The 57,671-nt window shown below is 73.1% G+C and carries 47 protein-coding genes (1 of these 47 cut by a window edge); 24 read left to right on the top strand and 23 right to left on the bottom strand.

Annotated features, from left to right (window positions below; all coding sequences use genetic code 11):
- The 3 genes from ACF06X_RS18020 to ACF06X_RS18010 form a co-directional block, all read right to left on the bottom strand.
- Positions 1-1,528, bottom strand: partial view of a HelD family protein gene (locus ACF06X_RS18020; protein ID WP_392288223.1) — the 5' portion only. The gene continues 500 nt to the left of window position 1, outside the view; 1,528 of the gene's 2,028 nt are visible here — the first part of the coding sequence; it begins with the start codon at positions 1,526-1,528; the stop codon falls past the left edge of the window.
- A 228-nt stretch (positions 1,529-1,756) separates the two neighbouring features.
- Positions 1,757-3,400, bottom strand: coding sequence for a DNA repair helicase XPB (locus tag ACF06X_RS18015; protein ID WP_392288222.1), 1,644 nt, complete (start codon positions 3,398-3,400; stop codon positions 1,757-1,759).
- A 185-nt stretch (positions 3,401-3,585) separates the two neighbouring features.
- Positions 3,586-6,309: a helicase-associated domain-containing protein gene (locus tag ACF06X_RS18010; protein ID WP_392288221.1), complete on the bottom strand. Its 2,724-nt coding sequence runs from the start codon at positions 6,307-6,309 to the stop codon at positions 3,586-3,588.
- Positions 6,310-6,372: 63 nt separating this feature from the next.
- Between ACF06X_RS18010 and ACF06X_RS18005 the strand changes: the two genes are divergently transcribed.
- The gene (locus tag ACF06X_RS18005) at positions 6,373-7,251 is read left to right on the top strand and encodes a hypothetical protein (protein ID WP_392288220.1); all 879 of its coding nucleotides are present in this window, start codon (positions 6,373-6,375) and stop codon (positions 7,249-7,251) included.
- 49 nt (positions 7,252-7,300) lie between these two features.
- On the opposite strand, the gene ACF06X_RS18000 is transcribed toward ACF06X_RS18005, so the two are convergent.
- The 3 genes from ACF06X_RS18000 to ACF06X_RS17990 are packed head-to-tail and all read right to left on the bottom strand — an operon-like array spanning position 7,301 to position 10,208.
- Positions 7,301-8,113 carry an ABC transporter ATP-binding protein gene (locus ACF06X_RS18000; RefSeq protein ID WP_392288219.1) on the bottom strand — a complete coding sequence of 271 codons (813 nt, stop codon included), beginning with the start codon at positions 8,111-8,113 and terminating at the stop codon, positions 7,301-7,303.
- On the bottom strand, positions 8,110-9,207 hold the full coding sequence (locus ACF06X_RS17995; protein WP_392288218.1) for a FecCD family ABC transporter permease: 1,098 nt from the start codon (positions 9,205-9,207) through the stop codon (positions 8,110-8,112). The genes ACF06X_RS18000 and ACF06X_RS17995 overlap by 4 nt, the downstream gene beginning before the upstream one ends.
- On the bottom strand, positions 9,204-10,208 hold the full coding sequence (locus tag ACF06X_RS17990; protein WP_392288217.1) for a FecCD family ABC transporter permease: 1,005 nt from the start codon (positions 10,206-10,208) through the stop codon (positions 9,204-9,206). The genes ACF06X_RS17995 and ACF06X_RS17990 overlap by 4 nt, the downstream gene beginning before the upstream one ends.
- Before the next feature lie 140 nt (positions 10,209-10,348).
- Here ACF06X_RS17990 and ACF06X_RS17985 point away from each other — a divergent pair, with 140 nt between their 5' ends.
- A complete protein-coding gene (locus ACF06X_RS17985) occupies positions 10,349-11,017 on the top strand; it encodes an HAD family hydrolase (protein ID WP_392288216.1) in 669 nt (222 codons plus the stop codon).
- Here ACF06X_RS17985 and ACF06X_RS17980 read toward each other — a convergent pair.
- Positions 11,005-11,271 (bottom strand): hypothetical protein, encoded by a 267-nt coding sequence (locus tag ACF06X_RS17980; RefSeq protein WP_392288215.1) that lies wholly within the window; start codon positions 11,269-11,271, stop codon positions 11,005-11,007. The genes ACF06X_RS17985 and ACF06X_RS17980 overlap by 13 nt on opposite strands.
- Before the next feature lie 169 nt (positions 11,272-11,440).
- Here ACF06X_RS17980 and ACF06X_RS17975 point away from each other — a divergent pair, with 169 nt between their 5' ends.
- Positions 11,441-11,824: a cold-shock protein gene (locus ACF06X_RS17975; protein WP_308354918.1), complete on the top strand. Its 384-nt coding sequence runs from the start codon at positions 11,441-11,443 to the stop codon at positions 11,822-11,824.
- Between the two features lie 16 nt (positions 11,825-11,840).
- Here the strand turns inward: ACF06X_RS17975 and ACF06X_RS17970 are convergent, their stop codons facing one another.
- The 4 genes from ACF06X_RS17970 to ACF06X_RS17955 form a co-directional block, all read right to left on the bottom strand.
- Entirely contained in the window at positions 11,841-12,704 is an 864-nt protein-coding gene (locus tag ACF06X_RS17970) for a 1,4-dihydroxy-6-naphthoate synthase (protein ID WP_392288214.1), read from the bottom strand.
- Positions 12,701-13,528 carry a futalosine hydrolase gene (locus ACF06X_RS17965; protein WP_392288213.1) on the bottom strand — a complete coding sequence of 276 codons (828 nt, stop codon included), beginning with the start codon at positions 13,526-13,528 and terminating at the stop codon, positions 12,701-12,703. Before ACF06X_RS17965 ends, ACF06X_RS17970 begins: the two co-directional genes overlap by 4 nt.
- A 7-nt stretch (positions 13,529-13,535) precedes the next feature.
- A complete protein-coding gene (locus tag ACF06X_RS17960; protein ID WP_392288212.1) occupies positions 13,536-14,015 on the bottom strand; it encodes a DUF2771 domain-containing protein in 480 nt (159 codons plus the stop codon).
- Between the two features lie 130 nt (positions 14,016-14,145).
- Entirely contained in the window at positions 14,146-15,513 is a 1,368-nt protein-coding gene (locus ACF06X_RS17955; RefSeq protein WP_392288211.1) for an MFS transporter, read from the bottom strand.
- A 392-nt stretch (positions 15,514-15,905) separates the two neighbouring features.
- Between ACF06X_RS17955 and ACF06X_RS17950 the strand changes: the two genes are divergently transcribed.
- Positions 15,906-16,826: a DUF3027 domain-containing protein gene (locus tag ACF06X_RS17950; RefSeq protein ID WP_392288210.1), complete on the top strand. Its 921-nt coding sequence runs from the start codon at positions 15,906-15,908 to the stop codon at positions 16,824-16,826.
- A gap of 199 nt (positions 16,827-17,025) precedes the next feature.
- A complete protein-coding gene (locus tag ACF06X_RS17945; protein WP_392288209.1) occupies positions 17,026-20,163 on the top strand; it encodes a sacsin N-terminal ATP-binding-like domain-containing protein in 3,138 nt (1,045 codons plus the stop codon).
- A gap of 75 nt (positions 20,164-20,238) precedes the next feature.
- On the opposite strand, the gene ACF06X_RS17940 is transcribed toward ACF06X_RS17945, so the two are convergent.
- The 3 genes from ACF06X_RS17940 to ACF06X_RS17930 all read right to left on the bottom strand — a co-directional run bounded on the left by ACF06X_RS17940 (position 20,239) and on the right by ACF06X_RS17930 (position 25,686).
- Entirely contained in the window at positions 20,239-22,758 is a 2,520-nt protein-coding gene (locus ACF06X_RS17940; protein ID WP_392288208.1) for a hypothetical protein, read from the bottom strand.
- Positions 22,759-22,826: 68 nt separating this feature from the next.
- Entirely contained in the window at positions 22,827-25,235 is a 2,409-nt protein-coding gene (locus tag ACF06X_RS17935) for an HAD-IC family P-type ATPase (protein ID WP_392288207.1), read from the bottom strand.
- Positions 25,236-25,323: 88 nt separating this feature from the next.
- Positions 25,324-25,686: a DUF2530 domain-containing protein gene (locus tag ACF06X_RS17930; RefSeq protein ID WP_392288206.1), complete on the bottom strand. Its 363-nt coding sequence runs from the start codon at positions 25,684-25,686 to the stop codon at positions 25,324-25,326.
- 151 nt (positions 25,687-25,837) lie between these two features.
- Here ACF06X_RS17930 and ACF06X_RS17925 point away from each other — a divergent pair, with 151 nt between their 5' ends.
- Positions 25,838-27,289, top strand: a complete 1,452-nt coding sequence (locus ACF06X_RS17925; protein ID WP_392288205.1) for an NCS2 family permease — start codon at positions 25,838-25,840, stop codon at positions 27,287-27,289.
- A gap of 46 nt (positions 27,290-27,335) precedes the next feature.
- Here ACF06X_RS17925 and ACF06X_RS17920 read toward each other — a convergent pair whose 3' ends face one another.
- Positions 27,336-27,518: a ribbon-helix-helix protein, CopG family gene (locus tag ACF06X_RS17920; RefSeq protein WP_158989014.1), complete on the bottom strand. Its 183-nt coding sequence runs from the start codon at positions 27,516-27,518 to the stop codon at positions 27,336-27,338.
- Positions 27,519-27,650: 132 nt separating this feature from the next.
- On the opposite strand from ACF06X_RS17920, the gene ACF06X_RS17915 reads away from it, so the two are divergent.
- Complete coding sequence (locus ACF06X_RS17915) at positions 27,651-28,094, top strand: MarR family winged helix-turn-helix transcriptional regulator (RefSeq protein ID WP_392288204.1); 444 nt, start codon at positions 27,651-27,653, stop codon at positions 28,092-28,094.
- Between the two features lie 27 nt (positions 28,095-28,121).
- Positions 28,122-29,468, top strand: coding sequence for an MFS transporter (locus tag ACF06X_RS17910; RefSeq protein WP_392288203.1), 1,347 nt, complete (start codon positions 28,122-28,124; stop codon positions 29,466-29,468).
- A 101-nt stretch (positions 29,469-29,569) separates the two neighbouring features.
- Here the strand turns inward: ACF06X_RS17910 and ACF06X_RS17905 are convergent, their stop codons facing one another.
- Entirely contained in the window at positions 29,570-30,676 is a 1,107-nt protein-coding gene (locus tag ACF06X_RS17905; RefSeq protein ID WP_392288202.1) for a helix-turn-helix domain-containing protein, read from the bottom strand.
- A gap of 495 nt (positions 30,677-31,171) precedes the next feature.
- On the opposite strand from ACF06X_RS17905, the gene ACF06X_RS17900 reads away from it, so the two are divergent.
- Positions 31,172-32,341 carry a methyltransferase domain-containing protein gene (locus ACF06X_RS17900; protein WP_392288201.1) on the top strand — a complete coding sequence of 390 codons (1,170 nt, stop codon included), beginning with the start codon at positions 31,172-31,174 and terminating at the stop codon, positions 32,339-32,341.
- Between the two features lie 77 nt (positions 32,342-32,418).
- Here ACF06X_RS17900 and ACF06X_RS17895 read toward each other — a convergent pair whose 3' ends face one another.
- On the bottom strand, positions 32,419-32,931 hold the full coding sequence (locus ACF06X_RS17895) for a GNAT family N-acetyltransferase (RefSeq protein WP_392288200.1): 513 nt from the start codon (positions 32,929-32,931) through the stop codon (positions 32,419-32,421).
- Between the two features lie 35 nt (positions 32,932-32,966).
- Here ACF06X_RS17895 and thpR point away from each other — a divergent pair, with 35 nt between their 5' ends.
- Positions 32,967-33,536, top strand: coding sequence for an RNA 2',3'-cyclic phosphodiesterase (thpR, locus tag ACF06X_RS17890; protein ID WP_392288199.1), 570 nt, complete (start codon positions 32,967-32,969; stop codon positions 33,534-33,536).
- Positions 33,537-33,659: 123 nt separating this feature from the next.
- On the opposite strand, the gene ACF06X_RS17885 is transcribed toward thpR, so the two are convergent.
- Positions 33,660-34,589 (bottom strand): GNAT family N-acetyltransferase, encoded by a 930-nt coding sequence (locus ACF06X_RS17885; protein WP_392288198.1) that lies wholly within the window; start codon positions 34,587-34,589, stop codon positions 33,660-33,662.
- A gap of 129 nt (positions 34,590-34,718) precedes the next feature.
- Between ACF06X_RS17885 and ACF06X_RS17880 the strand changes: the two genes are divergently transcribed.
- On the top strand, positions 34,719-35,708 hold the full coding sequence (locus ACF06X_RS17880) for an aldo/keto reductase (RefSeq protein WP_392288197.1): 990 nt from the start codon (positions 34,719-34,721) through the stop codon (positions 35,706-35,708).
- Between the two features lie 68 nt (positions 35,709-35,776).
- Here the strand turns inward: ACF06X_RS17880 and ACF06X_RS17875 are convergent, their stop codons facing one another.
- Positions 35,777-36,286, bottom strand: a complete 510-nt coding sequence (locus ACF06X_RS17875) for a MarR family winged helix-turn-helix transcriptional regulator (RefSeq protein WP_392288196.1) — start codon at positions 36,284-36,286, stop codon at positions 35,777-35,779.
- Between the two features lie 29 nt (positions 36,287-36,315).
- On the opposite strand from ACF06X_RS17875, the gene ACF06X_RS17870 reads away from it, so the two are divergent.
- On the top strand, positions 36,316-36,753 hold the full coding sequence (locus tag ACF06X_RS17870) for a carboxymuconolactone decarboxylase family protein (RefSeq protein WP_392288195.1): 438 nt from the start codon (positions 36,316-36,318) through the stop codon (positions 36,751-36,753).
- Between the two features lie 123 nt (positions 36,754-36,876).
- The gene (locus ACF06X_RS17865; RefSeq protein WP_392288194.1) at positions 36,877-37,923 is read left to right on the top strand and encodes an SGNH/GDSL hydrolase family protein; all 1,047 of its coding nucleotides are present in this window, start codon (positions 36,877-36,879) and stop codon (positions 37,921-37,923) included.
- A 23-nt stretch (positions 37,924-37,946) separates the two neighbouring features.
- Here the strand turns inward: ACF06X_RS17865 and ACF06X_RS17860 are convergent, their stop codons facing one another.
- On the bottom strand, positions 37,947-38,633 hold the full coding sequence (locus ACF06X_RS17860; RefSeq protein ID WP_392288193.1) for a GDSL-type esterase/lipase family protein: 687 nt from the start codon (positions 38,631-38,633) through the stop codon (positions 37,947-37,949).
- Between the two features lie 98 nt (positions 38,634-38,731).
- Here ACF06X_RS17860 and ACF06X_RS17855 point away from each other — a divergent pair, with 98 nt between their 5' ends.
- A complete protein-coding gene (locus ACF06X_RS17855) occupies positions 38,732-39,742 on the top strand; it encodes a WD40 repeat domain-containing protein (RefSeq protein WP_392288192.1) in 1,011 nt (336 codons plus the stop codon).
- A 176-nt stretch (positions 39,743-39,918) separates the two neighbouring features.
- Here ACF06X_RS17855 and serC read toward each other — a convergent pair whose 3' ends face one another.
- Entirely contained in the window at positions 39,919-41,037 is a 1,119-nt protein-coding gene (gene serC / locus ACF06X_RS17850; RefSeq protein ID WP_392288191.1) for a phosphoserine transaminase, read from the bottom strand.
- A 180-nt stretch (positions 41,038-41,217) separates the two neighbouring features.
- Here serC and ACF06X_RS17845 point away from each other — a divergent pair, with 180 nt between their 5' ends.
- Entirely contained in the window at positions 41,218-43,944 is a 2,727-nt protein-coding gene (locus ACF06X_RS17845; protein ID WP_392288440.1) for an FAD-binding and (Fe-S)-binding domain-containing protein, read from the top strand.
- Positions 43,945-44,035: 91 nt separating this feature from the next.
- Here the strand turns inward: ACF06X_RS17845 and ACF06X_RS17840 are convergent, their stop codons facing one another.
- On the bottom strand, positions 44,036-44,893 hold the full coding sequence (locus tag ACF06X_RS17840; RefSeq protein WP_392288190.1) for a LysR family transcriptional regulator: 858 nt from the start codon (positions 44,891-44,893) through the stop codon (positions 44,036-44,038).
- Positions 44,894-45,093: 200 nt separating this feature from the next.
- Here ACF06X_RS17840 and ACF06X_RS17835 point away from each other — a divergent pair, with 200 nt between their 5' ends.
- On the top strand, positions 45,094-46,035 hold the full coding sequence (locus tag ACF06X_RS17835) for a DMT family transporter (protein WP_392288189.1): 942 nt from the start codon (positions 45,094-45,096) through the stop codon (positions 46,033-46,035).
- Positions 46,036-46,051: 16 nt separating this feature from the next.
- Here the strand turns inward: ACF06X_RS17835 and ACF06X_RS17830 are convergent, their stop codons facing one another.
- Positions 46,052-47,077, bottom strand: a complete 1,026-nt coding sequence (locus tag ACF06X_RS17830; RefSeq protein ID WP_392288188.1) for a saccharopine dehydrogenase — start codon at positions 47,075-47,077, stop codon at positions 46,052-46,054.
- 133 nt (positions 47,078-47,210) lie between these two features.
- Between ACF06X_RS17830 and ACF06X_RS17825 the strand changes: the two genes are divergently transcribed.
- Genes ACF06X_RS17825 through ACF06X_RS17790 form a run of 8 tightly spaced genes read left to right on the top strand, consistent with a single transcriptional unit; the run spans position 47,211 to position 57,491 of the window.
- Positions 47,211-48,002, top strand: coding sequence for a TIGR03084 family metal-binding protein (locus ACF06X_RS17825; protein ID WP_392288187.1), 792 nt, complete (start codon positions 47,211-47,213; stop codon positions 48,000-48,002).
- A complete protein-coding gene (locus tag ACF06X_RS17820; protein WP_392288186.1) occupies positions 47,999-49,684 on the top strand; it encodes an acyclic terpene utilization AtuA family protein in 1,686 nt (561 codons plus the stop codon). Before ACF06X_RS17825 ends, ACF06X_RS17820 begins: the two co-directional genes overlap by 4 nt.
- Positions 49,681-51,282 carry an acyl-CoA carboxylase subunit beta gene (locus ACF06X_RS17815; protein ID WP_392288185.1) on the top strand — a complete coding sequence of 534 codons (1,602 nt, stop codon included), beginning with the start codon at positions 49,681-49,683 and terminating at the stop codon, positions 51,280-51,282. Before ACF06X_RS17820 ends, ACF06X_RS17815 begins: the two co-directional genes overlap by 4 nt.
- 11 nt (positions 51,283-51,293) lie before the next feature.
- A complete protein-coding gene (locus ACF06X_RS17810; RefSeq protein ID WP_392288184.1) occupies positions 51,294-53,432 on the top strand; it encodes an acetyl/propionyl/methylcrotonyl-CoA carboxylase subunit alpha in 2,139 nt (712 codons plus the stop codon).
- Positions 53,429-54,565, top strand: coding sequence for an acyl-CoA dehydrogenase family protein (locus tag ACF06X_RS17805; protein WP_392288183.1), 1,137 nt, complete (start codon positions 53,429-53,431; stop codon positions 54,563-54,565). The genes ACF06X_RS17810 and ACF06X_RS17805 overlap by 4 nt, the downstream gene beginning before the upstream one ends.
- Positions 54,566-54,613: 48 nt before the next feature.
- Entirely contained in the window at positions 54,614-56,197 is a 1,584-nt protein-coding gene (locus tag ACF06X_RS17800) for a 4-coumarate--CoA ligase family protein (protein WP_392288182.1), read from the top strand.
- Entirely contained in the window at positions 56,194-56,916 is a 723-nt protein-coding gene (locus ACF06X_RS17795) for an enoyl-CoA hydratase family protein (RefSeq protein ID WP_392288181.1), read from the top strand. The genes ACF06X_RS17800 and ACF06X_RS17795 overlap by 4 nt, the downstream gene beginning before the upstream one ends.
- Complete coding sequence (locus tag ACF06X_RS17790; RefSeq protein WP_392288180.1) at positions 56,904-57,491, top strand: TetR/AcrR family transcriptional regulator; 588 nt, start codon at positions 56,904-56,906, stop codon at positions 57,489-57,491. The genes ACF06X_RS17795 and ACF06X_RS17790 overlap by 13 nt, the downstream gene beginning before the upstream one ends.
- The last annotated feature ends 180 nt before the right edge of the window (positions 57,492-57,671 follow it).

Here is a 57,671-nt window from a genome sequence, read left to right as displayed (position 1 = left end):
GCTCCTCCACCACGGCGTCCGGCTTCCCCAGGTGCCCGAGCGCCTGCGCCCAGCTCTCGGTCGCCCACGGGGTGGTGCCCTGCGCCAGGTCGCCGAGGATCGTCGCCGATCCGGTCGTACAGCGGCGGCCGACCGCGCGGTACTGCATCGGGGACAGGTCCTGGGCCTCGTCGAGGACCACATGGCCGAGCGAGTGCGTGCGCTCCACCAGGTCCTTCGCCTCGTCGATCAGGACCGCGTCCGCCGCCGACCACTTCGCCGACTTCACCGACCGGGCGGGCTTCGCCCAGAGCAGCAGCTTCTGCTCGTCGTCGGTCAGCACACCGGCCGCGTGCTCCGCGAGGAACTCGGCGTCGCTCAGCAGCCGCAGCACCAGCTTCGCCGGGTCCACCGGCGGCCAGACCGCCTTGACGACCGCCTTCACCGCCGCGTTCCTGGCCACCGCGTCCTGCACGCGGTCGTCCGGAGCCTCGCCCGCCTGCTCCATCCGCACCAGGACCGCGTGCGCGATCCGCTGCGGCAGCGCGTCCCGGGCCGCCCCGTAACGGATGTCCCGGTCCAGCAACTCGGCGACGATCTCCTCCAGTTCGTACGCCGGTACGCGCCAGCGGCGCGAGCCGCGCACCACCATCAGCGGCTCCGTGGGGAGCGTGACGTGCGAGCGGACCGCCCGCCGCAGCACCTCCGCCATCCGGGCGTCACCCTTGACGACGGCCGTCGCCGCCTCGTCCGTCCCGCGCACCTCCACATGGGCGACGAGGTCGTCGACCGTCGCCTGCCGCACCTCCAGCTCGCCGAGCGCCGGGAGCACCTGCTCGATGTAGTGGAGGAAGGACCGGTTCGGCCCGATGACGAGGGTGCCGGTGCGGGCCAGCCGCTCCCGGTGCGCGTAGAGGAGGTACGCGACACGGTGCAGGCCCACGGCCGTCTTTCCGGTGCCCGGGCCGCCCTGCACGCAGACGGATCCGGCGAGACCCGACCGTACGATCTCGTCCTGCTCCGGCTGGATGGTCGCGACGATGTCCCGCATCGGGCCCACGCGGGGGCGCTCGATCTCCGCCTGGAGCAGCTTGCTGGTCTGCTCCAGCTCCGCCGGGTCGGAGAGGTGCTCGTCCTCGTACGCGGTGAGCTCGCCGCCCGTGTAACCGAAGCGGCGCCGCAGGCCCACGTCCTGCGGGTCCTTCCGCGACGCCCGGTAGAAGGGCTGGGAGACCGGCGCGCGCCAGTCGATCACCATCGGGTCGCCGTCGGCGTCGTGGACGTGCCGGCGGCCGATGTAGAAGCGCTGCCCCTCCTGCGTGGTGTGCAGGTAGTCGAGCCGGCCGAAGAAGAGCGGGGTGTGGGAGAGGTCGGCGAGCGCCTTGATCCGTTCCTCGATCTGCGCGCCGAGGACGACGGCGTTGACCCAGTTCGCGGTGACGTCCTTGATGTCGAGCGCCTCGACGTCCTCGCGCATCGCGCGCAGGGCGGCGCGGGAGTCGGCGAGATGGGCGCGCTCGCGCGCGAGCGGGTCGTCCGAAGCGGACATGGCGGTGCCTCCGAGTGCGCGGACATGCGAGTCCGATGCGGGCATGACTGGGCGGCCGCCGGTTTCCGACCGGACGGCGGCGCTCCACTCGGGGAGGGAGGCGGGGAAGTCGGAGAGCATAGCTTCCGTGCGCGCGGCGCGCGAACGACTTTTTCCAGGAGGAACGGGAAGGGGGGCGGGGGTCGGCAACCCCCGCCCCCCTCTACCGCCCGCCGCCCGCCGCCTGCCTCAGTCGTCCGCCAGCAGCTGGTCCGCGTCCATGATCCGGTACGCGTACCCCTGCTCCGCCAGGAACCGCTGCCGGTGCGCGGCGAAGTCCTGGTCGATCGTGTCGCGCGCCACCACCGAGTAGAAGTGCGCCTGGTGCCCGTCCGCCTTCGGCCGCAGCACACGCCCCAGGCGCTGTGCCTCCTCCTGGCGGGAGCCGAAGGTGCCCGACACCTGGATTGCGACCGTCGCCTCCGGCAGGTCGATGGAGAAGTTCGCGACCTTCGAGACGACCAGCACGCTGATCTCGCCGTTGCGGAACGCGTCGAAGAGCTTCTCGCGCTGCGCGTTCGACGTCTCGCCCTTGATGACCGGCGCGTCCAGATGCTCACCCAGCTCGTCGAGCTGGTCGATGTACTGGCCGATGACGAGGATCTGCTGCCCGGCGAACTTCCGTACCAGCGCCTCCGTCACCTTCCGCTTCGTCGCGGTCGTCGCGCAGTAGCGGTACTTCTCCTCCGTCTCGGCGGTCGCGTACGCGAGCCGCTCGGAGTCGGTGAGATTGACCCGGACCTCGACACAGTCGGCCGGCGCGATGTAGCCCTGCGCCTCGATCTCCTTCCACGGCGCGTCGAACCGCTTCGGTCCGATCAGCGAGAACACGTCCGACTCCCGCCCGTCCTCCCGGACCAGCGTCGCCGTCAGACCCAGCCGCCGCCGCGCCTGGAGGTCGGCCGTGAACTTGAAGACGGGCGCCGGCAGCAGGTGCACCTCGTCGTAGACGATCAGGCCCCAGTCCCGGGAGTCGAAGAGCTCCAGGTGCGGATAGATGCCCTTCCGCTTCGTCGTGAGGACCTGGTACGTGGCGATGGTGACCGGCCGGATCTCCTTGCGCGTACCGCTGTACTCGCCGATCTCGTCCTCGGTGAGCGAGGTCCGCTTGACCAGCTCGTGCTTCCACTGCCGGGCCGAGACGGTGTTGGTGACCAGGATCAGCGTCGTCGCCTTCGCCTCCGCCATCGCACCGGCCCCGACCAGCGTCTTGCCCGCTCCACAGGGCAGCACGACGACCCCGGAGCCGCCGTGCCAGAAGCCCTCGACGGCCTGTTTCTGGTACGGGCGCAGGGCCCAGCCGTCCTCGGCGAGATCGATCTTGTGCGCCTCGCCGTCGACGTACCCGGCGAGGTCCTCGGCCGGCCAGCCGAGCTTCAGCAGCGTCTGCTTGATCTGCCCGCGCTCGGACGGGTGCACGGCGACCGTGTCGGGGTCGATGCGCTCGCCGACCAGCGGCTGCACCTTCCGCGACCGGAGGATCTCCTCCAGGACGGGCCGGTCGGTGCTGGTGAGGACGAGGCCGTGGGTGGGGTGCTTGGAGAGGGTGAGCCTGCCGTAGCGGGCCATGGTCTCGGCGACGTCCACGAGCAGCGCGTGCGGGACGGGGTAGCGGGAGAACTCGACCAGCGCGTCGACGACCTGCTCGGCGTCGTGACCGGCCGCGCGGGCGTTCCACAGCCCGAGCGGCGTGACGCGGTAGGTGTGGATGTGCTCGGGCGCCCGCTCCAGCTCGGCGAAGGGCGCGATGGCACGGCGACAGGCTTCCGCCAGCTCGTGGTCGACCTCCAGGAGCAGCGTCTTGTCGCTCTGGACGATGAGTGGTCCGTTCAACGCCTTCAGGTCCTTCCCGTGCCGTTCCGGTGACGGCCAAACATCCAGTGTCCCGCATCGCGCGGGAGTACGGGGTGGCGTGGCGCACGAGGATCCGCACGGTGGCCTGCGGGGGCGGGGCCGGGGCCGGGCCGGGGCGGGGGCGAGGGATGAGAGGTATGACGAACGACACCGTCGGGGGCGGCCTACCCCTGGTCGTCCGCCAGCTCCGCGACCCCGGTGATGCGGTGCAGCGGATACGTGCGGACCTCGTCCGCCGTGTGGTCGTAGCCCGTCACGAAACCGCCCTCCACCCGCACCGGCGCGATCACCCGCTGGCTGGCCGCGCCCTCCGCGTTGACGTAGCCGATCCAGACGGCCGAGCCGGTCATCGCCGCGGCCTGGACGGTCGCCAGGGTCTCGGCGGGCGAGGTGCGCGGCAGGCCGCCGTCGGCCGGCCGGGCGGTCTCGGGGCGTTCCTTCCGTACGGCCGTCGAGGCGAGGTCGCCGGCCCGGATCGCGCGGACCGCCGCGGCCAGCAGGGTCGTGTCGGGCGCGGGCGGGCCGTCGGGGACGGGGGCCGGCGCGGTCCTGGCGGGGGTGCGGACGGCGTCGGTACGGGTGACCAGGACGTCGCCCTCGGCCGACTCGGCGGCCGGGGCGTACCCCATCGCCCGCAGCCCGTCGAGGAGCGACGCCGGATCGGTCTGCGCGGCCAGGACCGTCGGCGCGAGGCGGCGCAGCCGCAGGGACGCGGACCGCTTGTCGGCCAGGATCTCGCCGAGGAGCGCGTCGTCGTCGCAACGCACGTACGCCGACGCGGCCCCGATCCGCAGATGGCCGTGTCTGCGCGCCACGTCGTCGATCAGGTACGCGAGGGGCTGCGGGACCGGCGTACGGGAGTGGGCGGTCAGGAAGTCGTGCAGGTCGGAGGCGGTGCTTCCGGCGTCGAGGGCGCGGCGGACCGAGCCGGGCGTAAACCGGAAGACGGTCGCGCCACCCTTCGATTCCACGTCCGCGAGCACCCCGAGCATGTCGGCGAGCGGTCGCTTGAGCGGGCCGGGTGCGACGGCCGTCAGGTCGGCCTGGAGCAGGACGTGGTCGACGGGCTCGGGGAGGAGCGGGGCGAGCAGGGTCGCGGCCCGGGAGGCGGCGACGGACAGCTCGACCCCGCCGCCGACGCCGGTGGGGGTGTCGGGCGCGGCCTCGGCGAGGGGCAGGTTGAGCAGCGCGCGGGCGGGGGAGGAGAGGGCGCCGCGGCCGGTGACGCCGAGCATCTCGGCCTCGGTGAGGGTCCAGACGGCGATCCGGGAGCGCAGGTCGGCGGAGGTGGTGGCGGTGGGGGCGCCGGTTCCGTAAGCGGCGCTTCGGCCGCCGCCGTAGCCGGTGGTGCCGGTGGCCCCGGAGGTGCCGGTTCCGTAGCCGCCACTCCGGCCGCCGCCGTAGCCCGTGGTGCCGGTGGTGCCGCCGGCTTCTGTGCCCGTACGGGCGGCGGACGCCTGGCCTTGGCCCTGGCCCGCGCGTCCCGCGGCGGTGCCTCGCAGCGGGCGCTCCCACCGCAGCCGGGCAAGGAGCGTCTCGGGGTCCGCCGCCGAGCCCGGCGGCAGCGTCGCCTGGAGGGTGAGCACCCGGCGCCGGACCTCCGGCGCCGCGCCCCGGTCCAGGTCGGGGCCCAGGGCGGACAGGGTGCGGCCCTTCGCGTCCTGGCCGCCGATCAGGCCGGGCGTACGGGTCGCGGTCAGCCAGGCCGTGACGAGACGGGCCCAGCGCTCGGCCGCCGGCAGGTCCAGCCAGTCGTCGTACGCCGGCGTCGGCGCGTACCGCTCGTCCGCCTCGCCGTCCGGGGCCAGCAGCCCCGCCCAGTAACAGAGTTCCAGCCAGAAGGCCGCGACCTGCTCCGTGACGTCGAGCGTGGCCGCGATCCGCTTGAGCTCCCGTACCGAGATCCCGCCCGCGCGCAGCACCGGCGGGCCGCCCCGGTCCCACGACTTCAGCAGTTCCTCGACGGTGGCGAGCGCGGTGTACGCCTGGCCCGCCGCCGCGCTGTCCACAACCTGTGGGCGGTACTCGCGCAGCACGGACAGGGCCGGCGGCCGCGGCTCCGGCGTCCGGTGCGCCCGCCCGCCGCGCAGGTGCAGCGCCGCCTCCCGGGGCAGCACCACGGTCCGCGTCGAGACCGGAAGCAGCAGGCCGCGGTCGCGCAGCCAGCGCACGGGCGGCGCCGGGTCCGCCGTGACCTCTCCGTACGGCGGGCCCCACACCAGCCGGTCGAGCACGGCCAGCGCATCCGATGGCGCCGTGTCCAGGAGCGCGCCCATCCGCTCGCGGTCGGTGAACAGCTCCGTCAGGGCCGCCACGGCGGAGACCGGGTCGTGCGTCGCGGGCAGCCCGGCGGCCGCGATGATCTCCTGGATCCGGCCCGGCGACATCCCGGCCGTGGCCTCGGCGACGGACGGCCCGAGGCCCGTCGGCGACGGGTGCTGCGGTGACGGCGCGAGCAGCTCCCGCGCGGTCCGCACCAGCCGCAGCCGGTCCTCCTCGCCCCAGACGAGCGCCTGCTCGCGCAGTGTCTCCACCGCGCGCGGCAGCGCCGCCTCGATGTCCGGGTCGCCGTCGTCGCCGGTGAGCAGGGCGAGGAGTACGGGGTACGGGGCGGGGTCCGGGGCCACCGCGAGCGCCTCGGCGGTCTGCAGCGTGAAGCGGTCGAGCCGCTCGAGCGCGCGCACCACGGAGGCGCGCGTACCGGCCCGGGTGGCGAGCTGGGTCAGGTCGTTGGGGACGGGGGAGAGCAGGTCCGGTCTGGCCCGCAGCAGCGCGGCGAGCCCCTCGTCACCCCGCGCGCGCAGCGCCTCCGCGAGCGTGCGCGGCGCAGTGGCAGCGCCAGTTCCTGCGGGCACGTGCGCCTCCCGAGCGAGCTCACCGATCCCCATCCGCCCCACGTTAGCCCCTGCGCGGGCGCTAACGTCGGGGCGTACCGGCTGTGGAGGGGCACTGTGGGGATCGAGAGCGACCAGTTGGTCTTCGACTATCTGAGCAGGGTCGGCGATCTGGCGCAGCAGCGGCACCTGTCGGCGAGCGCCCGGATGGGGCTCGTGTCGGCGCTGCGGGGCGAGATCGACCGGCGGCGCGCTACGGGGGGCGGGGAGGGTCCGACCGCCGTGCGCGGCATCCTCGACGAGCTGGGCACGCCGGACGAGGTGGTGGACCGCGCGTCGGGCGCGGCGTCGTCGGTGAGCGTGAAGACGCTGCCGGAGGTGCCGAAGCCCCGTCGGGAGGAGGCGTGGCCGACGCCGCCGCATCTGGCGGGGACGGACGAGGTCGGGGCGGCCGACACGGAACCGGACTGGTGGAGCACCGAGGTGCCGGGGTTCAGGGGCGGGGTGGAGATCCCGGAACTGCTGAAGCCGCCGCCGGGGGAGGAGGCGGACGAGGAGGAGGCGGAGGCGGAGGGGGAGGTCGCGCCGCGCCGGGGCTGGAAGCGGCTGCGGATCCGCAAGGCCGCCGCCCCGGAGGCGGGCGGTGGCCGCCGGTTCGGCCTCGGCAGCCCGTTCCTCCTGCTGGCCGCCCTCCTGCTGCTCGGCGGCGCCGTCTTCGGCAACCTGGTGGCCCTCGCGGCGGGCTGGCTCCTCGCCTACGCCTCACGCCGCCTCTCCCGCGCCGAGACCCGGTGGGCCGTCGTCATCCTCCCGGCCCTCGCGGCGACGGGCGGCGCGCTCTGGCTCTGGGGCCGCGTCGAACGGCGCTGGGGCGCGCCGATCGCGGAGGGCGGCGAGGCGATGGGCGCGGCGATCTCTGAGACCTGGCCCTGGACTCTGAAGGCAGCGGCCATCACCTCCGCCCTCTTCCTCCTCCTCCGCACCCGCAGGCGCTAACACCCCAGCAGGACCGTCCAAGCCCGCCCGGTGCGCGGGGGCCCAGGCCTCAGGCGGTCGCCTGCGCCGGGGCAGAGGCGTGCCAGGGGGCCGCTGGGATCACCAAGGGGGAGCCCGTCACCGGATCCGGGATCACGACCGAGTCCAGGCCGAAAACCTCCCGTACCAGCTCCGCCGTCACCACCTCCCCCGGCTCCCCCTCCGCCACCACCCGCCCCGCCTTCATCGCCACCAGGTGGTCCGCGTACCGCGCCGCCTGGTTCAGGTCGTGCAGGACGACGGCGACCGTACGGCCCCGCTCGTGGTTCAGCTGGCGCACCAGGTCGAGGACCTCCACCTGGTGCGAGATGTCCAGGTACGTCGTCGGCTCGTCCAGGAGCAGCAGGTCCGTCTCCTGCGCCAGCGCCATCGCGATCCAGACCCGCTGCCGCTGCCCGCCCGACAGCTCGTCCACCGGACGCTCCGCGAGCGCCGCCACGTCCGTGCGCTCCATCGCGTCCACGACCGCCCGCTCGTCCTCCCGCGACCACTGCTTCCACCACGCCTGGTGCGGCTGCCGCCCCCGCGACACCAGGTCCGCGACCGTGATCGCCTCCGGTGCGACCGGGGTCTGCGGCAGCAGGCCGATGGACTGCGCGATCCGCTTCGTCGGGATCTTCGCCAGCTCCTCGCCGTCGAGCAGCACCGCCCCGCCCCTGGGCTTCAGGAGCCGTCCGAGCGCCCGCAGCGTCGTCGACTTCCCGCACGCGTTCGGGCCGACGATGACCGTGACCTTGCCGTCCGGGACGGCGAGGTCGAGGCCGTGCACGACCGTACGGTCGTCGTAGGCGAGGGTCAGCTCGCGCGCGGTCAGCCTGCTCATGCTTTTCCTCCAGTGCGGCTGCGCACAATCAGCCAGATCAGATACGGGGCTCCGACCGCCGCCGTCAGGACGCCGACCGGCAGCTCGGCCGGCGAGAAGAGCCGCCGGGCCAGCAGGTCCGCCGCGACCACGACGAACGCGCCCATCAGGGCCGAGCACAGCAGCGGGATCTGCGCGGTACGGGTCATCCGGCGGGCGATCTGCGGAGCGAGCAGCGCCACGAAGTCGACCGGCCCCGCCACCCCCGTGGCGACGGACGCGAGCACGACACCGACGGCCACAAGCCCCAGCCGCACCCGGCCGAGCCGGACGCCGAGGGCCGTCGCCGTGTCGTCGTCCAGGGACACCGTCCGCTGCGCGCGGGCCGCCCACAGCAGGGCCGGCAGCATCAGGAGCAGCGTCCAGCGGATCGGCGCCGCCTCGTCCCAGCCGCGCCCGTTGAGCGAGCCCGTCATCCAGATCTGGGCCTGCTGGGCGACCAGGTAGTCGCCCTTGGTCATGAACAGGGTCATCAGCGACCGCAGCGCGATCGCGAACCCGATGCCGATCAGCACGAACCGGGTCGCGTGCAGCCCGCCGCGCCAGGCGAAGACGTACACGAGCGCGGCGGCGGCGATGCCGCCGAGGATCGAGAGGTACGGCAGGACGGTGTACGAGGTGAGGCCGAAGGCCATCGCGCCGACCGTCAGCGCCCCCGCGCCCTGGCTGATGCCGATGATGTCGGGGCTGGCGAGCGGGTTGCGGGCGACGGTCTGGATGAGCGCCCCGGCCACGCCGAACGCGGCGCCGACCATCAGCCCGACCGCGAGCCGCGGCATCCGCAGCTCCCCGACGATGAACGCGGCCCGCGCGTCCTGCCCGAGGAGCACCTTCAGGACCTCGCCCGGCGCGACGAACCTCTCGCCGACACAGAGGTACGCGACGCTCACCGCGGCCAGCACGAGGACAAGGCCCACGGCCACCGCGGCCGAGCGGCGATGCAGCAGGAAGGACCCGCCCCCGGCGCGGACGGCCTGATAGCCGGCCGGGCGTACAGAATTCGCCGACGCGGTCGCCGACGCAGTCGTCGACGCGGTCGTCGTCGCCGAGGTCATGCCGGCACCGCCTTCCGTCGCACCAGCGTCACCAGGAACGGCACGCCGATCAGCGCCGTCATCACGCCCGCCGGGACCTCGCCCGGCGGGAAGAGGATCCGGCCGATCACATCCGAGACCAGCAGCATCACCGGCCCGACGAGCGCCGCCATCGGCAGCACCCAGCGGTGGTCGCCGCCCACGATCGCCCGGGCGATGTGCGGGACCGCGAGGCCGACGAAGGCGATCGGCCCGGCCGCCGCCACGCCCGCGCCGGTCAGCACGGTGGCCCCCACCCCGCCCACGATCCGTACCGTCGCCACCCGCTGGCCGAGCCCCTTGGCCACGTCCTCGCCGAGGGCGAGCGCGTCCAGGCCCCGGGCCACCGACACCACCAGGACGGCGCCGATCAGCAGGAAGGGCCAGATCTGCTGGACGACCTCGGTGTCCCGCCCGTCGAGCGAGCCGATCTGCCAGAACCGGAACTCGTCGAGGGCCGCGGCCCTGGTCGTCAGGACGCCGGTCGTCACCGACAGCAGCAGCGCGTTGATCGCGGCGCCGCCGAGCGCCAGCTTCACGGGGGTCGCGCCGCCGCGCCCGCTGGAGGCGACCGCGTACACGGCGACCGAGGCGAGGGCGGCGCCCGCGAAGGCGAACCACACGTACCCCGAGAGCGTGTGCACCCCGGCGAAGGCGATGGCGCCGACCACGCCGACCGAGGCACCCTGGCTGATCCCGAGGATCCCGGGATCGGCGATGGGGTTACGGGTGATGCCCTGCAGGGCCGTGCCGGCCAAGGCCAGCGCGGCGCCGACCATGAGCCCGATGAGGGTCCGGGGCACCCGCAGCTGCCGTACGACCTGGGCGTCGTCGCTCAAGGCGCCGTGCAGCAGCGCGTCCAGGACGGTCGACGGGGCGATGGCGCGGGCGCCCACGGTGAGACTCAGCAGGATTGCGAGGAGGAGGGCGACGACGGCGGCGACGGTCGCGAGGACGCGTCTGGAACGGAAGGCGGCTGTCATCGAGACCCATCGGGAGGACGTGCTGGCGTACGTAGGTAGGTAGGTAGGTAAGGCTTGGCTTGGCTTGGCTTGGCTCAGTCTAAGCAGCGGTCTTCTCCGCCGACGGGGGCCCTTTCGAACGTCTGGGCACAATGGCCCGCATGACCTCTCTCACCGTCGGCTTCGACCTCGACATGACGCTCATCGACTCCCGGCCCGGCATCAAGGCCGCCTACCAGGCCTTCTCCGCCGAGACCGGTGTCGCGATCGACGCCGACCTCGCGGTCTCCCGGCTGGGCCCGCCGCTCCACCACGAGCTGGCGCACTGGTTCCCCGAGGAGGAGATCGCCGAGCGGGTCGTGCAGTACCGCGCGCTCTACGCCACCTACGCGATCACGCCGACGCTCGCGATGCCGGGCGCCAGGGATGCGATTCAAGCCGTTCGCGACGCGGGCGGCCGGGCGATCGTCGTCACCGCCAAGAACGGCCCGCACGCCGAGCTGCACCTCTCCCACCTCGGCATCGACCCCGACGCCGTCATCGGCGGCCTGTGGGCCGAGGGCAAGGCGGAGGCGCTGCGGGAGCACGGCGCGGGGGTGTACGTCGGCGACCACACCGGGGACGTACGGGGCGCCGCGGCGGCGGGCGCGCTGTCGGTGGCCGTGACGACCGGACCGTGCGACGCCGAGGAGCTGCGGGCGGCCGGAGCGGACGTCGTCCTGCCGGACCTGACAGGCTTCCGCACCTGGTGGGACGGATATCGAACCGCATTCCGGGCCGAGCACGGGGCCGAGAACCGGAGCGTCCTCGAAAAGAGCTACCGGGTCTGAGTCGCCGCCCGGGCCTGTCGCCGCTGGGCGCCGATCGAGCGGAGCACACCGGCGCCGGCGACCAGGAATCCGACGCCCATCAGCATGCACACCGCGTACGCGACCGGCGGGAACGGCTCCGCCCCGAGGAACAGCGGGGCGACGGTGACCAGAGTGGCCACCGCGCCGATGATGAAGACAATCGCACCGGCACGGACGAGACCGTCACCCGGAGCGGTGTCGTCCGAGGGGCCCGAAGGGGTTTCACTACGCATTCGGCCAGGGTAGTTCCCAGGCCGGAGGAACAAACCGGCGACGTCTTGTCACCAGCCCGAAGGCCATTAGCCTTGGTGCGGCGGGTCGGCGACCCGCTGGATCGCTCTCCAGCAGCTATCCGGAGCCGGGATCCCGGCGCACCCATCGAGTACGAAGACGAGGACAGACGTGCCTACCGGCAAGGTCAAATGGTTCAACAGCGAGAAGGGCTTCGGCTTTCTCTCCCGCGACGACGGCGGCGACGTCTTCGTCCACTCGTCGGTGCTCCCTGCCGGAGTCGACGCCCTCAAGCCCGGGCAGCGCGTGGAGTTCGGGGTGGTCGCGGGGCAGCGCGGCGACCAGGCGCTCTCGGTGACGGTTCTCGACCCGACCCCGTCCGTCGCCGCGGCGCAGCGCCGCAAGCCCGACGAACTGGCGTCCATCGTGCAGGACCTGACGACGCTCCTGGAGAACATCACCCCGATGCTGGAGCGCGGCCGCTACCCCGACAAGGCGCAGGGCGCGAAGATCGCGGGCCTGCTGCGGGCGGTCGCGGACCAGCTCGACGTGTAGCCCGGGGTCGTCGGGATCACGGGAAGGCCAGCGCGTCCGGGCCGAGGGGCGGTACGAGCCCCTCGGCCGCGGCGCGCGTGAGCAGCCCCCGGACCGCCGCGTAGCCGGCCTCGCCGAGGTCGGCGGTGAACTCGTTGACGTACAGGCCGATGTGCTGATCGGCCACCTTCGGGTCCATCTCCTGCGCGTGCTCCATGACGTACGGACGTGAGGCGACCGGGTCGTCCCAGGCCATCCGTACGGACGTGCGGGCCGCGTCGGCGATCCGCCGCAGGGTCTCCGCGCCCAGCGAGCGCTTGGCGATGATCGCGCCGAGCGGGATCGGCAGACCCGTGGTGTCCTCCCAGTGCGCGCCCATGTCGGCCAGCGCGTGCAGGTCGTACTCCTGATAGGTGAACCGGGCCTCGTGGATGACGAGCCCCGCGTCGACCTTGCCGTCCCGTACGGCGGGCATGATCTCGTGGAACGGCATCACGACGACGTTCCCGACCCCGCCCGGCAGGACGTCCGCCGTCCACAGCCGGAAGAGCAGATAGGCGGTCGAGCGCTCGCTCGGCACCGCCACCGTCTTCCCCGTCAGGTCCATTTCCGGCTCGCGGGTGAGGACGAGGGGGCCGCAGCCGCGGCCCAGGGCGCCGCCGCAGGGCAGCAGCGCGTACTGGTCGAGGACCCAGGGCAGCACGGCGTACGACACCTTCAGGACGTCGTACGGAGACGAGCCGCTCTCCGCCCAGCCGTTGGTGAGGTCGATGTCCGCGAAGGTCACGTCCAGGCGCGGCGCGCCCGGCACCCGGCCGTGGGCCCAGGCGTCGAAGACGAAGGTGTCGTTCGGGCAGGGCGAGTACGCGATCTTGAGCGTGGACGGCGGCGCAGGCGTCATGGGGCGGGCTCCACGAAGAGGGTGTGGCTGAGCAGCTGGAACGTGTACCGCAGCGAGTCCATGGCCTGGCCGATGCGCCAGGCGGCGCGGTCGCGCGGGCCGACGGCGTTGGAGACGGCGCGGATCTCGACCACCGGCACGCCGTACGCGGCGGCTGCCTCGGCCACCCCGAAGCCCTCCATGGCCTCGGCGGCGGCGCCGGGGTGACGCTTCGCCAGCTCGGCGGCGCGTTCGGCGGTGCCGGTCACGGTGGAGACGGTCAGGACGGGCCCGACGGCGTGGCTCTGGGCGCCTTCCTGGAGGACGCGGGAGATCCGCTCGGTGAGGCGCGCCGGCACGGGATGCGTGGACCGCCCGAAGCCGAGCTCCTCGACGGTGAGATAGGCGTCGGCGGTCCGCGCCCCGAGGTCGGCGGCGACGATCGTGTCGGAGACGACGACGGAGCCGAGCGGCGCGAGGGGCTGGAACCCGCCGGCGATCCCGGCGGAGACGACGAGGTCGTAGGGCGGCGTGCCGTGGGTGCCGTGGGTGCCGTGGGTGCCGTGGGGGGCGTCGGCGGGCCGGGAGGCGGCGGCCAGCGCGGTCGCGGTCGCGACGGCGACCGCCGCGGGGCCGACCCCGCCGACCAGGACGTCGACGACGGCACGCGCCTCGGGGCCCCGCGGCGCTCCGCCCGGCGGGGGCAGGGTGTCCGCGTGGCGGCGCAGCCGGAAACCGCCCGGCAGCGGGAACTCGCCCGATCCGGGCCCCTCGAAGGGGAGGCCGCGGGCGACGGAGTCGGCCTCCGCCGCCACGGCCGTCACGATCAGGATCCGGTGGGTCACCGGAGGATCAGGCGTCCTTCTTCAGCTGGAAGCTCCAGATGCCGGTGAGCTTCTTGCCGTCGGTCTCGACGAGGGTGACCTGGGTCTCGTTGGTCGCCTCGCCGGTCTGGCTGGAGAAGAAGGCGCTGGCCGGGATGGACCGGTACGTCTTCTTGTACGGCTCCGGCTCGGCGGCCTGGCCGCCGAGGAAGATGGTCCAGCCCTTCTCGGCGATCTCGGGGTCGACGCCGAAGCGGATCCTGTCGTCAGCGGAGACCGTGAGGGTCTGCTCGGCCTTCTTGTTGAGGCACTGCTGGATCTGCGACTCCTTGATGGCGGCGCCGTCGTTGTAGCAGACGGCCTCGGCGTGCACCGACTCCGTCCCGACCGTCAGGGTCGCGACCGGGGTCGGCTTGTCGCAGGCGGTGAGGACGAGGAGGCCGGCGGAGACGGCCCCGAGGGCGACGGCGGCCCGGCGGCGCGAGGCGGGGAAGAACGCAACGGTCATGGGCCGAGGCTATCGGGCGTGTCGAGCTCCGCCACGCGGGGGTGCGGCGCGCCGCGTTTTCCGCAGTTTGTGGCGGTCCTTCGCGGCGGTCCTTCGCGGCGGCGCACGCGGTCGCGGCCCGCAGGGTTTCTCACGCCGCCTCCGGTTTTGAATTGGTGCCCTTGCGGGCCGCCGAGAGGAGGCCGCGGACGGCGAGGAGGGCGCCCAGGCCCAGGATGCCCGCCGCCACCGACATGCCGAGGGTGCCGTTCAGGGGCAGGGCGATGCCGATCGCGCCGCCCACCACCCATGCCATCTGCAGCAGCGTCTCGGAGCGGGCGAACGCCGACGTGCGGACCACCTCCGGGACATCCCGTTGGATCAGGGCGTCCAGGGACAGCTTCGACAGCGCCTGTGTCAGGCCCGCCGTCGCCCCGAGGACCGCCACCATCAGCCCGCCGAAGAAGACCGCCGTGCAGGCGGCCGCCGTCAGCACGATCGTGATCATCGTGGCGATGATCACTTCCGGGCCGTGGCCCCGCTCCCGCAGCAGCGAGCCGACCGCCGTGCCGCACGCGTTTCCCACCCCCGCGCAGACGCCCACGATCGCCAGCGACAGGGCCGCGCTCTGCCCCGAGAGGGGATGCTCCCGCAGCAGGAACGCCAGGAAGAAGATCAGGAAGCCCGAGAGCATCCGCTGCGCCGCGTTCGCCTGCAGCCCGTGCAGCACGGCCGGGCCGACCGTCCGCAGGCTCGGCTTCTTCTCGCCGTGGGTGAGCAGGTGCACCCGGCGCTCGCCCTTCGCCGAGTCCACCTTGTGCGGCATCCGGAAGGCCCAGTACGCCCCCAGCAGGAACAGCGCGCACGCCCCGTACAGCGGGTATCCCGGCCCGACCTGTTGCAGCCCCGCGCCGATCGGCGCGGCGATCCCGGTGGCAAGCAGGCCCGCCAAGGTGACCCGGGAGTTCGCCTTGACCAGGGAGAAGCCCGGTGGCAGCAGCCGGGGCACGACCGCGCTGCGGACCACTCCGTACGCCTTGGACGCGACGAGCACCCCCAGAGCCGCCGGATACAGCTCCAGGCCGCCCGTGGCCACCGCCCCCGACATGGTGAGCGCGAGGACGGCCCGGGTCAGCATCGCCCCGGCCATCGCCGCGCGGCGCCCGTGCGGGATGCGGTCCAGGAGCGGGCCGACCACGGGGGCCAGCAGGGTGAACGGGGCCATGGTGATCGCCAGGTAGAGGGCGACCCGGCCGCGCGCCTCGTCCGTCGGTACGGAGAAGAAGACCGTGGACGCGAGCGCGACGGTGATCATGACATCGCCGGCGCCGTTCACGGCGTGCAGCTCGATCAGCTTGCCCAGACCCGACTCGCCCGCTCCATGGGCGTGCGTCGCCCTTCTGATGCCCCGCGCCGTGCCGGTGAACGGCAGGTGCAGGGCGCGGCCGACCGCCCGGCCCGCTCGGCTGAGCGGCCCGGCATGATCGTGGGATCGTGCGGACGACCGTGCGGCTGCCACCCCGTCATAGTGCCCCACACCTCTCCCTCACGAACCGTGGCGCGGCCCCGCGCGCCGCCGTGGGGCCGCCGCCGCGCTGTCGGCGGACCGCCGTCGGACCACCGCCGGACCACCGTCGGACGTCCGCGATACGGGCCACTTGGGACGGGCAGGTGGGCGGCGGGCGGCGGAGGGGGTAGCGTGCGTAGCGCGCCACCGGCGGAAGTTCTCGGCCGCGCGCCTCTTCGGCATCCCGCAGAATGGATGACGATAGGTGTGCCCGAGACACGCGAGACATGTCGGGTGCGGACGTCGATGCGGCCCCCCGGTCCGCTCCGCCCGCCGCCCGGTGATATCGCTCCCGCTCCTCGGCCGGCGCACCCGTGAGACGGCGTAGGAGAGAAGCGAGACCTGTGAGTGCTGCGACGACGCGAAGCCGTACCCCGCGTACCCCGCGTACCCCCGACCGCCTGTGCGCCGAGGCGGTAGACCTTGCGCGGGCGGCCGCCGAGGAGGCAGCCGCGCCCAGCGCCGTCGGAGCGCATGTGGAGGTCGTCGCGGAGGGTGACCGGGTCGTCACCCACTTCTTCGAGGCCCTCGAACCCGGCTACCGGGGCTGGCGTTGGGCGGTGACGGTCGCCCGGGCCTCCCGGGCGAAGAACGTCACGCTCGACGAGACCGTGATGCTGCCCGGCCCCGAGGCCCTGCTCGCTCCCGAGTGGGTGCCGTGGAGCGAGCGGCTGCGGCCCGGCGACCTCGGGCCCGGGGACCTGCTCCCGACCGAGCAGGACGACCTGCGGCTCGAACCCGGCTACACCGGCGAGGACGCCCCGCCGCCGAACTCGGCGGTCTCCGAGGACATGGCGGAGCACCTCGACGCCGAGGACGCGGAGATCGTGACCCGTACGCCGTCCCGGGGCACCATCGCCTCGGTCGCCGAGGAACTGGGCCTGCGGCGCGCGCGGGTCCTCTCCCGGTACGGGCTGCACGTGGCCGCGGACCGCTGGGACGAGGCGTTCGGCGCGAAGACGCCGATGGCGCAGGCCGCACCGGCGTCCTGCGAGTCGTGCGCGTTCCTGGTGCCGCTGGCCGGCTCCCTGAAGCAGGCCTTCGGGGTGTGCGCGAACGAATTCTCCCCGGCGGACGGCCGGGTCGTCTCGCTGGCGTACGGCTGCGGCGGCCACTCGGAGGCGGCGGTCATGCCGAAGCCCCCGCGTCCGGCGCCCCCGGTCTTCGACTCGATGGCGGCGGACGTGTTCCCCCTCCGCCCCCCGAAGGACTCGGGCTCCACGACAGAACCCGACGACGTCTCCGAGGACCTCGGCCACTCCTAGCCCGCCGTGCCCTGCCCCGGGGGGCGCCGGGGCGGCACCACCCCTCCCACCCCGGCGGGGCAGGTGCCCGCCGGGGGGACCCGGTGTGCGGGACGATTGCTTACAACGGGGGTGGGAGAGGCGTCGGGTGGATGCCCGCCACCGTGGAACCCGTCGGTTCGCGGTACCTTCGGGCCCTTGTCCCATCCCGTTCCGCAGAGTGGAGTCAGACGTGAGCGTCAGCGTCAGGACGACGACCGACGGAGCCGACCCCTTCGGTACCGCCCGGTTGCGGCGGGGCGTGCTCGATGCCTGGGGGGCCGGGCCCGCCCGGTTCCGGGAGGACGCCAACGCCGAGGAGGACCTCGCGCTCGGCGGCTACCGCGACCGCCTCGTCGTCGAACTCGCCCAGAACGCCGCCGACGCCGCCCGTCGCGCCGGCGTCACCGGCCGGCTCCGTCTCACCCTGCGCCCCGCGGGCCCCGACGCCCCCGCCGTCCTGGCCGCCGCCAACACCGGCGCCCCGCTGGACGCGACCGGCGTCGAGTCGCTCTCCACCCTGCGCGCCTCCGCCAAGCGCGACCACGACACCACCGCCGTCGGCCGCTTCGGCGTCGGCTTCGCCGCCGTCCTCGCCGTCAGCGACGAGCCCGCCGTCCTCGGCCGCCACGGCGGTGTCCGCTGGTCTCTCGCCGAGGCCCGCGAGCTGGCCGCCGAGGCCGCCCGGCACAGCCCCGGCCTCGGGGACGAACTGCGCCGCCGCGACGGCCACGTCCCCCTCCTGCGTCTCCCGCTGCCCGCCGAGGGCACCGCCCCCGAGGGCTACGACACCGTCGTCGTCCTCCCGCTGCGGGACTCCGCCGCCGTCGACCTCGCCGAGCGGCTCCTCGGTGCCATCGACGACGCCCTGCTCCTCACCCTTCCGGGGCTCGCCGAGATCGTGGTGGAGACCCCGGAGGGCGTACGGGTCCTCACCCGCGCCCAGGACGAGACGGACGAGGCGTACGTCCGCGTCGACGACACCGCCACCGGAGAGACGCGCCGCTGGCGGACCGTCAGCCACAGCGGCCCGCTCGCCGTCGGCCTCCTCAAGGACCGCCCCGTCGAGGAACGGCTGCGCCCGCACTGGTCGGTGACCTGGGCCGTGCCCGTGGACTCCGAGGGCGCCCCGCAGTACCCCCGTACCGCCCCCGTCGTCCACGCCCCCACCCCCACCGACGAACCGCTCGGCCTGCCCGCGCTGCTCATCGCCTCGCTGCCCCTGGACACCGCCCGCCGCCACCCGGCGCCCGGGCCGCTCACCGACTTCCTCGTCGAGCGCGCCGCCGACGCGTACGCCGAACTCCTCGCCGACTGGCAGCCGGTGACCGTCGCCACCATCGACCTGGTGCCCGGGCCGCTCGGCAAGGGCGCCCTCGACGGGGCGCTGCGCGCGGCGATCCTCCAGCGGCTGCCGCGGGTCGCCTTCCTGGCCCCCGAGGCGCCCTCGGAGGAGGTCCCGGCGCTGCGGCCCGTGGAGGCCGAGGTCGTGGAGGGCGCGGGCGCGGAGACGGTGTCCGTGCTCGCCGAGGTCCTGCCGACGCTGCTCCCGGCCGGCCTGGAGCGCCGCCCCGAGCTTCGTACGCTCGGCGTGGGCCGGCTGTCGCTGACCGACGTCATCGACCGGCTCGCGGGCCTGGAGCGCGAACCGTCGTGGTGGTGGCGGCTGTACGACTCCCTCGCCGGGGTCGACCCCGACCGGCTCACCGGCCTTCCGGTGCCGCTGGCCTCCGGCCGTACCACCATCGGTCCCCGCCAGGTCCTGCTGCCGCAGGAGCACACCCCGGTCGACCTCGCCCGCCTCGGCCTGAAGGTCGCCCACCCGGACGCCGCCCATCCGCTCCTGGAGAAGCTGGGCGCGCTGCCCGCCACGCCCCGCGCCGTGCTCACGACGCCGCAGGTCAGGATGGCGGTCGCGGGCTCCATGGAGGCGGGGGAGATCTGGGACGAGGACGCGGACACCCTGGACGCGGACGAGCTGGCCGAGGCGGTGCTCGCGCTCGTACGGGACGCGGAGCTGGAGCCCGGCGAGGAGCCCTGGCTCGGCGCGCTGGCCCTGCCCGACGAGGACGGGGAGCTGGCACCCGCCGGTGAACTGGTCCTGCCCGGCAGCGCGTTCGCCGCCGTGATGCGCGAGGGCGAACTCGCCCTCTGTGACGCCGAGCTGGCCGAGCGGTGGGGCGAACAGCCCCTGGCCGCCTGCGGGGTGCTCGCCGACTTCGCGCTGGTCCGGGCGACCGACCTGGTCCTGGACCCGGACGAGCTGGAGCCCCGCGAGGGCGACTTCGCCGAGCCGGACGACGCCGGGCTGCTCGACGCGGTCGACGTGTGGTGCGAGGACGTCCTGGACCAGCTGCCCGAGACGCCGGTGCCGCCGGTGGCGACCGAGATCGTCGCCGTACGGGACCTGGACCTGGTCGACGACGACGCCTGGCCCCAGGCGCTCGCCCTGCTGGCCAGGCCGCCGCTGCGGGACGCGCTGATCCAGCCGGTACGGGTCCTGCTGCCGGACGGCACGACCGAGACCGTACGGCCGTACACCGCCTGGTGGCTGCGCGACCACCCCGTCCTGGACGGCCGCCGCCCGGCGGGTCTGCGGGCCGCCGGGACCGACCCGCTGCTGATCGGCCTGTACGACTCCGCCGACGCGACCGGCTTCGAGGATGAGCAGGTCCTGCGGGCGCTGGGCGTGCGCACCTCCGTCGCGGCGCTGCTTGCCGAGCCGGGTGGCGCGGCCGAGCTGCTCGGCCGGCTCGCGTCCCCGGAACGGGAGGTGACCGGCGCCCAGTTGCACGCCCTCTACACCGCGCTCGCCGACCTCGACCCCGAGCAGGTGACCCTCCCCGACGAGCTGCGCGCGGTCGTGGACGGCTCCCTCCTGGTGGTCGACGCCTCGGAGGCCGTGGTCGCCGACGCCCCCGACCTCCTGCCGCTCGCCGCGGGCATGCCGCTGCTGCCGGTCGCCCCGTCCCGGGCGGCCGACCTGGCGGAGCTGTTCCAGGTGCGCCGGCTGAGCGAGACCGTGGAGGCGGAGGTCACCACGGTCGGCGAGGAGCACGAGGTGCCCTCAGCCGTCCAAGCGCTCCTCGGCCCGGCGACCCCCGCCACGTACGTCGAGCACGAGGAGCTGCGGGTGGCCGGCGTCGAACTGGACTGGCGCCGCACCCCGGACGGCACCGTCCACGCCGCCACCCTGGAGGGCGTCGCCGCCGGCCTCGCCTGGGCGGCCGGCCAGTGGCCCCGCCGCTTCGAGGTCGCGGCCCTCCTGGAAGACCCGTCGAGGACGGCGGAACTGGCCCGCGACCGCTGGTTCGACTGAGGTCGTCGGGCGTGTGGTGCGAAGGGCCCCGGTCGCCTCTGGCGACCGGGGCCCTTCCTCCACGGTGAGGACGCGTCAGCGCACGTCGACGGCGTCCGGAGCCACGGCGGGCCGGGTGGTGGCCGGGTTCAGGCTGGGTCCCGAGACCCAGCGGTAATCGCCGTCGTAGGCCGCCTTCAGGGTGAGCGCCGCCTTGCCGGTGGAGTCCGTCCGGGCGAGGCCGACCAGGGTGTAGCCGGTCGTGCCCGCCCTGCGGAACTCCAGGTGCACGCGCTGTCCCGGGAAGGCGAGCTGACCGCCGGCGAGCCAGTCGGAGACGGTGAACCGGCCGGTGACGGTGAGCGTGGCGCCCTTTGTGACCGGTTCCGGCGTGGCGTCGGTGGTCAGCCGGGTCGTCCGCGCGATCCGTACGGTACGGGCCGCGTGGACGTCGGCGAAGCTCGTGCCGTCCGTCGACTCGGCCCAGGCGGCGACCTTCCACTCACCGGCGAGCGCGTTGTCCACGAGGTGGCGCGGGGCGATGTTCACCGACCCCTGGCACGAGGAGGTCGTGGCGTTCGCCGGAGTGCACTGCGTCCACTGGAGCGGGAAGACGGCGTCGGGGCGTTCGTACGAGCCCTTGTAGAGGGCCATGCCGCCGCGTGCGATCCCGGCGGGCGAGGTGGCCGTGAACGAGGCCTGGACCTCGGTCGGGTACTGGCCGGACGCCCCGTCGATGACGACGGGCTTGCCGGCGTTGACTGAAACGCCACTGATTTTGACGTCGCCGGCCGACTCGTCGGGCAGGCTGACGGACCCCGGTCCGCCGAAGGCGCGGATCAGGGTCGTACGGACCGTGGCACCGGAGTTGTCCTTACCGGTGGCGCGCAGGGAGAGGAAGCGGTCGCCGGCGCCGACGGTGATGTCGCCCTCGGCGGAGGCGGGCTGCCAGGTCGCGCCGTCGTCGTTGGAGAACTCCAGACCAGTCAGGGACGCCGTCGCGTCCGTCGAGCGGGAGGTGACCGTAGTGACGACCCGCACCGGACCGGCCGCGGCCGTGTTGCGGATGTCCAGGGACGGGACGTCGAACCTCACGTCGAGCAACGGCAGGGAGGAATAGCCGGACGAGGTGAAGGTCCACTCCCGGACCAGCCGGGTCGACAGACGCGCGTGCGGGGCGCGCCGGATGGCGGTGTGCGTGAACTCGTAGGGGGCGGAGGAGGACGTCACCGTGGCGCCGTACGTCTTGAAGCCCTCCTCGTACGCGCTGTCGACGAGGGTCACTCCCCGGGAGGTCAGCCGGTACTGCTGGAGCGCCGTGTAGTCGGCACCCCGGTTGCCGCGCGCGTCGGTGTAGGAGGCGGGCTCGTACAGACTGATGCGCGTCGAGCTGCGCGTGGAGTGGCCGCCCGCGTCGGGCTGGAGCGGTCCTTGGCCGATCGTCTCGCCCGCGGAGGTACCGGTCGGCAGCGTGCGGTCGGCGAGCCGCACCTGGTTGCCGCCGTCCATGAGGTAGCGGCCGAACGTCACGTTCGGAGTCACGTACTCGGTGAGGGTGCCGGGCGTGGTCACCGGGGAGGCGGCCTGCCCCGCGACGAACGACTCCGTGTCGGCCGGCTTGCCGTACGTGTCCAGAGAGGCGGTCTGGCGCCCGGCGAGCGAGCGGAACGTCGTGACGGTCTTCGCCAGGCCGGCGGTCTGCACAGTGACGACCGGGTTCGCCGGCACCGTGTTCTTGAACTGGTGGACCAGGTCGTAGCGGTACGGGCTGGGCCTGAGCTGGCTCGATCCGTACTTCGTCAGCACGTCGTGGAGGTGGACGGTGACGCCGCTCATCGTGAACGGGGAGACGAAGATCTTGTCCGCGCCACCGCCGATCTGGCCGACCCTGTCTCCGCTGGGCGTCGTCAGCCATATCGAGGCCCCGGCGCGGCGCGCGCTCGGGTCGTCGCTGACGATGCCGACCGGCTTGGCGGCCTTCTCGTCGAAGACCACGTTGGCCGTCGTGCTGCCGACCGTGAACGTCTTGGTGAGCAGGTAGGCGGGCCGCGCCTCGGCGTAGTAGTCGTACTGGATGGTGGCGAAGTAGGTGCCCGGGGGGACGTTCGCCGTGCCGCGGGGCATGTACTGCTCGGTGGTGACGTCGTACCGCGTCCAGGTGGAGGTGTTCCACAGGCTGATGTACGCGCCGGCGGCATAGCCGTCGGCGACGGAGAGGTTCACCTTCTGGTTCGCGGTCGTCCCGTACTCGCCGTACGGAGCCAGGCCCGAAACGGCCTGGTCCGTCCGCACGGTCGTGGCCGGAAGGGGTTTCTCCTCGCCGATCGGCTGGATCGTCAGCTCGCCGTCGGTCTGCGCGAAGGCGTACGTTCCGGTGGCCTGTCGCCCGTCGGCGGCGGCCACCCGGAAGCCCTTCGTACCGGGGATGCGTTCCAGCCGCTCACCGGTCGCCAGCCGCGCGCCGGCGCCCTTGTCCGTGCCCTTGGTGGCGGGGACGGTGTTCTCGGCCGCCGAGACCTGCCCGGGCACGAGCGTCATACCGGTGGCCGCCAGGACGCCCGCCAGGGCGCCCACGACCGTTCTCCGCAGGTCTCTGCGGTTCTTCGTCACGTGCATGTGTACGCGGATCCCCCCACGCCTCAGATGTCACAGCGATCGCTGTGCGCACAGGGTAAGCCCCGTGCTCAGGCGGGAAATCGCCGGTCCACCCACCGCCAGGCGACCTCCAGAGCCCCCGCCGCCGTCGCGGCGATCGCGACCGACGCCCACGGCATCGTGACGCCGACCAGCTTCAGGGCGAAGAAGTCCTGGAGCCAGGGGATCACGAGGACCAGGAGGAAGCCGCCGGCCATCGTGGCGACCAAGGCGACGCGCCACCAGGTGTACGGGCGGGCGACGATCGCCAGGACCCAGAGGGAGACCAGGAAGAGGGTCAGCGTCGCCGCGCTCGTCTCGGCCGCGAGGGCGCCCGGGCCGCTGTAGTGGGAGCGGGCGAGCAGGTACGTGGCGAAGGTGGCCGTCGCCGCGATGACGCCGCCGGGGATGGCGTACCGCATCACCCTGCGGACGAAGTGGGGCTTCGCGCGTTCCTTGTTGGGGGCGAGGGCGAGGAAGAAGGCGGGGACGCCGATGGTGAGGGTGGACAGCAGGGTCAGGTGCCGGGGCAGGAAGGGGTACTCGACCTGGGAGCAGACCACCAGGATCGCGAGGAGCACCGAGTAGACGGTCTTCGTCAGGAAGAGCGTCGCCACGCGCGTGATGTTGCCGATGACCCGGCGGCCCTCGGCGACCACCGAGGGCAGGGTGGCGAAGGAGTTGTTGAGGAGGACGATCTGGGCGACGGCCCGGGTCGCCTCGGAGCCCGAGCCCATCGAGACGCCGATGTCGGCGTCCTTGAGCGCCAGGACGTCGTTGACGCCGTCGCCCGTCATGGCGACCGTGTGCCCGTGGGACTGGAGCGCGCCGACCATGTCCCGTTTCTGCTGCGGGGTGACCCGGCCGAAGACCGCGTTCTCGTCGAGGGCCCGGGCCATCTCCTCCCGCTCGGTGGGCAGGAGGCGGGCGTCGACGGTGTTCGCCGCCCCGGGCAGGCCGAGCTTTCCGGCCACCGCTCCGACGGAGACCGCGTTGTCGCCGGAGATGACCTTGGCGGCGACGTCCTGGTCGGCGAAGTAGGCGAGCGTGTCGGCGGCGTCGGGCCGCAGCCGCTGTTCGAGGACGACGAGCGCGGTGGCGCGGGCGTCCTCGGCCACGTCGGGGGCGTCGAGCTCACGGGTGGTGCGGGCGAGGAGCAGGACCCGCAGGCCCTGTTCGTTGAGGTGGTCGATCTCGGCGAGGACCGGATCCCCGTCCGGCAGGAGCACGTCCGGCGCCCCGAGGAGCCACGCGGAGGTCTCGCCGTTGCCCTCGCTGAAGGCGGCGCCGCTGTACTTGCGGGCGGAGGAGAAGGGCAGCGCCTCGGTGCAGCGCCACTCCTCGGCGTCCGGGTAGGCGTCGATGATGGCCTGGAGCGAGGCGTTCGGGCGCGGGTCGGACTCGCCGAGCGCGCCGAGGACCTTCCGTACGTACGGCTCGTCGCTCCCGTTCAGGGGGCGCAGTTCGGTGACGTCCATGCCGCCCTCGGTGAGGGTGCCGGTCTTGTCGAGGCAGACGACGTCGACCCGGGCCAGGCCCTCGATGGCGGGCAGCTCCTGCACGAGGCACTGCTTGCGCCCCAGCCGGATCACCCCGATCGCGAAGGCGACGGAGGTGAGCAGGACGAGGCCCTCGGGGATCATCGGGACGATGCCGCCGACGGTCCGGGCGATGGAGTCCTTGAGGTTGGTGTCCTTGACGACGAGCTGGCTGATGATCAGGCCGGTCGCGGTCGGGACCATCATCCACGTCACGTACTTGAGGATGGTGGAGATGCCGGAGCGCAGCTCGGAGTGGACGAGGGTGAAGCGGGAGGCCTCTTCGGCGAGCTGGGCGGCGTACGCCTCGCGTCCGACCTTGGTGGCGGTGAACGCGCCGCCGCCGGCGACCACGAACGAGCCCGACATCATCCGGTCGCCGGGCTTCTTCACGACCGGGTCGGCCTCGCCGGTGAGCAGCGACTCGTCGATCTCCAGGTTGTCGGCCTCGGCCACCTCGCCGTCGACGACCACCTTGTCGCCCGGGCCGAGCTCGATCAGGTCGCCGAGCACGATCTCGGAGGTGGAGACCGGCCCGGAGGTGCCGTCGCGGCGGACGACGGGCTTGGCCTCGCCGATGACGGCGAGGCCGTCGAGGGTCTTCTTGGCGCGCAGTTCCTGGATGATGCCGATGCCGGTGTTGGCGACGATCACGAAGCCGAAGAGGCTGTCCTGGATCGGCGCGACGAAGAACATGATCACCCAGAGCACGCCGATGATCGCGTTGAAACGGGTGAAGACGTTGCCGCGGATGATGTCGGCGGCGGAGCGACTGGAGCGGACGGGTACGTCGTTGACCTCGCCGCGGGCGACGCGCTCGGCGACCTCGGCGGAGGTCAGTCCGGCGGCGCGGTGGACGACGGGGGGTTCGGTCGCCACTCGCTCGCCGTCGTCCGTATCGATCTTCGCCCGCTGAGTCATGTTCTCGACGGTACGGCCGGAACGGGTCGTTCACCCGCCGAGAAGGCGGAAGATCAGACCGGGGGAGGAGGGGAATGGTCCCCCGGTACTACGGCGTGCCCTTGCCGGTGTCGTCGGCGTCCGCGGACTCCGCCGTGGCCGCCGCCGCTTCCGCCGCTTCCGTCCGCCCGCTCGCCGCGTCCCGCTTGATCGCCGCGTCGTGCCCGCTCGCCGCGTCCCGCTTGATCGCCGCGTCGCGCTTGCGTACGTACCAGATGCCGATCAGGCCGAGGCCCGCGCCGGCCAGGCAGGTCCACACCCACCAGGTCAGGTCGTGGTCGGCGAACCAGCCGTAGAACGGGACCTGCACGAGGAACAGGACGAACCAGAGGATCGTGCCGCCGGTGATGGTGCCGACGACGGGCCCCTCCAGGGGTTCGGGTGCCTCGTGCTTGGGGGTCCACTTCGCCATGCGGTCAGTGTAGGTGGGCGCTCGAAAGGTCTACGCGCGGAGATGGACGGCGCTTCGTTCATGTGTTCATACTGAAACGGTTTGCCTCTGGCGGGTTTCCTTCGTATGAACCGCCAACGAGCGCCACGAAAGTACCCGAAGAGGACCCCCCATGAGCACCACGGCCGCCGCCAAGGCCACCTCCCCCGAGCCCCGGAGCCCGCACGGCCCGCTCGCCGGTCTCGACCGCTACTTCAAGATCTCCGAGCGCGGCTCCACCGTCGCCCGCGAGGTCCGTGGCGGCTTCGCCACCTTCTTCGCGATGGCCTACATCATCGTGCTGAACCCGATCATCCTCGGCAGCGCCAAGGACATGTACGGGCACCAGCTCGACGGCGGCCAGCTGGTCACCGCGACCGTGCTCACCGCGGCCTTCTCGACCCTCCTCATGGGCGTCATCGGCAACGTGCCGATCGCGCTGGCGGCCGGCCTCGGCGTCAACACGGTCGTCGCCCTCCAGCTCGCGCCGAAGATGTCCTGGCCGGACGCGATGGGCATGGTCGTCCTCGCCGGCATCGTGGTGATGCTGCTGGTCGCGACCGGTCTGCGGGAGCGGGTGATGAACGCCGTCCCGGTGGGCCTGCGCAAGGGCATCGCGATCGGCATCGGCCTCTTCATCATGCTCATCGGCCTCGTCGACTCGGGCTTCGTCTCCCGTATCCCCGACGCGGCGCACACCACCGTCCCGCTGCAGCTCGGCGGCGCCGGCCACCTCGCCGGCTGGCCGGTCCTGGTCTTCGTCCTCGGCGCCCTGCTCACCCTCGCGCTGATCATCCGCAAGGTGCCGGGCGCGATCCTGATCTCCATCGTCGTGATGACGATCGTCGCGATGGTGATCAACGCCGTCGCCACCGTCCCGTCCTGGGGTCTGACCACCCCGACCTGGCCGGGCAACCCGGTCGCCTCTCCCGACTTCGGTCTGGTCGGCGAGGTGAGCCTGTTCGGCGGCTTCGGCAAGGTCGGTCTGCTGACCGGCATCCTGTTCGTCTTCACCGTCCTGCTGTCCTGCTTCTTCGACGCCATGGGCACGATCCTCGGCGTCGGCGACGAGGCCAAGCTGATGGACAAGGACGGCAACTTCCCCGGCATCAACAAGGTCCTGCTCGTGGACGGCCTGGCCGTCGCCTCCGGCGGCGCCACCTCCTCCTCGGCCACCACCTGCTTCGTGGAGTCCACGGCGGGCGTCGGCGAGGGCGCGCGCACGGGTCTCGCGTCGGTGGTGACCGGCGGGCTCTTCTCGGTCGCGCTGTTCCTCACGCCGCTCGCGACGATGGTCCCGTCCCAGGCCGCCACGCCCGCGCTGCTCGCGGTCGGCTTCCTGATCCTGGCCGGATCGGTCAGGGACATCGACTGGAGCGACTTCACCATCGCGGTGCCGGCGTTCCTGGCGATGGTGATGATGCCGTTCACGTACTCGATCACGAACGGCATCGGCATCGGCTTCATCGCCTTCAGCGTGCTGCGGCTCGCGGCGGGCCGGGGCCGCGAGGTCCCGGTGGCCATGTACGTCGTGTCGGCGGTGTTCGTCTTCTACTACGCGATGCCGGCGCTCGGCCTCACCTGACGGGCCCCGGGCCTGCCCTCGGTCCGGCCCCACCAGTGGCCTGGGCCTAGGTCAGCCCGTAGAACTTCTCCGTCTCGTCGACGGCGGTCTTGAACCGTTCGTCGAAGTCGTCGCGTATGAGCGTCCGGACCACATAGTCCTGGACGCTCATTCCGCGTTTGGCGGCATGCCCCCGAAGCCGGTCGAGCAGCTCACCGTCGATGCGCAGGCTGAGCACTGTCGATCCCATGCCCGTCAGATTCGGGGCAGAGAGGGGCGCCGCGCGTCACTTTCCGGATCCAGCTCACTCGTTCGGGTGACAGATATCGACGAAACGTTTCCGGTTGGTCTTTAGGTAGGGTAATGAGTTACGCTAAGGAACATGCCTGACCTGTCCCACGGGACCGCCGCCGACGCCGCGGCCGTGAACGCGCTCCGCTCCTCCGTCATGCGACTGAGCCGACGCCTCAAGCACCAGCGCGTCGACGAGTCGCTCAGCCCGACCGAGATGTCGGTGCTCGGCACCCTGGCGCTCTGCGGCTCCGCCACCCCCGGCGAGCTGGCCCGCAAGGAGCACGTCCAGCCGCCGTCGATGACCCGTATCGTCGCGCTGCTCGAGGCCAAGGGACTGGTCCGCCTCGAGCCGCACCCCGACGACCGCCGCCAGAAGGTCGTCAGCCCGACCGAGCAGGCCGAGGCCATGCTGGAAGAGTCCCGCCGCAAGCGGAACGCCTGGCTGGCGACGCTCGCCGAGGGCCTGGACGAGGACGAGTGGGCCAAGCTGCGCGCGGCCGCCCCGGTCCTGGAGAAACTCGCCCACCTGTAGAGACCGACGCCGAGGAGGCGACGCACTTTGAGTACGGGACCCGGAGCAGACTCCGCACCCGTCCACATACCCGAGACCCACACCCGCGGGCGGGGAGAAACCTTCTCCTCACTCCGCATACGCAACTACCGGCTGTTCTTCACCGGAGCCATCGTCTCCAACACCGGTACATGGATGGCCCGCATCACGCAGGACTGGCTGGTGCTCAGCCTCACCGGCTCCGCCGCCGCCGTGGGCATCACCACGGCGCTGCAGTTCCTTCCGATGCTGCTGTTCGGCCTGTACGGCGGAGTCCTCGCCGACCGCTACCCGAAACGGCGCATCCTCCTCATCAGCCAGGCCGCCCTCGGCCTCTGCGGACTCGCGCTCGCCGTCCTCACTCTCTCCGGCCACATCCAGGTCTGGCACGTCTACCTGGTCGCCTTCCTGCTCGGCATGGTCACCGTCGTCGACAACCCGACCCGGCAGTCCTTCGTCTCCGAGATGGTCGGCCCCGACCAACTGCGCAACGCCGTCTCGCTGAACTCCGCGAACTTCCAGTCGGCGCGCCTGATCGGCCCCGCGGTCGCCGGCCTGCTGATCGCCACCGTCGGCAGCGGCTGGTCGTTCCTGCTCAACGGCCTGTTCTTCCTCGCCCCGCTCACCGGCCTGCTGCTGATGCGCCCCGCCGAGTTCCACAAGGTGGAGCGCGCGCCGCGCGGCAAGGGACAGCTGCGGGAGGGGCTGCGGTACGTGGCCGGGCGGCCGGACCTGATCTGGCCGATCGTCCTCGTGGGCTTCGTCGGCACCTTCGGGTTCAACTTCCCGATCTGGCTCACCGCCTTCGCGGACGACATCTTCCACGTCGGGGCCGGCACCTACGGCTTCCTGAACACCCTGATGGCGGCCGGTTCGCTCGCGGGCGCGCTGCTCGCCGCCCGGCGGGGTAGCTCGCGGCTGAGGATGCTGGTGGGCGCGGCGGTCGCCTTCGGCGTGCTGGAGATCGCGGCGGCGCTCTCGCCGTCGTTCTGGCTCTTCGCGCTGCTGCTGGTGCCGATCGGCATGTTCGGCCTGACGGTCAACATCACCGCCAACTCGGCCGTCCAGCTGGCGACGGACCCCGCGATGCGGGGGCGGGTCATGAGCCTCTACATGATGGTCTTCGCCGGCGGCACCCCGATCGGCGCCCCGCTGCTGGGCTGGATCACCGACACCTACGGCCCCCGGATCGGCTTCGCCACCGGCGGCCTGATCTCCCTCACGGCGGCCGTCGTCGTCGGCCTGGTCCTGGCCCGGGTCGGCGGCCTGAAGATGACCTTCGGCTGGCACCACGGCCACCCCCAGGTCCGCTTCGTCGCCCGCGAGCCGCGCGAACGCCTGACGACGGCGGCGTAGCCCTTGCTCATACCGACCGTGTCGGCACCCTGACTAGGCCCCGACGGCCGCCCCTCACCGGGTGGCTGTCGGGCCGGCTGAATCATTTTGACTTGGGTCGTTCAGGACTGCTCTACCTCGGCCATGAGGAGTCGCAGCGTCAGTGAGTGCTTTTCGGGGGGCAGCGCGTCAAGGGCCGCCCGTGCGTACGCCACGCCGCCGGACACGTCGCCGGACCGGGCGAGCATGAGTCCACGGTGCATCTCCAGATGGGTGGCGAACCGGGGCAGCTCTGTGGGCAGCTCTCGTCGTGCCGCATCCTGTGCGGCTACCGCTGTGTTCTCGTCTCCGAGGCGAGCGGCGAGAAGCGAGACGAAGACGTTCATGCGCCACCACGGCACGGCGTAGTCACTGGTCTGCTCATGCGATCCGGCCTTGTCGAAGATGCGTCGCCCGTCGTCCATGAGCTTGCGTGCCGTATCGGCGTCGCCCCGGATCGCTGCCGCGTGAGCCTTGCCGAAGGTCGCGTTCAGGAGCCCCAGCGACGGCCTGTCGCTGATGGCCATCGCCTGATCGGCCAGCACGTCGGCAACGCCGAGTGACGCACCCTCGTATCCCAACGCGATAGCCGCCCGGCCCCGGACCCACACCCGTGCGTCGTCGTCTCCGGACTCGTCCGCCGCCTGTGCTGCCATTCGGTACCACTGCACCGCTTTCGCGCCGTCCGTCCCAGGAAACGTCTTCGCGTACAGGGTCATGAGCCGGGCTGCCACCGACCAAAGCCGGCCATTTTCCAACTGCTGTTGGACCAGAACGAGTTCGCCGCTGACCCGCCGCTGAATGTCAGCAGCACCAAGGCTCATGTACTCCGTGCCGTACGTGGCCAGCTTCGCCGCCCACGAGTCCACGGACGGGCCACCCCGTAGCCGTGCCGCGAATCCCACGCTGAGGAGGTCCGACGCGACCACGGGCGCTATCGCTGCCCCGGCTGCGTCGGTCAGGAACGTACGGCGCTTCACTTCACCCTCCAGAGCGGCTAGGGGCACGTCCAGGACGGCCGACAGACACCGCAAGTAGAAGGGCCCCGGCGTCACCTTGGAACGCTCCCAGCGGCTTACGTACTCCCGATCGAGGTTCGTTCCGAAGGCGTCATTGATCGCCGACGCCAGCCGTCCCTGACTCCATCCGCGAGCCGTGCGTAGATCCTTGATCAGCTCCCCGATCGCCATGAGTCCATCTTGCCCCTACCGTCGCTCCTTGCCGGGGCAAGAGCGAGCGATCGAGCGGCACTTGCCCCTAGGGATGCCCCTCCGTGGCGGGCACGGTCGGCGGGACGATCGGTGGACCGAAACACGAGGGTGAGCGCTGCCGCCGGGGGGCGCTGGGACGGAAGTCAGGGCCGCCCGTGGTCGTCTATCGGCACATGGACGGGTGCTCGGGTTGATCACCCGTGGGGGCATCGGTCACCGCGTGGAAGACGGCGCGGGACGGGTCGGCATTCTGCGTGGGGTGGACCGGGAGGTGAGGCCCCGGCCGACCCTCGTGAGATGTACATCAACGTTGATGGAGGAGTTCACATGGCTAAGCACGGTGGCGGTACCGGAAGCGGTCAGGGCGGCAGCCAGCAGGACGATGGCAGCAGCGGGCGCGGGCACGGGGGTGGTGGCAGCGAGACGAGTGGTGGCAACTCGTCCGATGGTTCCGGACCCGCGAAGAAGTAGCCCGTGACCACGCGCGCAGAGGAGGTGGGCCCTTCACGGCTCGCCTCCGCGCTCGTTGCCGCGGGCGCGCTGTCAACCGACTGGTTGGGGACGTTCGAGGCCGTCCCCCGTGCGCTGTTCGTTCCTGACCGCGTCTGGCCGGGCATCCCGGAGGGCACCCGACAGAACCCGCTGGTGGACCGTGCCACGGACCCCGAGGCTTGGCGGCGGGCGGTGTACTCGGACATCCCGCTCACGACTCAGTGGGACGACGGGCACCATTCCGGTGATGGGTTGGGGACGACCCCGAGCAGTTCCAGTTCCCAACCACGCATGGTCTTTTCGATGTTGGCCGATCTCGACGTGAAGGAAGGGAATCGCGTCCTTGAGATCGGCACGGGCACGGGTTGGAACGCGGGTCTTCTCGCCCACCGGCTCGGCGGCTCGAACGTGGTCAGCATCGAGTACGACCCCGATGTCGCGGCGGGCGCCGGTGAGAGGCTGCGCCGCGCCGGCCTGGCCCCGCTGGTGGTTGTCGGGGATGGTCGGCTGGGGTACGCCGGAGGCGCACCCTATGACCGTGTCATCGCCACGTGCTCGATCGGGGAAGTGCCACGGACCTGGATCGATCAGACCGTGTCCGGTGGGGCGATCGTCGCTCCGTGGGGGACCGTGTACGGCGGCGAAGCCATCGTGCGCCTGGTCGTGAACGGCGACGGCACAGCGAGCGGCCATTTCACCCGTTCCAGCGCGTTCATGCGCCTACGGCAGCAGCGTCCGAACCTTCCCGGACACCACGTGTACCTCAAGGGTCGGGAGTGGCCCGCAGACGGCGTCAGGAGCATGACGACGCTTTCGCCGATCGTGGCAGGCGGGTGGCTCGAACAGTTTGTGATCGGACTTCGTGTGCCTGGAGTGTTCTGGACCGTCGAGCGGTACGAGGGTGGTGCGTACACCTTATGGACGTACAGCATCGACACGGAGTCGTGGGCCTCGGCCGACTTCGAGCCGGAGGCCGAGGAGTTCGTAGTGGCGCAGTCTGGTCCCCGCAGATTGTGGGACGAGACAGAGGCGGCTTTGCTTTGGTGGGAGGACCAGGGCCGACCGGGGTTCGATCGCTTTGGACTCAGCGTGCACAGCGACGGTGAGTGCGCCTGGCTGGATGAACCGGGCAACCTCGTCACGGTCCACTGACCTGGAGAGCGGCCCCGTCCGTGCGCCGTTCCCCGTGGCGCAGGGGCGGGGCCGGGCGGGGGCACCCCGCCCCGGTGTCAGACGCGACGGGCGAGGACCTGGCCGGGCCACTCGCCGACCCTGAAGGGCTCGGTCCGTGTGAAGCCCTGGCGTTCGTAGTACGCCACGAGCCGGCCCTCGCTGCCCGCGAAGCAGTCGACCCGGAGCAGGGAGATCCCCTGGCGGCGGGTCTCCTCGACCGCGTGGGCCAGCAGGGCCGCCCCCACGCCCCGGCCGTGGAACAGCGCGTCCGTCGCGAGAAGCCGGACGTACAGCTCCGGCTCGTCCACCCGCGCCACATGCGGGCCCGGGTGGGGCGTCAGGGTGAGCGTGCCCGCCGGGACGCCGTCGATCTCGGCGATCCACGGGCTGCCCTCGGCCACCGTCTCCTCGACCTGCCGTACCGCCTTCGGGCGGGCGGACCACGGATCGGTGCCCCACTGGTCGGTGATGCCCCGCCCGTTCAGCCAGACGACCGCGCTGTCCAGCATCGCGAGTATCGCGGGGACGTCGTCCGTCCCGCCCTTCCTGATCTTCATCCCGTTGTCCATCCCGCAGAGGGTAGGGGTGGTGCCACACTCGCGCCATGAGGCTTTTCGCTGCCGTGCTGCCCCCCGAGGAGCAGCTGACCGAACTCGCCCGCGCCGTCGACCGCCTCGTCCGCCTGCCGGGCGCCGAGCGGCTGCGCTGGACCTCGCGGCCGGGCTGGCACTTCACCCTCGCGTTCATGGGGGAGGTCGACGAGGAGCTGCTCCCCGACCTCCACGCGCGCCTCGGCCGCGCCGCCCAGCGCACCGAACCCTTCCCGCTCCGGCTCCACGGCGGCGGCCACTTCGGCCGGCGCGCGCTGTGGGTGGGGGCCGCCGGCGGCATCGACACGCTGCGGCTGCTCGCCGAGCGCGCCGACGCCGCCGCCCGCCGGGCGGGCGTGGCGATGGACGAGCACCGCCGCTACCAGGCCCACCTCACCGTCGCCCGGGCCCGCCTCGACACCGACCCGCGCCCCTTCGTCGCGGAGCTGGACCGGTTCGAGGGCAGCCGCTGGCAGGTCGCCGAGCTGGCCCTCGTCCGCAGCCGCCTGCCGGGGAGCGGGGTGCGGGGGGAGCAGCCGCGGTACGAGACGGTCGGCGCCTGGCCTCTGGGAAGGGCGGGTTAACCTCGAAGGGTGGACCCCAAAACCCGTAACCGGATCATGGCCGGTGTGCTCGTCCTGATGTTCGCGATCGTCGCGGTGGCGTCGGTGGTCGGTCAGTAGCCCCCGGCCGGTCGGCGGGCGCCGTCAGCCGGCGGGCGCCGTCAGGTTCACGCGTACCTCGCTGACGCGGTAGCCGCCCCGGCGGAAGGCGTTCGCCATCGGCACGTTGGTCGAGTCCGTCGTGGCGGTGATCCGGCGCGCGCCCTCGCCCGCGTGGAAGCGGGTGATCTCGCCGAGCACGTCGTCGATGTAGCGCTGTCCGCGCAGCTCGGGGACGACGCCGAGGTAGCCGACGTTCGGCCCGTACGGAGTACGGGAGGGGATGGCGAAACCGGCGAGGCGGCCGTCCGGGGTGTGGGCGAGCCGCCACCACTCCCGCTCGCCGGGGCAGCTCAGGTAGAACGCGAGGTCGCCGCGGGCGGTCTCCTCCTCGCCCTGGGCGGCGACGCCGGCGAGGGTCTCGGCGTCCAGGCTGCCGCGCGAGACCTGCCGGAAGACCTCCACGAACGCCTCGTCGTCGGGTTCGGCGGTGAACACCAGACGGTCCGACGGCTCCGGCGTGCCGTTCTCCGGGGCCCACTCGAAGCGGAGCCGCTCTATCCGCTCGCTCAGGCCCGCCCGCCGAGCGGCCTCCTCGCGCCAGCCGACGGCGGCGGCCCGGCTCTCCTCGTCGCTGTCGTCCTGCGGCAGCATGATGTTGTAGAGCGGCGGCTTGGCCGCTCCGCGCCCCGCGAACGCGGCGTGGGCGGCGGTGAGCAGCCCGGCGGCGAGCGCGGCCGGGTCGGCGACCGAGGGGTGCGCGGAGAGACAGTCCAGGGCGAGCGGGTGCTCGCTGTCGGAGCGGCCCCACCACACGGCGCGCGCGAGGATCCGGCCGTCCTCCTCCGCGAGCCACGTCCACTCGGGGCGGAACTGCCGGGCCGCCGTCTCCTCGCGGTAGCGGTCGGCGTCCATCCAGAGGACGGGCTCCTTGACGTCCCAGGCGAGGACGGCGTCCAGGTCGGTCTCGGTCATCGGGCGGTAGTGCATCGGGCCTCCGTGTCGTGGGAGGGGCAACTCTGCCATCCGGTACGGGAGTAGGGGAGCCCGGTCCGGACAGGGACCCTTGCTTGGAGCGCGCTCCATCGAGTTGGCTGGACGACCATGGAGTACACACAGCTCGGACGTACGGGACTCAAGGTCAGCCGTCTGGTGCTCGGCACCATGAACTTCGGCCCGCAGACGGATGAGGCGGCCAGTCACGCGATCATGGACGCGGCGCTGGACGCGGGTCTGAACTTCTTCGACTCGGCCAACGTCTACGGGTGGGGCGAGAACAAGGGCCGCACCGAGGAGATCATCGGAAGCTGGTTCGCCGGGGGCGCGGACCGCCGCGACAAGGTGGTCCTGGCCACCAAGGTCTACGGCAACATGGCCGCCGACGGGGACGCGTGGCCCAACCACGACCGGCTCTCGGCGCTCAACATCCGCCGGGCCGTGGAGGGTTCGCTCAAGCGGCTCGGCACGGACTACATCGACCTCTACCAGTTCCACCACATCGACCGCCACACCCCCTTCGAGGAGATCTGGCAGGCCGTCGACGTCCTGATCCAGCAGGGGAAGATCCTCTACGCGGGATCGTCGAACTTCCCCGGTTACAAGATCGCCCAGGCGAACGAGACCGCCGCCCGGCGCGGGATGGTCGGGCTCGTCAGCGAACAGTGCCTCTACAACCTCGTCGAGCGCCGCGCCGAGATGGAGGTCGTCCCGGCCGCGCGCGACTACGGCCTCGGGGTCATCCCCTGGTCCCCGCTCCACGGCGGCCTGCTCGGCGGCGTCATCAGGAAGGAGACCGAGGGCGGCCGGCGCGCCACGGGCCGGGCGGCCGAGGCGCTGGCCGACCCGGCGATGCGGTCCCGGCTCCAGGCGTACGAGGACCTCCTGGACAAGCACGGCCTGGAGCCCGGGGAGACGGCTCTGGCGTGGCTGCTCACCCGCCCGGGCGTCACCGGCCCGATCGTCGGCCCGCGCACGGCGGGGCAGTTGGAGAGTGCCCTGCGCGCGCTGGAGCTGGAGCTGAGCGAGGAGCTCCTGGCCTCCCTCGACGAGATCTTCCCGGGCCCGGGCCCGTCCCCGGAGGCGTTCGCCTGGTAAGGCGGACCGGGCGGGCGGCGCCTGGGCACGCGAGCCCGGCATGATCGGCGAGGCTTTCCGGACACGACCTAGGCGCCGCCCAGCCAGCTCGTCGCGTCCAGCCGGTACGTCGTCTCCGCCGGTACGACGGTCCGCAGGGCCGCCTCCATGTCCCGGACCCGCGCCGGGCCGAGGGCGGCGGCCCACTCCGCGCGCAGCTCGTCGAAGACGGCCGCGGAGCGGGCGAGGGCGTCGTCGCCGCGCGGGGTGAGGCGGACGAGCTTGCGGCGGGCGTCGGCGGGGTCGTCGGCGCGCTCGGCGTACCCGAGGGCGAGGAGCCGGTCGACGGTCTTGCCGGCCGCCTGCTTGGAGACGCCGAGCCGTCGCCCGATGTCGCTGGCGGTGGCGCCGTCGACGCCGATGGCCTGCATGGCGAAGCCGTGGGCCGGGCGGAGGCCGGGGTGTCCCTGGCGGGCGAGTTCGGCGTGGAGCCGGTCGATGAGGGTGCGGAAGCCGGCGAAGAGGAGCAGTGGCAGCTCATATCCCTTGCCATCATCGACAACCTGGTTTACGTTCTTCTCGCCATCACGGTCAACCATGTTGTCCATTCTATGTCGCTCTCTTTCGCATGCCAGGAGAAGCCTTGCCCCACGACACCCATGACCTGTCCGCCCGCACGGCCGGCGCCGTAGCCCTCCTGAAGGAGTCTCCGCACACGCTCGACGGTTTCCTCAAGCTCAGCGAGATCTTCGAGTCCACCACCCTGGACGCCCACTCCCGCGAGACCGTCATCCTGACCGTCGCCGCCCGCAACCAGTGCCACCTGTGCGTCGACATGCACGAGGCGAAGCTCGCCGCCCTGGGCCCGGCCGCCGACGACGAACGCCTGGAGGCCGTACGGAAGTTCACCCTCCAGGTCCTCGCCTCCTCGGGTGCGGTGACGGACGCCGAACTGGACGCCTTCCACGCGTACGGCTACACCCGCCAGAACGCCCTGGAGGTCGTCCTCGGCATCGGTACGTACACGGTGTCGACCTTCGCGAACCGCCTCACCCGCGCGGCCTGAACCAACTGCTGTCCGTGAAAGTGCTCCCGCTCGCGCGCCGGAGTCGGCGCCCGCGCGCCCCGCTATCGAGGGACCTCTCGCATGCCTCCCGCCTCCGGTGTGAAGGGTCATCTCATGCGAGCAATGCGTCAAGCGGGTGCCCGACCGGTCGCGGGTCCGGGGGCGAGGGTGCGGACGGCGGTGTGCGCGGTCGCGGCCGTGCTCCTCGCGGTGGCGGCCGCCCCGCCCCCGAACCCGCCCAACCCGCCCAACCCCGCGAAGATCCCGACCGTCTTCCTCGGTGACGCCTCGATCGGCGGATACGGCATCGCACCCGTGGACCAGGGCGCGCTGCTCTGCGTCCGCGCGGCGGAGAACCTGCCGGACGTGATCGAGGACCAGCTCGCCGACCAGTCGATCCTCCTCGACATCACGGCGGACGTGTCCTGCGCGGGTGCCGCGCTCCACCACGTCTGGGAGGAGCAGGACCTCGGCGGCGGCATGACGGCGGTGCCGCAGAAGCGGGCGCTGAAGAAGGAGACGAAGCTGGTGATCGCGTCCCTGGGAGCCGGGACGGCCGGCCTCGGCCGGGTCCTGAAGCAGTGTTCGGCGCGGCTGCGCGGGACGGACGGCGCGCATCTGCCGGACGCGCCGGTGGACGCCGACTCCCCCGCCCGCGGGTGCCGTTCGTACTTCACGGCGGGCGCGGGCAAGGCCTGGCTGGCGGACCGGTTCGAGCGGACGGAGAAGGACCTCGACAAGCTCTTCTCGGAGATCCGCAGCGAGTCCCCGTCGGCGGACACGGTCCTGGTCGGCTATCCCCGGCTCGTCCCGAAGGACCGTACGCGCTGCCGCGCGGCCCTCCCGGACGGCGGCAAACCCCTCGGGGACGTGCCGGAAGACGCGTGGCCCCTTCTCGACGAGAAGGTCCAGGCCCCGCTCAACGCCCTGATGGCCAAGGTCTCCAAGCGCCACGGCGCGCACTTCGTCGACCTGTACGCGACGACGGGCGGGGCGACGGCGTGCGACGGCACGGACCGTACGGTGGGGGGCCTGCTGGAGCCCTCGGGGGTGACGCTCCTTCACCAGAGGCTGCCCTGGTACCTCTGGGCGAACGAGACGGGCCGGGACGGGAACGGCGACGCGGTCGCCCAGTCGATCGCGGCGATGTACGGCCACGGCCCGGCCTGAGGCCCGAGGACGTGGGAGGCCCTCTACGGACGTTCCCCGTAAGGGGAACCCAGCCCCCACGCCTGGTACATCGCGTCCGCGAAGGCGGCCGCCAGCTTGTGTTCGCCCGTCGGGCCGGGGTGGGTGCCGTCGTAGGTGTCCGTGCGCAGGTCGTACGGGTCCGGGGCCGTCGCGAGCAGCAGCGGCGAGGCGGCCGTGTCCAGGTCCGCGACCGCCTTCGCAAGCAGCTCGTTGAAACGGGCGCACTCGGCGGCGAAGGGGGCGTCGGACTCGGCCCGCACGTTCGGGATGACCGGCATCAGCACGGCCCTGACACGCGGGTTCGCCGCGCGCGCGGCGGCCACGAAGGCGCGGACGTTCGCGGCCGTCTGGTCGCTGTCGGTGTAGAAGCCGAGGTCTATCAGGCCCAGCGAGACCAGCAGCACGTCCGCCTCCGCCGTGGCGACCGCCTCGCCGATCAGCGGCGCCATGTGCAGCCATCCCTCGCCCCAGCCGGCCAGATGGCGTCGGGCGGGTGCGGGGAACGCCGGGTCGGCGTAGTCGTGCGAGAGGGGCGCGTCGGCGGCCGTGTCGTAGAGCGCGGTGCGCGGGCCGACGATCTCGTACCGCCCGGGCAGGGCCGATTCGAGGTGCCGCCACATCCGGTAGCGCCAGGTGTGGTCGCCGGCCCGTCCGATGGTGCAGCTGTCGCCGACGAACATGAAACGCATGGCGACCATCATCACCGACGGCGACGGCGGGCTGCGACGTGATCCCCGACACGATGCGCGAGGGCGGCTCCGGCCGCCGCCGTGGCAGGCTTGAGCGCATGCGCCCGTTCCTGTCCGCCTCGCTGTACGCCTCCGGTGCCGCGGCCCTCGTCCTGCTCTGCGCCGCCGCGCCGGCCGGGGCCGCGGAGGCCGACCGGGACTTCACGATCAAGGATCCCCGGATCACCGAGTCCAGCGGCCTCGCCGCCAGCCGCGCCCACCCCGGGATCTACTGGACGCACAACGACCAGGACGCGCCGCTGATCTACGGCGTCGACTCCCGTACCGGCGAGACGGTCGCGACGCTCACGATGAAGGGCGTCGGCACGCCCCGGGACATGGAGGCCGTCTCGGTCGGCCCGGACGGCGACATCTACGTCGGCGACATCGGCGACAACCGCGACGGCACGTGGGACCACGTCTGGATCTATCGCTTCCCCGAGCCGAAAACCTTGAAGGACCAGACCGTCCAGGCCAGGCAGTACGACGTGAAGTACGCCGACGGGCCGCGGAACGCCGAGGCGCTGATGGTCCATCCGAAGACCGGCCGGGTCTACATCGCGAGCAAGAACGAGAACAGCGGCGGTCTTTACGCGGGCCCCGAGCGGCTCTCGACGGCCGGGACGAACGTCTTCCGGCGCGTCGACGACGTCCCCTGGGTGACGGACGGCGCCTTCTCGCCGGACGGCGGGAAGCTCGTCCTGCGCGGCTACTTCAGCGCCCGGTCCTACGCGTGGCAGGACGGCCGGCTCGGCGACGACGGCGAGCCCGTGGGGGCGCCCTTCCAGGGGCAGGCCGAGTCGGTGACGTACACGAGAGACGGCTCGGCGCTGATGTTCGGCTCGGAGGGGAAGAACAGCCGGGTCGTGCGGGTGGAGGTGGAGGTGGAGCGGGCGCGGCCGCCGGGGAGCGGCGGCGGCCAGGCCACCGCTCCGACCCCGGGTCCCTCGCGGTCCGGGCCGCCCGGGGCCGCCGACGGCGACTCGGGCGGTTTCGGCCTCGGGATCGTCGTCCTCGGCCTCGCCACCGCCCTCGTCATCGGCGGCAAGCGCCTCCTGCGACGCGGCTGACGAGCCCCCGGGCCTCCGGCCCCCGGTCTCCAGGCCTCGGGGGCCCCGGCCTCCGGCCCCCGGGCCCCCGACCCCCCGGCCTCCGGGCCCCCGACCCCAGGCCACCGCGTCATGGCGAAGGGCCCGCATCGACCACGGTCGATGCGGGTCCTTCGTACCACTCGTGCCTACCGGCGCTACAGCTTCTCGATCACGTAGTCGATGCAGGCCGTCAGCGCCCGCACGTCCGCCGGGTCGACCGCCGGGAACATCGCGATCCGCAGCTGGTTGCGGCCCAGCTTGCGGTACGGCTCGGTGTCCACGATGCCGTTGGCGCGCAGCACCTTCGCGACCGCCGCCGCGTCGATCTCGTCGGAGAAGTCGATCGTGCCGATGACCTGCGAGCGCTTGGCCGTGTCCGTGACGAACGGCGTCGCGTACTTCGACTCCTCGGCCCAGCCGTACAGGGCCTGGGACGACTCGCGGGTGCGGGCCACGGCCCAGTCGAGACCGCCCTGGCTGTTGATCCACTTCAGCTGCTCGTTGAGCAGGAAGAGGGTCGCGAGCGCCGGGGTGTTGTACGTCTGGTTCTTCAGCGAGTTGTCGATCGCCGTCGGGAGGGAGAAGAACTCCGGGATGTGACGGCCCGACTCGTGGATCCTCTTCGCCCGCTCCAGCGCGGCCGGGGAGAACGCCGCCAGCCACAGACCGCCGTCGGCGGCGAAGGACTTCTGCGGCGCGAAGTAGTAGACGTCCGACTCGGTGATGTCGACCGGGAGGCCGCCCGCGCCGGAGGTCGCGTCGACCAGGACCAGCGCGCCCTCGTCGGCGCCCGCGACCCGCTTCACGGGGGCGGCGACACCGGTCGAGGTCTCGTTGTGGGTGAACGCGTAGACGTCGACGCCCGCCTCGGCCCGCGGCTCCGGGTGCGTACCCGGGTCGGAGGAGATCACGGTCGGCTCGGCCAGCCAGGGGGCCAGCTTCGCGGCCTTCGCGAACTTGGAGGAGAACTCGCCGAAGTTCAGGTGCTGCGACTTGTTCTCGATCAGCCCGTGGGTCGCGATGTCCCAGAAGGCGGTCGAACCGCCGTTGCCCAGGATCACCTCGTAGCCCTCGGGCAGCGAGAAGAGGTCGCGCACTCCGGCACGTACCTCGCCGACCAGGTTCTTGACCGGTGCCTGGCGGTGGGACGTACCGAGGAGGGAGGTGCCGGTGGCGGCCAGGGCGTCCAGCGCCTCCGTACGCACCTTGGAGGGGCCCGCGCCGAAACGGCCGTCGGCGGGCTTGATGTCAGCGGGAATCCGGATCTCAGCCACGAGGCGGAGCGTATCCGGTCGGAAGGGCCGACGGCGGACGATGTCCGCCGGATGAGACGACAGGTGAGACATCCTGAGCTGGTGGGAAAACACGAGGAGCACCCCGAGCAGCACCACGAGCGGCACCACGCGCGGCACGACGAGCGCCATCAGGACACGTACGACAAGGAGCACCCGGAGCTGGCGGCGGCGCTGCGCGCGGCCTTGGCCGGAGACATCGACTTCGGCACCACGGCGCGGGCCCTGGCGACGATGGACGCGTCCAACTACCGCCGGGTGCCGCTGGGTGTGGTCGCCCCGCGCGACGCGGCGGACGTGGCGGCCGCCCTGTCCGTCTGCCGCTCGTACGGGGTACCGGTGGTCGCCCGGGGCGGGGGTACCTCGATCGCGGGCCAGGCCACGGGCACCGGCGTCGTGCTCGACTTCACCCGCCACATGCGCGCGCTCGTCTCCCTGGACCCCGAGGCGCGCACGGCCGTCGTCCAGCCCGGCCTCGTCCTGGACCGGCTGCGCGAGGCGGCCCGCCCGCACGGGCTCACCTTCGGCCCCGACCCCTCCACCCACAGCCGCTGCACGCTCGGCGGCATGATCGGCAACAACGCGTGCGGGGCGCACTCCGTGGCCTGGGGCACGACCGCCGACAACGTCCTCGGCCTCGACGTCCTCACCTACCGGGGGACGGAACTGCGCCTCGGACCCGACTGGCGGGGCGCGCCCGCCGGACTGCGCGACCTCGTCGGCCGGAACCTCGGCGCGCTGCGGACCGGCTACCCGGCCGGCCTGCCGCGCCGGATCTCCGGCTACGCCCTCGACGCGCTGCTGCCGGAGCGGGGCGCGGACGTGGCCCGCTTCTACTGCGGCAGCGAGGGCACGCTCGGCGTGCTGACCGAGGCGACCGTACGCCTGGTGAAGGCACCGTCGGCGCCCGTCCTCGCCGTCCTCGGCTACCCGGACGAGAGCGCGGCGGCCGACGCGGCGGCGGGACTCCTGCCGTACGGGCCGCTGACGGTCGAGGGGATGGCGGACGACCTCGTGCCGGGCCCCGAGCGGATGCTGCTCCCCCGGGGCGGCGCCTGGCTCTTCGTCGAGACGGACGGGGAGAGCGCGGCCCGGGCGCTGGTGCGGGCGGCGGACGCGCTGGACGCGACCGTCGTGACGGAGCCGGCCGAGCGGCGGGCGCTCTGGCGGATCCGCGAGGACGCGGCCGGCACGGCGACCCGGATGCCCTGGGGCGGTGCGGCCTGGCCCGGCTGGGAGGACTGCGCGGTGCCGCCGGCGCGCCTCGGGGCGTACCTGCGGGAGTTCCGGGCGCTGCTCGCCTCGTACGGTCTGCGGGGCACGCCGTACGGACACTTCGGCGACGGCTGCGTCCACGTCCGGATCGACTTCGACCTGTGGACGGACACCGGGGTCGGCCGCTTCCGGGAGTTCTCCGAGGCGGTCGCGGACCTGGTCATCGCGCACGGCGGATCGCTGTCGGGCGAGCACGGCGACGGGCAGGCGCGGGCGGAGCTGCTGCCGAAGATGTACGGGCCCGAGCTGGTCGGCCTCTTCGGGGAGGTCAAGGACCTGTGGGATCCGGAGGGCGGCCTGAACCCGGGGATCCTGGTGCGGCCGAAGCCGCTGGACTCCGGGCTGCGCTTCGAGGGGCTGCGCTTGGAGGCCCTGGGGCCGGCAGACGGGCGATCGGGGCTGCCGGTGGTCGTGCCCGGGGTGGCGCGGTGCGTCGGGGTCGCCAAGTGCCGGGTGGCGGGCCCGAGCGCGGGGCCGGGCGTGATGTGTCCTTCGTACCGCGCCACGGGGGAGGAACGGCACTCCACGCGGGGCCGGGCGCGGCTGCTGCACGAGATGGCCCTCGGGGAGGTCGTCACCGACGGCTGGCGCTCGGAGGAGGTCCGCGAGGCGCTCGACCTCTGCCTCGCGTGCAAGGGCTGCCGCAGCGACTGCCCGGTGGGCGTCGACATGGCCGCGTACAAGGCGGAGTTCCTGCACCGGCACTACGAGGGCAGGCGACGGCCGTGGTCGCACGTCACGATGGGCCGGCTGCCGCAGTGGCTGCGCTGGTTCGGCCCGGCGCTCAACCTCGGCCGCGCCCTGCCCTTCGCCGCCCGCCTGGCGGGGGGCACTCCGGAGCGGGAGCTTCCGCGCGTCGCGTCCCGCACGTTCGTCTCCTGGTTCGGCACCCGTCTGGAGACGCCCTCCGACGTGCTGCTGTGGCCCGACACCTTCACCAACCACCTCGCCCCGCACGTCGGGCGCTCGGCGGTACGGGTCCTGGAGGCGGCGGGCGTCCGGGTCGGGCTGCCGCCCGGCCGGGTCTGCTGCGGACTCACCTACGTCTCCACCGGGCAGCTGGACCGGGCGCGCAAGGTCATGCGCTCCACGCTCGACGTCATGGAGTACGCGCCCGGTCCGGTGGTCGTCCTCGAACCCTCCTGCGCGGCGACCCTGCGGACGGACCTGCCGGAGCTGTTGCCCGACGACCCGAGGGCCCGCCGACTGGCCTCCTCCGTACGGACCTTCGCCCAGGCGATCGAGGAGTTCGCGCCCACCTGGGACCCGCCGCGCCTGGACCGCGAGGTGGTCGGCCAGACGCACTGCCACCAGCACGCGGTCCTCGGCGACGCGGCCGAGCGGCGGCTGCGGGAGCGGGCCGGTCTGACCGGCGAGCTGAGCGGCGGCTGCTGCGGCCTGGCGGGGAACTTCGGATTCGAACCCGGTCACTACGAGGTGTCGGTGGCCTGCGCGGAGGACCAACTCCTGCCGGCGCTGCGGTCGGCCGGCGCGGACGCGCTCGTCCTGGCCGACGGCTTCTCCTGCCGCACGCAGATCGACCACCTGACGGACGGGCAGGGACGGCATGTGGCGGAGGTGCTGGCGGAGGCGCTGCCGGCGCGGGAGCCGTGAGGGGGAGTGCGGCCGGGCACGGTCGGGCCGGGAGGCCGGACTCGGGTCGGGCCTCCCGGGTGATCGCGCGGGCAGGCCGGGAGGCCTTGGGTCAGGCCTCCCGGGTGATCGCGCGGGCCAGGGTCACCAGCGCCCCGATCGCCGGGTGCGGGGCGGCGTCCCGCCAGGCCAGGACCAGCGGGACGGGCGGCGCGTCCGTCAGGGGGCGGTAGGTCACGCCCGGGTGCGGGTGCATCGCGGCCGTGGAGGCGGAGGAGACGCCGACGCCCCGGCCCGCCGCGATCGCCGTCAGCCAGTCGTCGGTGTTGCCGACGGTCAGCGTGCCGGACGGGCGGTGGGCGCGCGGCCAGAGGTCGAGGGTCGTCGTGCCGGAGACGGTGTTGAGGACGACCATCTCGCCGGCGAGGTCCGCGAGCAGCACCGCCGAACGACCGGCGAGCGGGCTGTCGGCGGGGACGGCGGCGACCCGGGTCTCGGCCGTCAGCTCGGCGGTCGCGAGGCCCGGCGCGTCCACCGGCCCCCGGAGCAGCGCCGCGTCCACCTCGCCCCGGACGAGGCCCGCCGTGCGGTCGTCGACGCGGAGGAGTTCCAGCGGCGTCCCGGGGTGCTCGCGCTGCCAGCGGCGGAGCAGGGGGGTGGTGTACGGGCCGAGCGCCGACCACGCGTACCCCACCCGGAGCGGCCGGTGGCGGAGCCGTTCGGGGTCGAGGGCGGCGTCGAAGGCGGTGACCGCCGCGGCCGCCCGGTCCAGGAAGGCGCGGCCTTCGGCGGTGAGGGCGAGGTGGTGGGTGGAGCGGTCGACGAGCCGGACCCCGAGATGTTTCTCCAGGGCGGCAAGCGTGCGGGAGACGGCGGGCTGCGTGAGGTGGAGCCGGGCCGCCGCCCTGGTCACGTTGCCCTCCTCGGCGATGGCGAGGAAGCAGCGGAGATGACGCAGCTCGATGCCCATGCGTCCGGAGCATAAGCGCAGCCCAATCGGCATTTCACCCGCCGCGCGGTGGCTCGTAGCGTGAGAGGCGGGACCCGGTTGACGAGCGGGTGAGTGCATTATTATGGACCGACAGTCCAGTCTGATGAACTATGCTCGGGAGTCAGTTCAGTCAGTCCAGTCAGTCTCCGAGGGACCGCACCACGCAAGGGAGTGAGCCGGTGGACAGCCCGGTCAAGGACATCGCCGCCGTCTCCGTACCCGAGGCGGCGGCCGGCCCGGCAGCGGCCGCGGACGCTCCCGGCGGCCGGGCGACCCGCCTGGGGCCCGTCGCGCTCGTGGTCGCCGGTGGTCTCTCCGTACAGTTCGGCTCCGCCCTCGCCGTCCTGCTCATGCCCCGCGCGGGCGCCCTCGGCGTCGTCACGCTCCGGCTCGTGCTCGCCGCGGCCGTCCTGCTGATCGTCTGCCGCCCGAAGGTGCGCGGCTACGGCCGCGCCGACTGGGGCACGATCGTCGCCTTCGGTGCCGCCATGGCGGGCATGAACATCCTCTTCTACCAGGCCGCCGACCGGATCCCGCTGGGCGCCGCCGTGACCCTGGAGGTCCTCGGCCCGCTGATCCTCTCGGTGATCGCCTCCCGTCGGCTGGTGAACCTGCTCTGGGCCGGGCTCGCCCTCGGCGGTGTCGTGCTGCTCAGCGGTGGCGGCTTCGACCGGCTGGACCCGGTGGGCGCGGCCTTCGCGCTCGCGGCGGGCGCGATGTGGGCGACGTACATCGTCTTCTCCGCCCGTACCGGCCGCCGCTTCCCGCAGGCGGACGGGCTGGCGCTCGCCATGGCGTTCGGCGCCGTGCTGAGTCTGCCCTTCGGCATCGTGGAGGCGGGCGAGAAGCTCCTCGTACCGTCGACGATCGGCCTCGGCCTCGCCGTCGCGCTGATGTCCTCCGTCCTGCCCTACACCCTCGAACTCCTCGCCCTGCGCCGTCTCCCCGCACCCACCTTCGCGATCCTGATGAGCCTGGAACCGGCCATCGCGGCGACGGCCGGCTTCCTCGTCCTCCACCAGGCCATGTCCGTGACGGACGCGCTCGCCATCTCCCTGGTCATCGCCGCGAGCATGGGCGCGGTCCGCACACAGATGCGCCGGCCCCGCGCGGGGACCTGACCCCCGCGACCCGCCCTCAGCGGGACCTTCGGTACACCCGCACGCCATCCGTCGTGAGTGCCTCCGGGATGTGGGCGAGTGGCGGGAGGTGCTCGATGTGGTGGGTTCCGGGTGGGAGGGTGCCGGTGAGGAGGGCGCGGGTGACGTGGGCGGTGACGAGGCCGCTGGCGCGGCTCTGGCCGTTGCCGGTCAGGGCGTACGAGACCCGGCGACCGTCACCGTCACCGTCACCGTAGGCGTCGGCGCGCAGGGCGAAGCCGTCGCCGCCCAGGTGGACCCGGCGGACGGAGTCGGTCAGGAGCCGGCGCAGGGCCGGCCGGGCGTGGGCGGCGCGCAGTGGTCCGGTGCCGCGCAGGGCGAAGAGCGCCGCCGTCAGGGGCCGCGAGTCCAGGCAGAAGCGGGTGGTGACCTCCGGCACCCCGAGCGTGCGGGCCAGGGTGAACTGGTCGGAGAACGGGAACGCGTGGGCCCTGCGCATCCCGAACCCCGGCAGCCCGACCCGGACGGCCGCACCGCCCCGAGGCGCCGGTTCCACCAGACTGTCCAGGGTCCAGCGGACGGCGTCCTCGCCGTGCCGCTCGCCCGAGCCGAGCAGCACGGTGAGATCCAGCCGCCGCGCCCCGCCCACGGCCGTGTGCGCGCGGTGGGCCAGCAGGTTGGTCAGGCCGGGCGCGACGCCCACGCTCAGGACGGCGGTCGCGCCGCTCGCCACCGCCAGGTCGTGGTGCGCGGCCACCCCGTCGAGGAGCGCCCGGTCGGCCGAGACGTCGACCACGTGGATCCCGCGCTCCAGGCAGAGCCCGGCGACCCGCGCGTCGGGCGGCTCCACGCACAGCACGACCGCCACCACGTCGCCGAGGCCGTCCAGGACCCGGCCGAAGCCCTCCGGGTCGCGGACGTCGACGCGTGCGCCGCGGCTCCGGCCCCCCGGCACGATCCGGCCCGGGAACCACTCGCCGAGGGTGGCGGTGACCGTGGCCCCCACGGCGCCGTAGCCGCCGACCACCAGAACCCGCCCCGCCCGTACGTCAGTTCGCTTCATCGCAGTCATGCCTCATTCAATCCCGGACGCCTCCCAGATTTCCAAGCAAGCACGCTTGCTTGTTTTGCGGGCCGCTGCCATGCTCCTCGGCACAGGCCCGCCCGTGTCCCACCCTGCCCGAGGGGAGCGCACCGTGTCCGACCCTGCCGTCGTCCTCGACGACCTGCGCGGCGAGAGCGAGGAAGTCGACCGGCTGGTCGACGGGCTGAGCGGTGCGCAATGGGCCGCTCCGACCCCCGCCGAAGGCTGGACCGTCGCCCACCAGATCGCCCATCTCGCCTGGACCGACCGGGCGGCCCTGCTCGCCGCCACCGACCCGGACGCCTTCGCCGCCGAGACCGAGAAGGCCCTCGCCACCCCCGACACCTTCGTCGACGAGGGCGCCGAGGAGGGCGCCGCGCTCCCGCCCCACGAGCTGCTCGCCCGCTGGCGCGCCGGACGCGAACAGCTCCAGCGCGCGCTGCGCGAGGCCCCGCCCGGCGCCCGCTTCCCCTGGTACGGGCCGCCCATGAGCGCCACCTCCATGGGCACCGCCCGGCTCATGGAGACCTGGGCGCACGGCCAGGACGTCGCCGACGCCCTCGGTGTCGTCCGCGAACCCACCGACCGGCTCCGGCACGTGGCCTGGATCGGCGTCCGGGCCCGCGACTACGCCTATCTCGTACGGGGGATCACGGCCCCGGCCGAGCCGTTCCGGGTGGAGCTGATCGCCCCCGACGGCGAGGAGTGGGTGTACGGGCCCCCGGACGCGGCCCAGCGGATCCGCGGGACCGCCCTCGACTTCTGCCTCCTCGTCACCCAGCGCGTCCACCGGGACGACACCGCCCTGCGGGCCGAGGGCGCCGGCGCCGAGCGCTGGCTGTCGATCGCCCAGGCCTTCGCCGGCCCGGCCGGCCCCGGCCGCCCCGCCCGGGGGGCCCGGTGATCCTCCGTATCGGCAACGCGTCCGGCTTCTACGGCGACCGCTTCGACGCCGTCGAGGAGATGCTCACCGGCGGGGAGCTCGACGTCCTCACCGGCGACTACCTCGCCGAACTGACCATGCTCATCCTCGGCCGCGACCTCCTGAAGGACCCCGGCGCCGGTTACGCGAAAACCTTCCTGCGCCAGATGGAGCAGGGGCTCGGCCTCGCCCACGAGCGAGGGGTGAAGATCGTCACCAACGCGGGCGGCCTCAACCCCGCCGGCCTCGCCGACGCCCTGCGCGCCCTCGCCGACCGTCTCGGCGTCCCGGCCCGGATCGCCCATGTCGAGGGCGACCGGCTGCCCCCGGAGGACGGAGTCCTCGCCGCCAACGCCTACCTCGGCGGCGCCGGCATCGCCGCCTGTCTCGCCGCGGGCGCCGACGTGGTCGTCACCGGCCGCGTCACCGACGCCGCCCTCGTCACCGGCCCCGCCCAGTGGTTCTTCGGCTGGGACCCCACCGAGCCCGCCGACCACGACCGCCTCGCGGGCGCCGTCGTCGCCGGACACGTCCTGGAGTGCGGCGCCCAGGCCACCGGCGGCAACTACGCCTTCTTCCGGGACCACGACGTGCGCCGCCCCGGCTTCCCCCTCGCCGAGATCCACCCCGACGGCACCTCCGTCATCACCAAGCACGCCGGTACGGGCGGGCTCGTCGACGTCGGCACGGTCACCGCGCAGCTCCTGTACGAGACGGCCGGCGCCCGGTACGCGGGACCCGACGTCACCGCCCGGCTCGACACCGTACGGCTCACCCAGGACGGCCCCGACCGGGTCAGGATCAGCGGCGTACGCGGCGAGGCGCCGCCGCCCACCCTCAAGGCCGGCCGCTGCCGCCTCGGCGGCTTCCGCAACGAGGTCGTCCTCGTCCTCACCGGCCTCGACATCGAGGCGAAGGCCCGGCTCGTCCAGGACCAGCTCGAGGACGCCTTCGGTCGGGCCAAGTCCCGGCCCGCAGAGGTGCGTTGGGAGCTGGTCCGCACCGACCGGCCCGATGCCGCGACCGAGGAGACCGCGAGCGCCCTGCTCCGGCTCGTGGTCCGCGACCCCGGCCCGGAGGCCGTCGGCCGCGCGCTGAGCGGCGCCGTCATCGAGCTCGCCCTCGCCAGCTACCCCGGCTTCCACGTCACCGCGCCGCCCGGCAAGGGCGCGCCCTACGGCGTCTTCGAGGCCGCGTCCGTAGCGGCCGCCGACGTCCCGCACACCGCCGTGCTGCCCGACGGGACCCGCGTCCCCGTCCCCGTACCGCCGCACACCCGTGAACTGGCGCCGGTCGACCCGCCCCCGCTCCCCGAGCCCCTGCCTCCCGGGCCCACGCGCCGGGTGCCCCTCGGGCGGGTCGCCGGGGCCCGCAGCGGCGACAAGGGAGGGGACGCGAACATCGGCGTCTGGGTCCGTACGGACCGGGAATGGCGCTGGCTCGCCCACACCCTCACCGTGGAGCGGCTGCGCGCCCTCCTCCCGGAGACCGCGGGACTGCCCGTCGTACGCCACGACCTGCCCGGCCTGCGGGCGGTGAACTTCGTCGTGACCGGACTCCTCGGGGAGGGCGTCGCCTCCCAGGCCCGCTTCGACCCGCAGGCCAAGGCCCTCGGCGAATGGCTCCGCGCCCGTGAACTCGACGTACCGGAGGAACTCCTGTGACCGTCCTCGCCTCCGCCCTCGACACCGGCGGACCGGAGTACGCCGCGCACCGCGCCGCCATGCTCGACAAGCTCGGCGCGCTCGACGCGGAACACGCCAAGGCGCTCGCCGGAGGCGGCGAGAAGTACGTCGCACGGCACCGCAAGCGCGGAAAGCTCCTCGCCCGCGAGCGGATCGAGCTGCTCGTCGACCCCGACACGCCCTTCCTCGAACTGTCGCCGCTCGCCGCCTGGGGCAGCGACTATCCGGTGGGCGCCTCGATCGTGACCGGTATCGGGGTGGTGGAGGGCGTCGAATGCCTCATCACCGCCAACGACCCGACCGTACGGGGCGGGGCCTCCAACCCGTGGACGCTGAAGAAGGCCCTGCGGGCGAACGAGATCGCGTACGCCAACCGGCTGCCGTGCATCGCGCTCGTCGAGTCCGGCGGCGCCGACCTGCCGTCCCAGAAGGAGATCTTCATCCCCGGCGGGGCGCTGTTCCGGGACATCACCCGGCTCTCCGCCGCCGGGATCCCGACGATCGCGGTCGTCTTCGGCAACTCGACGGCCGGCGGGGCGTACGTCCCCGGCATGTCCGACCACACGGTGATGATCAAGGAGCGGTCGAAGGTCTTCCTCGGCGGTCCGCCGCTGGTGAAGATGGCGACGGGGGAGGAGAGCGACGACGAGTCGCTCGGCGGCGCCGAGATGCACGCCCGCACCTCCGGCCTCGCCGACCACTACGCCGTCGACGAGCCGGACGCGCTCCGCCAGGCGCGCCGGATCGTCGCCCGGGTCAACCACCGCAAGGCGCACCCGGATCCGAAGGGTCTCGCGGAGCCGCCGAAGTACGACGAGGACGAGCTGCTCGGGATCGTGCCGGGGGACCTGAGGACGCCGTTCGACCCGCGCGAGGTGATCGCCCGGATCGTGGACGGCTCGGACTTCGACGAGTTCAAGCCGCTGTACGGGCCGAGCCTGGTGACCGGCTGGGCCGCGCTGCACGGCTACCCGGTGGGCATCCTCGCCAATGCCCAAGGGGTGCTCTTCTCGGCCGAGTCGCAGAAGGCGGCGCAGTTCATCCAGCTCGCCAACCAGCGCGACATCCCGCTGGTCTTCCTGCACAACACCACCGGCTACATGGTCGGCAGGGAGTACGAACAGGGCGGCATCATCAAGCACGGCGCGATGATGATCAATGCCGTGTCGAACTCCCGGGTGCCGCATCTGAGCGTGTTGACGGGGGCGTCGTACGGCGCCGGGCACTACGGCATGTGCGGCCGGGCCTACGACCCGCGCTTCCTCTTCGCCTGGCCGAGCGCCAAGTCGGCCGTGATGGGCCCGCAGCAGCTCGCCGGCGTCCTTTCGATCGTGGCGCGGGCCAGCGCCGCCGCCAAGGGGCAGCCGTACGACGACGAGGCGGACGCCGGACTGCGCGCGATGGTCGAGGCGCAGATCGAGTCCGAGTCGCTGCCGATGTTCCTCTCCGGGCGGCTGTACGACGACGGCGTCATCGACCCCCGCGACACCCGCACGGTCCTCGGACTGTGCCTGTCCGCCATCCACACGGCACCGGTCGAGGGCGCGCGCGGCGGCTTCGGCGTCTTCCGAATGTGAGGCCTCTTCCGATGATTTCGACTGTGCTGGTCGCGAACCGGGGCGAGATCGCCTGCCGGGTGTTCCGTACGTGCCGTGAGCTGGGCATCGAGACGGTCGCGGTGTACTCGGACGCGGACGCCTCCGCCCTGCACGTCCGGGAGGCGGACGCGGCCGTCCGGCTCCCGGGCGCGGCGCCCTCGGACACGTACCTGCGCGGCGACCTCGTGGTGAAGGCGGCGCTGGCGGCCGGCGCGGACGCCGTCCACCCCGGCTACGGCTTCCTCTCCGAGAACGCCGACTTCGCGCGGGCGGTGACGGACGCGGGTCTGGTGTGGATCGGGCCGCCGCCGGAGGCGATCGAGTCGATGGCGTCGAAGACGCGGGCGAAGGAGCTGCTGGGAATCGCCCCGCTCACCGACGTCACCGAGGCGGACCTGCCGGTCCTGGTCAAGGCGGCGGCGGGCGGCGGCGGGCGGGGCATGCGGATCGTCCGCGACCTGGCCGCGCTCCCCGGGGAGCTGGCCGCCGCCTCGGCGGAGGCGGCGAGCGCCTTCGGGGACGGCGAGGTGTTCGTCGAGCCGTACGTCGAGAACGGCCGGCACGTGGAGGTGCAGATCCTCGCCGACGGGCAGGGGACGGTGTGGGCGCTCGGCACCCGGGACTGCTCGCTCCAGCGCCGCCACCAGAAGGTCATCGAGGAGGCCCCGGCGCCGGGACTGCCGTCCGCGCTCCTCGACGAGCTGTACGAGCGGTCGGTGGCGGCGGCGAAGGCCGTCGGCTACGTCGGCGCGGGCACGGTCGAGTTCCTCGTCGCGGACGGCCGGGCGCACTTCCTGGAGATGAACACCCGCCTCCAGGTCGAGCACCCGGTGACGGAGGAGGTGTACGGGGTGGACCTGGTCGCCCTCCAGCTCTCCGTCGCCGAGGGCCACGCCCTGCCGCCGGAACCCCCCACCGCCCAGGGCCACGCGATCGAGGCCCGCCTCTACGCGGAGGACCCGGCGACGTCCTGGACCCCGCAGACGGGGGTGCTGCACGCGCTGGAGTTCCCGGAGACCGGCACCCCGCGGGCCTTCGGGGCCCCGCGGCTTCGCGCGGACGATCCGCGGCTTCGTGCGGAGGACCCGCGGCTCCGTGCGGCGGCCGGTGCCGGGACCGTGCCGGCGGACGGCCCGTGGCCTCGCGCGGGCGGCGCGGCCCGTGGCGCCCCGGCGGCCGATGCCGACAGCACGCCGGCGGAGCACCCGCGGCTCCGTGCGGCGGCCGGTGCCGGGACCGCGCCGGCGGACGGCCCGCGGCTCCGCGCGGTGGGCCTCCGGGTCGACACCGGTTACGCCTCCGGGGACACGATCGGCGTCCACTACGACCCGATGCTCGCCAAGGTCGTCGCCCACGCCCCCACCCGCGCCGAGGCCGTCCGGAAGCTCGCCCACGCGCTGGACCGGGCCCGGATCCATGGGCCCGTCACCAATCGGGACGTGCTCGTCGCCTCGCTGCGGCACCCGGAGTTCCAGGATCCCGGGCGGCTCGACACCGGCTTCTACGGGCGGAACCTGGACGCGCTGACCCGGGCCCGCGACGGCGAGGCGTACGCCGCCGTCGCCGCCGCGCTCGCGGACGCGGCCGGGCGAGCGGGCCGGTTCGGCGGCGGGTGGCGGAACGTCCGCTCGCAGGACGAGACGAAGACGTACGGCGAGCACGAGGTGTGCTACCGCCCCACCCGCGGCGGCGGCTACACCGTCACCGCCCCCGAAGGCGTCCGCCCCGTCACCGTCACCCCGCACCTCGTCCGCCTCGAAGTCGACGGTGTCGTACGGGACTTCGAGGTCGCCCGCCACGGCGACACCGCGTACGTCGGCCCCCACCGCCTCACCGCACGTCCCCGCTTCCCCGACCCCCGCGACCAGACCGCGCCCGGCTCGCTCCTCGCCCCCATGCCCGGCACCGTCGTCCGGGTCGCCGAGGGCCTCGCGGTCGGCGACCCCGTCACCGCCGGGCAGCCGCTCCTCTGGCTGGAGGCCATGAAGATGGAGCACCGCGTCACCGCCCCCGCCTCCGGCACGCTCACCGCGCTCCACGCCGCCCCCGGCCGCCAGGTCGAGGTCGGCGCCCTGCTCGCCGTCGTACAGGCCGCACCGGCCGCCGATGCACAGGAGGACCAGAAATGACCGGCACCGTCGTCGAATCCCCCGAACACACCGCGCTCCGCTCCGCCGTCTCCGCCCTCGGCCACCGCCACGGCCGCGACCACGACCACGACGCCCTCTGGGCCGAGGCCGGCAAGCTCGGCTACCTCGGCGTGAACCTGCCCGAGTCCCACGGCGGCGGAGGCGGCGGCATGGCCGAACTCTCCATCGTCCTCGAAGAGCTGGGCGCCGCCGGAGCGCCGCTCCTCATGATGGTCGTCTCACCCGCCATCTGCGGCACGGTCATCGCCCGGTTCGGCACCGACGAGCAGAAGGCGGCCTGGCTGCCCGGTCTCGCCGACGGCAGCCGCACCATGGCCTTCGGCATCACCGAGCCCGACGCCGGATCCAACTCCCACCGCATCACCACGACCGCCACCCGGACCGAGGCGGGCTGGGTCCTCAACGGACGCAAGGTCTTCGTCTCCGGTGTCGACATCGCCGACGCCACCCTCATCGTCGGCCGCACCTCCGACGCCCGCACCGGCAACCTCAAGCCGTGCCTCTTCGTCGTCCCCCGCGACGCCCCTGGCTTCGGCCGGCGCCGGATCGACATGGAACTCGCCGCCCACGAGAAGCAGTTCGAGCTCACCCTCGACGACGTCCACCTCCCCGCCGACGCCCTGGTCGGCGACGAGGACGCGGGCCTCCTCCAGCTCTTCGCCGGGCTCAACCCCGAGCGGATCATGACCGCCGCCTTCGCGATCGGCATGGGCCGGTACGCGCTCGGCCAGGCCGTCGCCTACGCCAAGGACCGCCAGGTCTGGAAGACCCCCATCGGCGCCCACCAGGCCATCGCCCACCCCCTCGCCCAGGCCCACATCGAGCTCGAACTGGCCCGGCTGATGATGCAGAGGGCCGCCCACCTCTACGACGCCGGAGACGACCTCGGCGCGGGAGAGGCCGCCAACATGGCGAAGTACGCCGCCGCCGAAGCCTGCGTGAAGGCCGTCGACCAGTCCGTCCACACCCTCGGCGGCAACGGCCTCACCCGCGAGTTCGGCCTCGCCCAGCTCATCACGGCCTCCCGCGTCGCCCGGATCGCCCCCGTCAGCCGCGAAATGATCCTCAACTACGTGTCGCACCAGTCCCTGGGTCTCCCCAAGTCGTACTGAGCCGCGCGATCCTGGCGCTCACCTTCCCACTCTCCCAGGGGGCCACGCATGGTGTTCCACAGCGAGTACGAGCCCGTCCCGACCGTCTCCCTGCCCATCCACGAGGCCGTCCTCGGCCGGGCCGCCGAACACGGTGACACCCCGGCCCTCATCGACGGGACCGGCGACCTGACCCTCACGTACGCCCAGGTCGACACGTTCCACCGGCGGATCGCCGCCGGGCTCGCCGAGGCCGGTGTCCGCAAGGGCGACGTCCTCGCCCTGCACAGCCCCAACACCGTGCTCTTCCCGGTCGCGTTCTACGCCGCCACGCGCGCCGGCGCGTCCGTCACCACCGTCCACCCGCTGGCCACGCCGGAGGAGTTCGCCAAGCAGCTCCGCGACTGCTCCGCGCGCTGGATCGTCACCGTCTCCCCGCTGCTCGCGGCCGCCCGCCGGGCCGCCGAACTCGCCGGCGGCATCGAGGAGATCCTCGTCTGCGACCGGGCGGACCCGGCCGAGGGGCACCTCTCCCTCCAGGCGATGCTGGCGACGACCACACCCGAGCCGTTCGTCGACATCGACCCCGACGAGGACATCGCCGCCCTGCCGTACTCCTCCGGCACCACCGGCGTCCCCAAGGGCGTGATGCTGACCCACACCTCGATCGCCACCAACCTCGCCCAGCTCGAACCCTTCATCCCCATGGGTCCCGGCGACCGCATCCTCGCCGTCCTGCCCTTCTTCCACATCTACGGCCTCACCGCCCTGATGAACGCCCCGCTGCGGCAGGGCGCCACCGTCGTCGTCCTGCCCCGCTTCGAACTCGACCAGTTCCTCGCCGCCATCGAGAAGCACCGCATCAACGGCCTGTACGTGGCGCCCCCGATCGTCCTCGCGCTCGCCAAGCACCCGGCGGTCGCCGACTACGACCTCTCCTCGCTGGAGTACATCGTCAGCGCCGCCGCCCCGCTCGACGCCTCCCTCGCCGAGGCCTGCTCGGCCCGGCTCAAACTGCCGCCGGTCCGCCAGGCATACGGGATGACGGAGCTGTCCCCGGGCACCCACGTCGTCCCGCTCGACGCCGTGAACCCCCCGCCCGGCGCCGTCGGCAAGCTCCTGCCCAGCACCGAGATGCGGATCCTGTCCCTCGACGACCCGGCACGGGACGTCGAGCCGGGGCAGGAGGGCGAGGTGGCCATCCGGGGCCCGCAGGTCATGAAGGGGTACCTCGGCCGCCCCGACGCCACCGCCGCCATGATCGACGCCGACGGCTGGGTGCACACGGGCGACATAGGCCGGGTCGACGAGAACGGCTGGCTCTTCGTCGTCGACCGGGTCAAGGAACTCATCAAGTACAAGGGCTTCCAGGTCGCCCCCGCCGAGCTCGAAGCGCTGCTCCTCACGCACGAGGGCGTGGCCGACGCGGCGGTGATCGGCGTGTACGACGAGGACGGCAACGAGGTGCCGAAGGCGTACGTCGTCCGCCAGCCACATGCGGCCGACCTGTCCGCCGACGACATCATCGGCTTCGTGGCCGGGCAGGTTGCCCCGTACAAGAAGATCCGGCGCGTGGAGTTCGTCGACGGGGTGCCGAGGGCGGCGTCGGGGAAGATCCTGCGCCGCGAACTGAGGGAGCGAGAAAACTCATGACCCTGGTCTCCGTCGCCCGCGAACGCGGCATCGCTGTTCTGACCCTGGACGCGCCCGGCAACCGCAACGCGCTGTCGGCCTCGCTGGTCGCCGACCTCGCCGAGGCGCTGACGGCGTGCGCGAAGGATCCGGGCGTACGGGCGGTGGTGCTGACCCACTCCGGCGCCACCTTCAGCGCGGGCGCGGACCTGAAGGCACCGCCCAATCCGTACTCCTTCGTGGCGCTGCTGCGGCAGATCGTGGAGCTGCCGAAACCCGTGGTGGGGGTGGTGCGGGGCCACGCGCGCGCGGGCGGTCTCGGCCTGCTCGGCGCCTGTGACGTGGTGGTGGCGTCCCCGGAGGCGGACTTCGCCCTGACGGAGGTACGGATCGGGGTGGCCCCGGCGGTCGTCTCGCTGACGCTGCTGCCGAAACTGGAGCCGCGGGCGGCGGCCCGGTACTACCTGACGGGCGAGCGCTTCGGGGTGCCGGAGGCCCTGCGCATGGGCCTGGTGACGGCGGGCGAGGACGCCCTGGAGGGGATCCTCGACGGGCTGCGCAAGGGCTCGCCGCAGGGCCTGGCCGAGTCCAAACGGCTGGTCACGGCTAAAGTCCTGGAGACCTTCGAACGGGACGCGGAGGAGCTGGTGCAGCGGTCCGCGTCGCTGTTCGCCTCCGCGGAGGCACGCGAAGGGATGACGGCCTTCCTCGAACGACGGGACCCCGAATGGGTGTGGTGAGCCCACCGAAACAGCCCCAGCAGGACAGGAGCCGCGCCACCCGGCGGCGGCTCCTGGAGGCGGCGGTGTCCTGCCTGGCCGAACACGGCTGGGCGGGCTCCACCGTCTCCGTGGTGGCCGAGCGGGCCGGGGTCTCGCGGGGGGCCGCCCAACACCACTTCCCGACCCGGGAGGCCCTCTTCACGGCGGCGGTCGAGTACGTGGCGGAGGAACGCTCCCAGGCCCTGCGCGCCCTCCCGGCCGAGAACCGCCGCGAGGTCGTCGCCGCCCTGGTCGACCTCTACACGGGCCCGCTGTTCCGCGCGGCGCTCCACCTGTGGGTCGCCGCCTCGAACGAGGAGCAGCTGCGCGGCCCGGTCACCGAACTGGAGGCCCGCGTCGGCCGCGAGTCCCACCGCATCGCGGTGGAACTCCTCCGCGCCGACGAGTCCCGCCCCGGCGTCCGCGAAACGGTCCAGGGCCTCCTCGACATGGCCCGCGGCCTCGGCCTCGCCACCCTCCTGACCGACGACCGCCCCCGCCGCGCCCGGGTCATCGCCCAATGGGCCGCCCTGGTGGACGAGGCCCTGGGCTAGCGGCGGGTGACCCGGGGCCGGGGCCGGGGCCGGGGCCGTGACCCGGGGCCGGGGCCGTGACCCGGGACACATACACGGTCCGCGCCCCGCAGTACGCTGGGCGCATGCTTTCGCTCGTACGCCGTCGTCACGTGGACTTTCTCCGCGTCACGACCATGGGCTGTCGGCCCTCCGCCTGAC

The sequence above is a fragment of the Streptomyces sp. NPDC015346 genome (assembly GCF_043078785.1).
In the GTDB taxonomy this organism is placed as follows: domain Bacteria; phylum Actinomycetota; class Actinomycetes; order Streptomycetales; family Streptomycetaceae; genus Streptomyces.
This window is presented reverse-complemented; position numbering and strand designations above follow the sequence as displayed.

Coding starts and splice junctions, on each gene's coding strand:
- ACF06X_RS17885 (WP_392288198.1), bottom strand. CDS start 34,589: ATGACCGAGACCGACCTGGACGCCGTCCTCGCCTGGGACGTCAAGGAG.
- ACF06X_RS17810 (WP_392288184.1), top strand. CDS start 51,294: ATGATTTCGACTGTGCTGGTCGCGAACCGGGGCGAGATCGCCTGCCGG.
- ACF06X_RS17805 (WP_392288183.1), top strand. CDS start 53,429: ATGACCGGCACCGTCGTCGAATCCCCCGAACACACCGCGCTCCGCTCC.
- ACF06X_RS17855 (WP_392288192.1), top strand. CDS start 38,732: ATGCGCCCGTTCCTGTCCGCCTCGCTGTACGCCTCCGGTGCCGCGGCC.
- ACF06X_RS17870 (WP_392288195.1), top strand. CDS start 36,316: ATGCCAGGAGAAGCCTTGCCCCACGACACCCATGACCTGTCCGCCCGC.
- ACF06X_RS18000 (WP_392288219.1), bottom strand. CDS start 8,113: ATGAGCAGGCTGACCGCGCGCGAGCTGACCCTCGCCTACGACGACCGT.
- ACF06X_RS17940 (WP_392288208.1), bottom strand. CDS start 22,758: ATGCACGTGACGAAGAACCGCAGAGACCTGCGGAGAACGGTCGTGGGC.
- ACF06X_RS17930 (WP_392288206.1), bottom strand. CDS start 25,686: ATGGCGAAGTGGACCCCCAAGCACGAGGCACCCGAACCCCTGGAGGGG.
- ACF06X_RS17995 (WP_392288218.1), bottom strand. CDS start 9,207: ATGACCTCGGCGACGACGACCGCGTCGACGACTGCGTCGGCGACCGCG.
- ACF06X_RS18010 (WP_392288221.1), bottom strand. CDS start 6,309: ATGGGGATCGGTGAGCTCGCTCGGGAGGCGCACGTGCCCGCAGGAACT.
- ACF06X_RS17935 (WP_392288207.1), bottom strand. CDS start 25,235: ATGACTCAGCGGGCGAAGATCGATACGGACGACGGCGAGCGAGTGGCG.
- ACF06X_RS17905 (WP_392288202.1), bottom strand. CDS start 30,676: ATGGCGATCGGGGAGCTGATCAAGGATCTACGCACGGCTCGCGGATGG.
- thpR (WP_392288199.1), top strand. CDS start 32,967: ATGAGGCTTTTCGCTGCCGTGCTGCCCCCCGAGGAGCAGCTGACCGAA.
- ACF06X_RS17790 (WP_392288180.1), top strand. CDS start 56,904: ATGGGTGTGGTGAGCCCACCGAAACAGCCCCAGCAGGACAGGAGCCGC.
- ACF06X_RS17840 (WP_392288190.1), bottom strand. CDS start 44,893: ATGGGCATCGAGCTGCGTCATCTCCGCTGCTTCCTCGCCATCGCCGAG.
- ACF06X_RS17925 (WP_392288205.1), top strand. CDS start 25,838: ATGAGCACCACGGCCGCCGCCAAGGCCACCTCCCCCGAGCCCCGGAGC.
- ACF06X_RS17915 (WP_392288204.1), top strand. CDS start 27,651: ATGCCTGACCTGTCCCACGGGACCGCCGCCGACGCCGCGGCCGTGAAC.
- ACF06X_RS17880 (WP_392288197.1), top strand. CDS start 34,719: ATGGAGTACACACAGCTCGGACGTACGGGACTCAAGGTCAGCCGTCTG.
- ACF06X_RS17795 (WP_392288181.1), top strand. CDS start 56,194: ATGACCCTGGTCTCCGTCGCCCGCGAACGCGGCATCGCTGTTCTGACC.
- ACF06X_RS17970 (WP_392288214.1), bottom strand. CDS start 12,704: ATGACGCCTGCGCCGCCGTCCACGCTCAAGATCGCGTACTCGCCCTGC.
- ACF06X_RS17980 (WP_392288215.1), bottom strand. CDS start 11,271: ATGCGTAGTGAAACCCCTTCGGGCCCCTCGGACGACACCGCTCCGGGT.
- ACF06X_RS17800 (WP_392288182.1), top strand. CDS start 54,614: ATGGTGTTCCACAGCGAGTACGAGCCCGTCCCGACCGTCTCCCTGCCC.
- ACF06X_RS17830 (WP_392288188.1), bottom strand. CDS start 47,077: ATGAAGCGAACTGACGTACGGGCGGGGCGGGTTCTGGTGGTCGGCGGC.
- ACF06X_RS17920 (WP_158989014.1), bottom strand. CDS start 27,518: ATGGGATCGACAGTGCTCAGCCTGCGCATCGACGGTGAGCTGCTCGAC.
- ACF06X_RS17865 (WP_392288194.1), top strand. CDS start 36,877: ATGCGTCAAGCGGGTGCCCGACCGGTCGCGGGTCCGGGGGCGAGGGTG.
- ACF06X_RS17895 (WP_392288200.1), bottom strand. CDS start 32,931: ATGGACAACGGGATGAAGATCAGGAAGGGCGGGACGGACGACGTCCCC.
- ACF06X_RS17860 (WP_392288193.1), bottom strand. CDS start 38,633: ATGCGTTTCATGTTCGTCGGCGACAGCTGCACCATCGGACGGGCCGGC.
- ACF06X_RS17875 (WP_392288196.1), bottom strand. CDS start 36,286: ATGGTTGACCGTGATGGCGAGAAGAACGTAAACCAGGTTGTCGATGAT.
- ACF06X_RS17985 (WP_392288216.1), top strand. CDS start 10,349: ATGACCTCTCTCACCGTCGGCTTCGACCTCGACATGACGCTCATCGAC.
- ACF06X_RS17990 (WP_392288217.1), bottom strand. CDS start 10,208: ATGACAGCCGCCTTCCGTTCCAGACGCGTCCTCGCGACCGTCGCCGCC.
- ACF06X_RS17960 (WP_392288212.1), bottom strand. CDS start 14,015: ATGACCGTTGCGTTCTTCCCCGCCTCGCGCCGCCGGGCCGCCGTCGCC.